Source organism: Demequina lutea (assembly GCF_013409005.1).
GTDB classification, from domain to species: Bacteria; Actinomycetota; Actinomycetes; order Actinomycetales; family Demequinaceae; genus Demequina; species Demequina lutea.
Genome location: NZ_JACBZO010000001.1, coordinates 2,406,255 through 2,461,114, shown reverse-complemented (window position 1 = coordinate 2,461,114; position 54,860 = coordinate 2,406,255). Strand labels below are relative to the sequence as shown.

At 66.6% G+C, this 54,860-nt stretch carries 58 protein-coding genes, 2 pseudogenes and 2 riboswitches (2 of these 62 cut by a window edge); of the genes and pseudogenes, 39 read left to right on the top strand and 21 right to left on the bottom strand.

From position 1 onward, the window contains the following. On the top strand, positions 1–411 hold the end of the coding sequence (locus tag BKA03_RS11870; protein ID WP_083971114.1) for an EamA family transporter. The gene continues 687 nt to the left of window position 1, outside the view; 411 of the gene's 1,098 nt are visible here — the last part of the coding sequence; its start codon lies off the left edge, out of view; the stop codon is at positions 409–411. Here the strand turns inward: BKA03_RS11870 and BKA03_RS11865 are convergent. Continuing rightward, positions 343–915, bottom strand: a complete 573-nt coding sequence (locus BKA03_RS11865) for a PH domain-containing protein (protein ID WP_062074128.1) — start codon at positions 913–915, stop codon at positions 343–345. The genes BKA03_RS11870 and BKA03_RS11865 overlap by 69 nt on opposite strands. A 71-nt stretch (positions 916–986) precedes the next feature. Between BKA03_RS11865 and BKA03_RS11860 the strand changes: the two genes are divergently transcribed. After that, a complete protein-coding gene (locus BKA03_RS11860; protein ID WP_062074127.1) occupies positions 987–1,727 on the top strand; it encodes a class I SAM-dependent methyltransferase in 741 nt (246 codons plus the stop codon). On the opposite strand, the gene BKA03_RS11855 is transcribed toward BKA03_RS11860, so the two are convergent. Next, the gene (locus tag BKA03_RS11855; RefSeq protein WP_062074126.1) at positions 1,724–2,071 is read right to left on the bottom strand and encodes a DUF952 domain-containing protein; all 348 of its coding nucleotides are present in this window, start codon (positions 2,069–2,071) and stop codon (positions 1,724–1,726) included. The two genes, BKA03_RS11860 and BKA03_RS11855, sit on opposite strands and share 4 nt — an antisense overlap. Before the next feature lie 132 nt (positions 2,072–2,203). Between BKA03_RS11855 and typA the strand changes: the two genes are divergently transcribed. The 6 genes from typA to BKA03_RS11825 all read left to right on the top strand — a co-directional run bounded on the left by typA (position 2,204) and on the right by BKA03_RS11825 (position 9,502). Next, positions 2,204–4,105 (top strand): translational GTPase TypA, encoded by a 1,902-nt coding sequence (gene typA, locus BKA03_RS11850; protein WP_083971112.1) that lies wholly within the window; start codon positions 2,204–2,206, stop codon positions 4,103–4,105. 72 nt (positions 4,106–4,177) lie between these two features. Then, entirely contained in the window at positions 4,178–4,531 is a 354-nt protein-coding gene (locus tag BKA03_RS11845) for a DUF6113 family protein (RefSeq protein WP_152649461.1), read from the top strand. Continuing rightward, on the top strand, positions 4,518–6,623 hold the full coding sequence (locus BKA03_RS11840) for a VanW family protein (RefSeq protein WP_179398089.1): 2,106 nt from the start codon (positions 4,518–4,520) through the stop codon (positions 6,621–6,623). The genes BKA03_RS11845 and BKA03_RS11840 overlap by 14 nt, the downstream gene beginning before the upstream one ends. A gap of 75 nt (positions 6,624–6,698) precedes the next feature. Further along, positions 6,699–7,022 (top strand): ferredoxin, encoded by a 324-nt coding sequence (gene fdxA, locus BKA03_RS11835; protein WP_062074122.1) that lies wholly within the window; start codon positions 6,699–6,701, stop codon positions 7,020–7,022. A 9-nt stretch (positions 7,023–7,031) separates the two neighbouring features. Further along, positions 7,032–8,153, top strand: coding sequence for a succinyldiaminopimelate transaminase (gene dapC, locus BKA03_RS11830; protein WP_062074121.1), 1,122 nt, complete (start codon positions 7,032–7,034; stop codon positions 8,151–8,153). Positions 8,154–8,212: 59 nt separating this feature from the next. Next, positions 8,213–9,502, top strand: a complete 1,290-nt coding sequence (locus tag BKA03_RS11825) for a citrate synthase (RefSeq protein WP_062074120.1) — start codon at positions 8,213–8,215, stop codon at positions 9,500–9,502. Here the strand turns inward: BKA03_RS11825 and BKA03_RS11820 are convergent. Both BKA03_RS11820 and dapD read right to left on the bottom strand, forming a co-directional pair. Beyond that, positions 9,499–10,362 (bottom strand): hypothetical protein, encoded by an 864-nt coding sequence (locus BKA03_RS11820; protein ID WP_062074119.1) that lies wholly within the window; start codon positions 10,360–10,362, stop codon positions 9,499–9,501. The two genes, BKA03_RS11825 and BKA03_RS11820, sit on opposite strands and share 4 nt — an antisense overlap. 3 nt (positions 10,363–10,365) lie before the next feature. Further along, positions 10,366–11,349: a 2,3,4,5-tetrahydropyridine-2,6-dicarboxylate N-succinyltransferase gene (dapD, locus tag BKA03_RS11815; RefSeq protein ID WP_083971109.1), complete on the bottom strand. Its 984-nt coding sequence runs from the start codon at positions 11,347–11,349 to the stop codon at positions 10,366–10,368. Between dapD and BKA03_RS11810 the strand changes: the two genes are divergently transcribed. The 4 genes from BKA03_RS11810 to BKA03_RS11795 all read left to right on the top strand — a co-directional run bounded on the left by BKA03_RS11810 (position 11,348) and on the right by BKA03_RS11795 (position 13,930). Further along, on the top strand, positions 11,348–11,725 hold the full coding sequence (locus tag BKA03_RS11810; protein ID WP_062074117.1) for a hypothetical protein: 378 nt from the start codon (positions 11,348–11,350) through the stop codon (positions 11,723–11,725). The two genes, dapD and BKA03_RS11810, sit on opposite strands and share 2 nt — an antisense overlap. Positions 11,726–11,734: 9 nt before the next feature. Further along, entirely contained in the window at positions 11,735–12,862 is a 1,128-nt protein-coding gene (gene dapE / locus BKA03_RS11805) for a succinyl-diaminopimelate desuccinylase (protein ID WP_062074116.1), read from the top strand. Between the two features lie 45 nt (positions 12,863–12,907). Next, the gene (locus tag BKA03_RS11800) at positions 12,908–13,645 is read left to right on the top strand and encodes an LOG family protein (protein WP_238579356.1); all 738 of its coding nucleotides are present in this window, start codon (positions 12,908–12,910) and stop codon (positions 13,643–13,645) included. 117 nt (positions 13,646–13,762) lie between these two features. Continuing rightward, positions 13,763–13,930, top strand: a complete 168-nt coding sequence (locus tag BKA03_RS11795; RefSeq protein ID WP_083971107.1) for a DUF3117 domain-containing protein — start codon at positions 13,763–13,765, stop codon at positions 13,928–13,930. A 27-nt stretch (positions 13,931–13,957) separates the two neighbouring features. Here BKA03_RS11795 and BKA03_RS11790 read toward each other — a convergent pair whose 3' ends face one another. Then, positions 13,958–14,590: an O-methyltransferase gene (locus tag BKA03_RS11790; RefSeq protein ID WP_062074114.1), complete on the bottom strand. Its 633-nt coding sequence runs from the start codon at positions 14,588–14,590 to the stop codon at positions 13,958–13,960. Between the two features lie 111 nt (positions 14,591–14,701). On the opposite strand from BKA03_RS11790, the gene sigE reads away from it, so the two are divergent. Genes sigE through BKA03_RS11760 form a run of 6 tightly spaced genes read left to right on the top strand, consistent with a single transcriptional unit; the run spans position 14,702 to position 20,068 of the window. Continuing rightward, positions 14,702–15,298, top strand: coding sequence for an RNA polymerase sigma factor SigE (gene sigE, locus BKA03_RS11785; protein ID WP_062074113.1), 597 nt, complete (start codon positions 14,702–14,704; stop codon positions 15,296–15,298). Next, positions 15,295–16,146: an anti-sigma factor family protein gene (locus BKA03_RS11780; RefSeq protein ID WP_062074112.1), complete on the top strand. Its 852-nt coding sequence runs from the start codon at positions 15,295–15,297 to the stop codon at positions 16,144–16,146. The genes sigE and BKA03_RS11780 overlap by 4 nt, the downstream gene beginning before the upstream one ends. Before the next feature lie 8 nt (positions 16,147–16,154). Further along, positions 16,155–17,564: a S1C family serine protease gene (locus BKA03_RS11775; RefSeq protein WP_062074111.1), complete on the top strand. Its 1,410-nt coding sequence runs from the start codon at positions 16,155–16,157 to the stop codon at positions 17,562–17,564. Positions 17,565–17,569: 5 nt separating this feature from the next. Further along, complete coding sequence (locus BKA03_RS11770; protein ID WP_152649459.1) at positions 17,570–17,995, top strand: twin-arginine translocase TatA/TatE family subunit; 426 nt, start codon at positions 17,570–17,572, stop codon at positions 17,993–17,995. A 45-nt stretch (positions 17,996–18,040) separates the two neighbouring features. After that, positions 18,041–19,051, top strand: coding sequence for a tryptophan--tRNA ligase (trpS, locus tag BKA03_RS11765; protein WP_062074110.1), 1,011 nt, complete (start codon positions 18,041–18,043; stop codon positions 19,049–19,051). Between the two features lie 18 nt (positions 19,052–19,069). Then, positions 19,070–20,068, top strand: coding sequence for a YihY/virulence factor BrkB family protein (locus BKA03_RS11760; RefSeq protein WP_062074109.1), 999 nt, complete (start codon positions 19,070–19,072; stop codon positions 20,066–20,068). A 163-nt stretch (positions 20,069–20,231) separates the two neighbouring features. Here the strand turns inward: BKA03_RS11760 and BKA03_RS11755 are convergent, their stop codons facing one another. Genes BKA03_RS11755 through sdhC form a run of 4 tightly spaced genes read right to left on the bottom strand, consistent with a single transcriptional unit; the run spans position 20,232 to position 23,641 of the window. Next, complete coding sequence (locus tag BKA03_RS11755; protein ID WP_062074108.1) at positions 20,232–20,999, bottom strand: succinate dehydrogenase iron-sulfur subunit; 768 nt, start codon at positions 20,997–20,999, stop codon at positions 20,232–20,234. Between the two features lies 1 nt (position 21,000). Continuing rightward, positions 21,001–22,773: a succinate dehydrogenase flavoprotein subunit gene (gene sdhA / locus BKA03_RS11750; RefSeq protein WP_062074107.1), complete on the bottom strand. Its 1,773-nt coding sequence runs from the start codon at positions 22,771–22,773 to the stop codon at positions 21,001–21,003. Next, positions 22,770–23,225, bottom strand: coding sequence for a succinate dehydrogenase hydrophobic membrane anchor subunit (locus tag BKA03_RS11745; protein WP_062074106.1), 456 nt, complete (start codon positions 23,223–23,225; stop codon positions 22,770–22,772). Before BKA03_RS11745 ends, sdhA begins: the two co-directional genes overlap by 4 nt. Continuing rightward, a complete protein-coding gene (sdhC, locus tag BKA03_RS11740; RefSeq protein WP_083971105.1) occupies positions 23,225–23,641 on the bottom strand; it encodes a succinate dehydrogenase, cytochrome b556 subunit in 417 nt (138 codons plus the stop codon). The genes BKA03_RS11745 and sdhC overlap by 1 nt, the downstream gene beginning before the upstream one ends. Before the next feature lie 14 nt (positions 23,642–23,655). On the opposite strand from sdhC, the gene BKA03_RS11735 reads away from it, so the two are divergent. The 8 genes and pseudogenes from BKA03_RS11735 (at position 23,656) to BKA03_RS11700 (ending at position 32,944) form a co-directional block, all read left to right on the top strand. Further along, the gene (locus BKA03_RS11735) at positions 23,656–24,804 is read left to right on the top strand and encodes a mannose-1-phosphate guanylyltransferase (protein WP_062074105.1); all 1,149 of its coding nucleotides are present in this window, start codon (positions 23,656–23,658) and stop codon (positions 24,802–24,804) included. A gap of 120 nt (positions 24,805–24,924) precedes the next feature. Next, positions 24,925–26,016 (top strand): BMP family lipoprotein, encoded by a 1,092-nt coding sequence (locus BKA03_RS11730; RefSeq protein ID WP_062074104.1) that lies wholly within the window; start codon positions 24,925–24,927, stop codon positions 26,014–26,016. A gap of 130 nt (positions 26,017–26,146) precedes the next feature. Next, positions 26,147–27,658 (top strand): annotated as a pseudogene (locus BKA03_RS11725) (ABC transporter ATP-binding protein). Continuing rightward, the gene (locus tag BKA03_RS11720; RefSeq protein WP_062074103.1) at positions 27,655–28,872 is read left to right on the top strand and encodes an ABC transporter permease; all 1,218 of its coding nucleotides are present in this window, start codon (positions 27,655–27,657) and stop codon (positions 28,870–28,872) included. Before BKA03_RS11725 ends, BKA03_RS11720 begins: the two are co-directional and overlap by 4 nt. Then, positions 28,869–30,185 carry an ABC transporter permease gene (locus BKA03_RS11715; protein WP_062074102.1) on the top strand — a complete coding sequence of 439 codons (1,317 nt, stop codon included), beginning with the start codon at positions 28,869–28,871 and terminating at the stop codon, positions 30,183–30,185. The genes BKA03_RS11720 and BKA03_RS11715 overlap by 4 nt, the downstream gene beginning before the upstream one ends. Positions 30,186–30,188: 3 nt before the next feature. Then, a complete protein-coding gene (locus BKA03_RS11710; RefSeq protein ID WP_062074101.1) occupies positions 30,189–30,608 on the top strand; it encodes a cytidine deaminase in 420 nt (139 codons plus the stop codon). After that, a complete protein-coding gene (locus BKA03_RS11705; RefSeq protein ID WP_062074100.1) occupies positions 30,605–31,915 on the top strand; it encodes a thymidine phosphorylase in 1,311 nt (436 codons plus the stop codon). The genes BKA03_RS11710 and BKA03_RS11705 overlap by 4 nt, the downstream gene beginning before the upstream one ends. Positions 31,916–31,930: 15 nt before the next feature. Beyond that, a complete protein-coding gene (locus tag BKA03_RS11700) occupies positions 31,931–32,944 on the top strand; it encodes a hypothetical protein (RefSeq protein ID WP_152649458.1) in 1,014 nt (337 codons plus the stop codon). Here the strand turns inward: BKA03_RS11700 and BKA03_RS11695 are convergent. Beyond that, a pseudogene (locus tag BKA03_RS11695) lies at positions 32,941–33,332 on the bottom strand (DUF2200 domain-containing protein). The gene BKA03_RS11700 and the pseudogene BKA03_RS11695 sit on opposite strands and share 4 nt — an antisense overlap. A gap of 115 nt (positions 33,333–33,447) precedes the next feature. Between BKA03_RS11695 and BKA03_RS11690 the strand changes: the two are divergent. The 7 genes from BKA03_RS11690 to BKA03_RS11660 all read left to right on the top strand — a co-directional run bounded on the left by BKA03_RS11690 (position 33,448) and on the right by BKA03_RS11660 (position 38,007). Then, complete coding sequence (locus tag BKA03_RS11690) at positions 33,448–33,837, top strand: ribonuclease E inhibitor RraB (protein WP_062074097.1); 390 nt, start codon at positions 33,448–33,450, stop codon at positions 33,835–33,837. A 61-nt stretch (positions 33,838–33,898) separates the two neighbouring features. Beyond that, complete coding sequence (locus BKA03_RS11685; RefSeq protein WP_062074096.1) at positions 33,899–34,381, top strand: NUDIX hydrolase; 483 nt, start codon at positions 33,899–33,901, stop codon at positions 34,379–34,381. 145 nt (positions 34,382–34,526) lie between these two features. Further along, complete coding sequence (locus tag BKA03_RS11680; RefSeq protein WP_062074095.1) at positions 34,527–34,997, top strand: hypothetical protein; 471 nt, start codon at positions 34,527–34,529, stop codon at positions 34,995–34,997. 22 nt (positions 34,998–35,019) lie between these two features. Beyond that, the gene (locus BKA03_RS11675; RefSeq protein ID WP_062074094.1) at positions 35,020–36,087 is read left to right on the top strand and encodes an adenosine deaminase; all 1,068 of its coding nucleotides are present in this window, start codon (positions 35,020–35,022) and stop codon (positions 36,085–36,087) included. Further along, the gene (deoC, locus tag BKA03_RS11670) at positions 36,084–36,788 is read left to right on the top strand and encodes a deoxyribose-phosphate aldolase (RefSeq protein ID WP_062074093.1); all 705 of its coding nucleotides are present in this window, start codon (positions 36,084–36,086) and stop codon (positions 36,786–36,788) included. The genes BKA03_RS11675 and deoC overlap by 4 nt, the downstream gene beginning before the upstream one ends. 71 nt (positions 36,789–36,859) lie before the next feature. After that, complete coding sequence (locus BKA03_RS11665) at positions 36,860–37,492, top strand: hypothetical protein (protein WP_062074092.1); 633 nt, start codon at positions 36,860–36,862, stop codon at positions 37,490–37,492. Next, complete coding sequence (locus tag BKA03_RS11660; protein ID WP_062074091.1) at positions 37,489–38,007, top strand: RNA polymerase sigma factor; 519 nt, start codon at positions 37,489–37,491, stop codon at positions 38,005–38,007. The genes BKA03_RS11665 and BKA03_RS11660 overlap by 4 nt, the downstream gene beginning before the upstream one ends. A gap of 221 nt (positions 38,008–38,228) precedes the next feature. Here BKA03_RS11660 and BKA03_RS11655 read toward each other — a convergent pair whose 3' ends face one another. Together BKA03_RS11655 and BKA03_RS11650 are read right to left on the bottom strand one after the other, a co-directional pair. After that, positions 38,229–40,172, bottom strand: coding sequence for a phospho-sugar mutase (locus BKA03_RS11655; protein WP_083971100.1), 1,944 nt, complete (start codon positions 40,170–40,172; stop codon positions 38,229–38,231). Continuing rightward, a complete protein-coding gene (locus BKA03_RS11650) occupies positions 40,172–40,966 on the bottom strand; it encodes a purine-nucleoside phosphorylase (protein WP_062074090.1) in 795 nt (264 codons plus the stop codon). Before BKA03_RS11650 ends, BKA03_RS11655 begins: the two co-directional genes overlap by 1 nt. 60 nt (positions 40,967–41,026) lie before the next feature. Continuing rightward, positions 41,027–41,131, top strand: a riboswitch (TPP riboswitch). Positions 41,132–41,208: 77 nt separating this feature from the next. Here BKA03_RS11650 and BKA03_RS11645 point away from each other — a divergent pair. After that, the gene (locus BKA03_RS11645; RefSeq protein WP_083971240.1) at positions 41,209–41,877 is read left to right on the top strand and encodes an ECF transporter S component; all 669 of its coding nucleotides are present in this window, start codon (positions 41,209–41,211) and stop codon (positions 41,875–41,877) included. Further along, entirely contained in the window at positions 41,855–44,278 is a 2,424-nt protein-coding gene (locus tag BKA03_RS11640) for an ATP-binding cassette domain-containing protein (RefSeq protein ID WP_062074089.1), read from the top strand. Before BKA03_RS11645 ends, BKA03_RS11640 begins: the two co-directional genes overlap by 23 nt. 16 nt (positions 44,279–44,294) lie before the next feature. Here the strand turns inward: BKA03_RS11640 and thiD are convergent, their stop codons facing one another. The 4 genes from thiD to rsgA form a co-directional block, all read right to left on the bottom strand. Further along, on the bottom strand, positions 44,295–45,104 hold the full coding sequence (gene thiD / locus BKA03_RS11635; protein ID WP_062074088.1) for a bifunctional hydroxymethylpyrimidine kinase/phosphomethylpyrimidine kinase: 810 nt from the start codon (positions 45,102–45,104) through the stop codon (positions 44,295–44,297). Then, entirely contained in the window at positions 45,101–45,748 is a 648-nt protein-coding gene (gene thiE / locus BKA03_RS11630; RefSeq protein ID WP_062074087.1) for a thiamine phosphate synthase, read from the bottom strand. Before thiE ends, thiD begins: the two co-directional genes overlap by 4 nt. A 2-nt stretch (positions 45,749–45,750) precedes the next feature. Then, positions 45,751–46,563 (bottom strand): hydroxyethylthiazole kinase, encoded by an 813-nt coding sequence (thiM, locus tag BKA03_RS11625; protein ID WP_238579355.1) that lies wholly within the window; start codon positions 46,561–46,563, stop codon positions 45,751–45,753. Then, positions 46,557–46,662, bottom strand: a riboswitch (TPP riboswitch). (Overlaps the previous gene by 7 nt.) A gap of 62 nt (positions 46,663–46,724) precedes the next feature. Next, complete coding sequence (rsgA, locus tag BKA03_RS11620; RefSeq protein ID WP_062074086.1) at positions 46,725–47,744, bottom strand: ribosome small subunit-dependent GTPase A; 1,020 nt, start codon at positions 47,742–47,744, stop codon at positions 46,725–46,727. A 93-nt stretch (positions 47,745–47,837) separates the two neighbouring features. Between rsgA and BKA03_RS11615 the strand changes: the two genes are divergently transcribed. After that, positions 47,838–48,821, top strand: a complete 984-nt coding sequence (locus BKA03_RS11615; RefSeq protein ID WP_062074407.1) for a Gfo/Idh/MocA family protein — start codon at positions 47,838–47,840, stop codon at positions 48,819–48,821. Between the two features lie 67 nt (positions 48,822–48,888). Here the strand turns inward: BKA03_RS11615 and aroA are convergent, their stop codons facing one another. Both aroA and BKA03_RS11605 read right to left on the bottom strand, forming a co-directional pair. Beyond that, the gene (gene aroA, locus BKA03_RS11610) at positions 48,889–50,256 is read right to left on the bottom strand and encodes a 3-phosphoshikimate 1-carboxyvinyltransferase (protein WP_308477977.1); all 1,368 of its coding nucleotides are present in this window, start codon (positions 50,254–50,256) and stop codon (positions 48,889–48,891) included. A 13-nt stretch (positions 50,257–50,269) separates the two neighbouring features. Next, positions 50,270–50,767: a hypothetical protein gene (locus BKA03_RS11605; RefSeq protein WP_062074085.1), complete on the bottom strand. Its 498-nt coding sequence runs from the start codon at positions 50,765–50,767 to the stop codon at positions 50,270–50,272. 221 nt (positions 50,768–50,988) lie between these two features. Between BKA03_RS11605 and BKA03_RS11600 the strand changes: the two genes are divergently transcribed. Both BKA03_RS11600 and rsrA read left to right on the top strand, forming a co-directional pair. Then, positions 50,989–51,576, top strand: coding sequence for a sigma-70 family RNA polymerase sigma factor (locus BKA03_RS11600; protein ID WP_062074405.1), 588 nt, complete (start codon positions 50,989–50,991; stop codon positions 51,574–51,576). Continuing rightward, on the top strand, positions 51,569–51,823 hold the full coding sequence (rsrA, locus tag BKA03_RS11595) for a mycothiol system anti-sigma-R factor (RefSeq protein ID WP_062074084.1): 255 nt from the start codon (positions 51,569–51,571) through the stop codon (positions 51,821–51,823). The genes BKA03_RS11600 and rsrA overlap by 8 nt, the downstream gene beginning before the upstream one ends. A 95-nt stretch (positions 51,824–51,918) precedes the next feature. On the opposite strand, the gene BKA03_RS15850 is transcribed toward rsrA, so the two are convergent. Then, complete coding sequence (locus BKA03_RS15850; RefSeq protein WP_373366744.1) at positions 51,919–51,993, bottom strand: 50S ribosomal protein bL37; 75 nt, start codon at positions 51,991–51,993, stop codon at positions 51,919–51,921. Positions 51,994–52,166: 173 nt separating this feature from the next. On the opposite strand from BKA03_RS15850, the gene BKA03_RS11590 reads away from it, so the two are divergent. Continuing rightward, positions 52,167–53,258 carry a type IV pilus twitching motility protein PilT gene (locus BKA03_RS11590; RefSeq protein WP_152649456.1) on the top strand — a complete coding sequence of 364 codons (1,092 nt, stop codon included), beginning with the start codon at positions 52,167–52,169 and terminating at the stop codon, positions 53,256–53,258. 65 nt (positions 53,259–53,323) lie between these two features. Here BKA03_RS11590 and BKA03_RS11585 read toward each other — a convergent pair whose 3' ends face one another. Both BKA03_RS11585 and BKA03_RS11580 read right to left on the bottom strand, forming a co-directional pair. Continuing rightward, the gene (locus tag BKA03_RS11585) at positions 53,324–53,926 is read right to left on the bottom strand and encodes a GDSL-type esterase/lipase family protein (RefSeq protein ID WP_062074083.1); all 603 of its coding nucleotides are present in this window, start codon (positions 53,924–53,926) and stop codon (positions 53,324–53,326) included. Continuing rightward, positions 53,923–54,860: the end of a multifunctional oxoglutarate decarboxylase/oxoglutarate dehydrogenase thiamine pyrophosphate-binding subunit/dihydrolipoyllysine-residue succinyltransferase subunit gene (locus tag BKA03_RS11580; protein ID WP_373366734.1), read on the bottom strand. The gene runs 2,713 nt beyond the window's last position; only the last 938 of its 3,651 coding nucleotides appear in the window; the start codon falls outside the window, past its right edge; it ends in the stop codon at positions 53,923–53,925. Before BKA03_RS11580 ends, BKA03_RS11585 begins: the two co-directional genes overlap by 4 nt.

The window sequence follows — 54,860 nt, the reverse complement described above, 5'->3', positions numbered from 1 at the left end:
ACCGGTTTCAGCCTCCCGTGGTGGGCCGTGGGTCTTGCCCTGGGGGCCATCACAGCAGCCCTCGCGTACGTGACGGGAATCGCGGCCGTCAGGACTCTCGGAGCGCGACTGGCGTCCTTTGTGGCGCTCACCGAGGTTCTCGCCGCCGCCACCTTCGCGGCGATCCTGCTCGGTCAGACGCCTGGCCCAGTTCAGCTCGCGGGAGCGGCCCTGGTCCTTGCGGGCGTGGTGGTCGTCAAGATGGGTGAACCCGCCGAGCCCGCGATCGACGTGGACGTGGTGCTCGCGGTGGTCACCACGGTCGCCGCGGTCGCAGCGTTTGACTCCGCCGCGACTCTTGACTCAGCCGAAGAGGCCGACCGCTCCCATGGCGACGCCCACCAGAACGAGCCCGAGCCCCATCGGGTCTAGACGCTTGGTCACCGAGGGGGACTGGCCTTTGTGCGGGGGCGCGTCTCCGTGAGCGGTCTTCCACTCCTGCCAGGCGTCGTAGATCATCGCGGCAGGCCGAGACGGTGAGTGTGCCTCTTGGTCCGCCAGGGTCTCTTGGACACGGTTGCGGGACCTTTCATCGGAGCGTGCGGCACGCGTCGTCGGCGCTGCGAAGGACCCCATCGCCATTCCGTCGTCACCGCGGACTTCGAGCGACCAGCGCGCGCTGATTTCAGCGATTCTCGACAGCGGCACGACGGCGGTGTGGAAGACATTCTTGAAAGTCACCGCATCGCCCGAGACGACCACGGCGGGTCGCAAATAGGCGGCGACGCCGATCAACGCCACACAGGCGCCGAGGCCGATGCCTTGGCGTGCGCTGCCCTGGGTGGCGGCCATCACGCCACCGGCTCCCAAGAGCAGCCCGACGCCGGCGGTCAGCCAGCCAGCGACCAACGAACCGCGCGTGCGACAGACCTGCATGAGGCAATCGTTCCATAACTCCTGGGTGCCCCGATCATGACCGAGATGACCGTCGCAGTAATCTCCTGATCATGAGCGCAATCGGCACGTCCTTTGGAACGGCGGCAGGTGACTACGAGAAGGGCCGGCCGGGCTACCCTCCGGAAGCGGTGGCGTGGATTCTGGGCCAGGCTCCGCTGCGTGTCCTTGACGCGGGTGCAGGCACTGGCAAGCTGACGGCCGAGGTGTTGCGGCGGGGCCATGAGGTCATCGCCCTTGACCCCGACGCGGCAATGCTCGAAGCGTTGTCTCGCTCCGTTCCTGGCGTCGAGACGCGAGTCGGGGCTGCGGAGGCGACGGGGCTACCCGCCTCGAGTGTCGACGCCGTCGTCTTCGGCCAGGCGTGGCACTGGGTGGACGTGGCTGAGGCATCGGCCGAAATGGCGAGGATCCTCCGCCCCGGCGGAGTGCTGGGCCTGATCTGGAATATCAGGGACGAGTCGGTGCCTTGGGTGGCGCGCCTCACCGAGGTGATGCACGGCTCGGCGGCGGAGCAACTGCTCGCTGGTTCCGGTCCCACCGTCGGCGTGCCGTTTGGGCCGCTGGAGCACCGTGCGTTCAACTGGGCACGAGAGATGACGGCAGACGAGCTCGTTGCGATGGCACGATCCCGGAGCTATTACATCACAGGTAACGACGCGAATCGCGCGAGGACTGATGCCGGGATTGTCGACCTCATGTCGACGCTGCCCGCCCTCGCGAAGTACGACCGCATTGACCTGCCGTATGTAACGCACGGGTTCCGGGTGCGTCGCCCCAACGTCGAGGGCTAACCGACGACGAGCAGGCCGTTCGCGATCCGGGCGGGGGTCGCCTCGCGCACCCACGCGGTGTCGATGGGGCCGTAGATGTGGGGGAACATCTCCCCGTTGCCTCCGTCCTCGAACACCACCTCGGTGCCCGATGCTCGCACCGCCTCGGCGTCTATCGCGAGGAGGCGCAGCGGTTCGGTGACATCGGCGTAGAACAGGGCGGCGACTCCCGCCACCTGCTCGCGAGTGGAGCCGTGGATGAAGCCGACCTCTTCGACGGTGAGACCTCGCGTTGACACTCGATAGCTGCCGGCGGCGACGGCCTTCGTCCAGTCGGACTCGAGCGCGAGGTGCCAAATGGTCATGCGGACACACTAGTGCGGCGCCTTCCGCAGAGGGCAGTAACACTAGGCAGACGCCCGAGGACGGCTTTGCGTCGTAGAATAAGAGACGGTCCCGCTTCGGGCCCGCGCCCCAATATGAAACGAGTACTTCGCATGCCCCTGCGCTCTGACCTGCGCAACGTCGCAATCGTCGCCCACGTCGACCACGGCAAGACCACTTTGGTCGACGCCATGCTGGTCCAGGGCGGCGCCTACGGCGACCACGCCCATGTGACCGATCGTGCCATGGATTCGGGTGACCTCGAACGCGAAAAGGGCATCACGATCCTCGCGAAGAACACCGCCATTCGCTACACCGGGGCAGCGTCCATCCCCGGCGGCGTCACCATCAACGTCATCGACACCCCTGGCCACGCCGACTTCGGCGGCGAGGTCGAGCGCGGACTGTCGATGGTCGACGGCGTCGTCCTGCTCGTCGATGCCTCCGAGGGCCCCCTGCCCCAGACGCGTTTCGTGCTGCGCAAGGCACTTGCCGCGCACCTGCCCGTCATCATCGTCGTCAACAAGGTCGACAGGCCCGACTCGCGCATCGCCGAGGTTGTCGAGGAGACCCACGACCTGCTGCTCTCGCTCGCGTCCGACCTTCACGACGAGGTCCCCGACCTTGACATCGATTCCCTGCTCGAAGTGCCCGTCATCTACGCCTCGGCCAAGGCGGGAATCGCGTCGCTCGTGCGGCCCGCCGACGGCACGATGCCTGAGGGCAAGAACCTCGAGCCCCTGTTCCAGGTCATCATGGAGCGCATCCCCGCCCCCGAGTACGAAGAGGGCGCACCGCTGCAGGCGCACGTGACCAACCTGGACGCCTCGCCGTTCCTTGGCCGCCTCGCCCTGCTGCGGGTGTTCAACGGCACCATCAAGAAGGGCCAGATGGTCGCGTGGGCCCGCCACGATGGCACGATGAAGACCGTCAAGATCACCGAACTTCTCGAGACCAAGGGCCTCGAGAGGGTTCCCGCTGAGAGCGCGGGGCCTGGCGACATCATCGCCGTGGCAGGTATCCCCGACATCACGATCGGCGAGACCCTCACCGACATTGACGACCCCCGACCGCTGCCGCTCATCACGGTCGACGACCCGGCGATCTCGGTCACCATCGGCATCAACACGTCTCCGCTCGCCGGCCGCGTCAAGGGCGCCAAGGTCACCGCACGTCAGGTGAAGGATCGGCTCGACAGGGAACTCGTCGGCAACGTGTCGCTCAAGGTGCTTGACACCGGCCGTCCCGATGCGTGGGAGGTCCAAGGTCGCGGAGAACTCGCGCTTGCGATCCTTGTCGAGCAGATGCGCCGCGAGGGCTTCGAGCTCACCGTCGGCAAGCCTCAGGTGGTCACCAAGCTCGTTGACGGCAAGCTGCACGAGCCCATGGAGCACATGACGATCGACGTCCCCGAGGAGCATCTCGGCGCGATCACTCAGCTGCTGGCGAGCCGCAAGGGTCGCATGGAGTCCATGGCGAACCACGGCACGGGTTGGGTGCGGATGGAATTCCTCGTTCCCGCCCGTGGACTCATCGGCTTCCGGTCGACGTTCCTCACCGACACCCGCGGCACGGGCATCGCGTCCTCGATCTCTCATGGCTACGAGCCGTGGACGGGCGCGATTGAGTACCGCACGAACGGCTCGCTCGTCGCGGACCGGTCCGGACCGGTGACCGGCAATGCGCTCATGGCGCTCCAGGACCGCGGCACCTTCTTCGTGAAGCCCACCGAGGATGTGTACGAGGGCATGGTCGTTGGCGAGAACGCCCGCAACGAGGACATGGACGTCAACATCACCAAGGAAAAGAAGCTCGACAACATTCGCTCGTCGACATCCGAGACGCTCGAGCGCCTTGCGCCCGCCAGGCGGCTCACGCTCGAGGAGTGCCTCGAGTTTGCGCGCGAAGACGAGTGTGTTGAGGTCACTCCCGAGAACGTGCGCATCCGTAAGGTCGTCCTCGATCAGACGGAGCGTGGTCGTGCGGCTTCGCGTGCGAAGAGGCAAAACGCCTAGCGTCGACTTGTGCGCGCCTCACGGCGCGTCATGGTCTCTGGGTGGCTCCTGTGGTCGCCTATCCTTGACACCATGCTGAAGAGGGCCGTCTCCGTACTGGCGCTCGGTCTGCTGGGGGCGCTCGTGGCCGCCATCGGTGCCGGGTCTCATCGGTCGACCGGTTATCTCGGTGTCGGTCTCGTACTGGCGTTGATCGCCTGCGCCGGGGTATTCGCCAAGGTGTGGCAGTCCTGGAACGGCTACGTCGCGTTCGCCTCCCTGTGGGTGGGGGTCACGGTGTTCTTCTACTCCACGGGTCCGGGGCAGTCCCAACTCATCTCAGGCGACCTCAAGGATCAGTTGTGGGTCTACGGGGGCGCGGTGGTGCTTTCCATTGTTGCGGCGGTTCCTCGATTTGTCTTTGTTGGTCGCGATGTCGCGCCGTAGGCGCCTCGATATCGCGTTGGCCTCCGCCCTCGTTCAACGGCGGTTGTCGCGCGCGAGCTACAAGTCAACGGTAAGGCGGTTCCCCGCGCCGCCGTTGCGTGGACCCCGCATCGCGCTTGAGCGCGCGGCCCTGCCGATGCCGCCCATTGCGCGTCGACGCGTCGACGCCCGCCAGCTGGACGCTATTGACCTTGCCGACATTGTGCGGCCGTTGGCCGATCCAGGCCCCGTGTTTGTTCCCTCGATCACGGTATCGGTGCCTCCTCCGCCCGAACTTGCATTGACGGCCGCAGCCGAGCACGCTGCTCCAGAGCCAGAGCCAGAGCCAGAGCCAGAGCCAGAGCCAGAGCCAGAGCCAGAGCCAGAGCCAGAGCCAGAGCCAGAGCCAGAGCCAGAGCCAGAGCCAGAGCCAGAGCCAACTCAGCGGCGCGCGCGGGGCCGCCACCGTGTGCTTGCCGGATTCGGCATTGTGCTTGCCGTGCTTCTCGCGAGTTATGTTGGCGCCGAGGCCTGGGCCACACGCACCGTCACGAGCGGTGTCACCGTGCTGGGCGAGGACCTCGGCGGATTGCCGCGCGCTGACGCCAAGGTCGCGCTCGTGCGCCTCGCCACTGCCGCCAATTCCACGCCGATCGAGGTCAAGATCGCGCGCTACTCCGCGACCATGGTGCCCTCGGCATCGGGGCTCACGGTCGACGCCAACGCCACTCTTGATCGATTGACGGGCTTCACTCTGGACCCGCGGCGGCTCATCGGCCATTTCCGCGGCGGTGGAGCGGTAGCACCCGTGGTGCATGTCGACACGAAGGCTTTGAGCGCTGCGGTTGGCCTGGTCGCGAGTCGACTTGACCGCTCTGCAGAGTCGGCGTCGATCACTCTCGACGGCGCCCAGGTGAAGGTGACCGGCGGGCAGCCCAGCATCGTCGTCAACGCCGAAGCGACGGTCGCAGCCTTGAGCACCGCCTGGCCGGTGGCGACCGCCGTGGCGCCCGTGGCGACGGTCACGCAACCGGCGGTTCCGCAAGACGTTGCCGAAGCCTTCCAAGCCGAGGTCAACTACAACGAGTTTGCCAAGGACATCACCCTCACCGGCCCAAACGGCAATGTTGATCTCACTCCTGAGGACTGGGCGAAGTTCGCGACGGTCGACACCTCAACCGGCACGCCACAACTCGTGGTTGACGGTCAAGGGCTCGCGACGTCACTCGTCAAGGCACATCCTGAACTCAACAACGAGGCGCGCGGATCAAGCGTGTCGTTTGACGGGAGCCACAACCTGGTGGTCGACCAGGGTCAGCCTGGCCGCGAACTCAATTCCAGTTCGCTCGGTGCGCACGTGTTGGGCGCGGCGGGCCGCGACAGCCGCACGGCGGTGCTGCCCTACACGATCACCGCGGTGGTGCCGCCCGCCGAAAACCTCAACATCGGCGACTTCACCACCAAGATATCGGCCTTCGACACCTTTCTCCCCTGGGAGCCGATCAGGACGAAGAACCTTCAGAATGCCGCGAACATCATCACGGGAACGATTGTTGCCCCCGGCGCCACTTTTGACCTCACCAAGGTGATTAGCCCGATCGACTCCGCGCACGGTTACGTCGAGGCAGGCGTGATTACCAATGGGATCCACACTCTCGGCATGGGCGGAGGCCTGAGTCAGATGGCGACGACGAGTTACAACGCCGCCTACTTCGCCGGGTACGACATCCTGGCCCACCGCCAGCACAGCGTGTGGTTCACTCGCTACCCTGCGGGCCGCGAGTCGACGATCTACTCGGGCCAGATCAACATGGTCTTCAAGAACGACACTCCGTACGCGGCAATCATCAACTCCTACATCGAAGGCAATAGGCTCCACGTCGACATTTGGTCAACGCCCTATTACCGCGTCGAGACGGAAGCAACCCCGCACCTCAATATCAAGGCTCCAGGCGTGACGGTGCTCACCCGCCCCGACTGCGTGCCTTCCGGAGCGGGCCAGGCTGGATTTACGATCACCAACTACCGGCGAGTATTCCTTGGCGACAAGCAGGTGAAGAACGAGGCCGACAAGTGGACCTACCAGCCCGACAACGCCATCCAGTGCCAATAACGGATGAGGGAAAACTGGCGTCCAGCCGCGTTAAGATGAAGTCCCTCTCCACGTCCTAGAAAAAGGGAGCCCCTCGTGACGTACGTCATCGCCTTGCCGTGTGTAGACCTCAAAGACAAGGCCTGCATCGACGAGTGTCCGGTGGACTGTATCTACGAGGGCGAGCGGATGCTCTACATCCACCCCGACGAGTGCGTCGATTGTGGTGCTTGCGAGCCCGTATGCCCGGTCGAGGCGATCTACTACGAGGACGATGTCCCCGACAAGTGGTCCGATTACTACGCGGCAAACGTGGAGTTCTTCTCCGAAATCGGCTCTCCCGGTGGAGCGGCCAAGATGGGACTGATCGCCCACGATCACGACCTCATCAAGTCGTTGCCCCTCCAGAACGTCGAATAGCGGTCGCGAATGGGCCTGAACGCGTCGGCCCTGCCCGACTTCCCCTGGGACAGTCTCACGCCCTTTGTCGAGCGCGCCTCCGCCCACCCGGACGGTGCCATCAACCTGTCTGTGGGTACTCCGGTTGACCCCACACCCGCGGTGGTTCGTGACGCGCTCGTCGCCGCTGCCGATGCCTCGGGATACCCGGCGACGCACGGGACCGCTGCGCTCCGGGCGGCGGTCGTCGAGTGGTTCGCCCGCAGGAGGGGCGTCGCCAACGTCGACCCTTCATCGGTGTTGCCGACGGTGGGTTCAAAGGAATTCGTGGGACTGCTTCCGTCGCTCTTGGAGCTGGGGCCGGGAGACGTGGTGGTCCACCCCGCGGTGGCATACCCGACATATGACGTGGGTGCGCGGCTCGCGGGCGCGATGCCGCTGGCTGCCGACGGTGTGGCCGACTGGAAAGGCAACGCCGCCGTCAAGCTTGTGTGGGTCAATTCCCCCTCGAACCCGACGGGGGCCGTGGCTGGAGTCGAGGAACTCCGCGCGATCGTCGAGGCGGCGCGCGCCATCGGCGCGGTTGTCGCCTCGGACGAGTGCTACGCGGAGTTGGCGTGGGAGGAGCCGTGGAGTTCACAAGGGGTTCCGTCTATCCTGGATCCGCGGGTGTGCGGAGGCAGTCACGATGGGCTCCTCGCCGTGTACTCGCTGTCCAAGCAATCCAACCTCGCGGGCTACCGTGCAGCGTTCGTTGCGGGCGACGGCGCGGTCGTCGCGAGACTCCTCGAGGTCCGCAAGCACATCGGAATGATCATGCCCGCTCCCGTGCAGGCCGCGATGGTGGCGGCGTTGGGCGACGACGCCCACGTCGCCGAGCAGCGTCTGGTCTACGGCGCGCGTCGTGAGACGTTGTCAGGGGCTCTTGTCGCAGCGGGATTCTCCATCGATGACTCGGTGGCGGGGCTCTACTTGTGGGCAACCCGTGGCGAGGATGCATGGGCGAGCGTCGCCTGGTTGGCCGAGCGCGGCATCGTTGTTGCGCCCGGCTCGTTCTACGGCCCGAGCGGTGCAAAGCATGTGCGCGTGGCACTAACCGCTTCCGATGAGCACATTGACGCTGCGGCTCTTAGGCTCGTCAACGAACAGTAAACTTGGAACCAAGCGACGGTCTATGGCAGAGTCGCCTGGGGTGCTGCAAAGGAGGACACATGTCTCACGTTAAGGACGCGCGGCTCACGGTCGACGGTTCAACCAAGGAACTTGAAATTGAGCGCGCGACGGTCGGTAACGACGGTCTGGGCGTGTCGAACCTCTTGAAGGACACGGGTCTGGTGACCGTTGACCCCGGTTTCATGAACACCGCATCGTGCTCGTCTGCCATCACGTATATCGACGGCGACCTCGGGATCCTGCGATACCGCGGCTACCCGATCGAGCAGCTTGCGGAGCACTCGACGTTCCTCGAAGTGGCGTACCTGCTCATTCACGGCGAGTTGCCTAGCGCCGACGAACTGATGGCATTCAACAACCGCGTCGCGCGCCACATGCACGTGCACGAGGGCATCAAGTCGTTCCTCAATTCCTTCCCGCGCGAGGCCCAACCGATGGCGGTGCTTTCTGGCGCGGTGAGCGCGCTGAGCACGTTCTACCCGGAGTCCGTGGGACGGGGCGAATACGAGATCGAGCTTGCCACGGTCCAGTTGCTTGCCAAGACCGCGGTCGTCGTCGCGTACCTGCAGCGTCGCGTCACCGGCGGCGAGCTCATTCAGCCGCGGCCGGGCGGACTGTACGTCGACGAGTTCCTCCGCATCGCCTTCTCGGGTCAGGACGGTGAGCTCGATATCGACCCCACCGTGCGTCGCGCTCTCGACCTCCTCCTCATCCTTCACGCCGACCACGAGCAGAACTGCTCCACGTCGACCGTGCGCATCGTCGGCTCGTCACAGGCGAACATCTACGCCGCGGTCTCGGCGGGCATCGGCGCCCTTTCCGGACCGCTTCACGGCGGTGCCAATGAGGCCGCGCTCAAGATGTTCGACCAGATCAAGGAATCGGGCGACACCGTCGAACAGTTTGTGGCGAAGGTCAAGGACAGGGCGGAGGGGGCGAGGCTCATGGGCTTTGGCCACCGCGTCTACAAGTCGTATGACCCGCGCGGCACGGTGGTGAAGAGAATTGCCGACCAAGTGCTGGACCAACTAGGCGGCAACAACGAGACGTTCGACATGGCCAAGCGCCTTGAGGAGATCGCGTTGAGCGACGACTACTTCGTCGAGCGCAAGCTATACCCGAACGTCGACTTCTACACCGGCCTCGTGTACTCGGCCATGAAGTTCCCCGTGCCGATGTTTACGCCGCTGTTCGCGCTGGGCCGCATGCCCGGTTGGATCGCCAACTTCCGCGAGATGATGGACGACCCGCGCACCAAGATCGGCCGCCCGCGCCAGATTTACACCGGCAGTGTCGAGAGGGACTACACCGCGATGGAAGAGCGCTAGCTCGTCCTCACCGCGACGCGGATGCCGGGGTAGTTGGCCCACTGCTGGGTCGGGTTTGACTGTTGCCAGGTGCCGTTGCGGGTCCAGCGTGAGCCGCGAAGGTCCGCCCATTCGGCCCCGGTCGTTGATGCGGTCGCGATTGCCCACGACTGCAGCCTTCGCAACGACTGATCGGTTGCATCGGTCGGCTTGATGCCAAGCACTGTCGTGTTGCCGTCGGATTCAAGCACCTCGACCGCAAATCCCGCACCCGGGAAATCGAGCGCCACCCGGTCGGAGAACGCACGCGCTGTGGTGACGTCAGGCGCTGTCAGTTCGCAAGACACGGTGCCCTCCACGCCGCCGAGCGCGTTGGCCCACGCGCGACCCTCCGCCTCGTGGCTCGCGTACGCTTCCGGGAAGCCGGACCGTTGCACGGCCTGAGCGGCCTCGGTCACGCGGAGATTTTCCCATCCGTTGACCTTGCCGAGAGCCGTGTAGAACATAGTGGCCGAATAGCGGGCGTCCATGATCTGCTCCACGGTGCCCCAGCCTTGAGATGCGCGCTGTTGGAAGAGGCCCACGGAATCACGATCGCCATAGTTGAGGTTGCGCAGGCCCGACTCCTGGATCGCGGTCGTCACAGCGATAGTGACGCCCTTTTCGTCGAAGCCGTTTACCCAGCCGACGGCGGCGATGATGGCCACGTTGTCGGTCCGCTCGGCACTCCGCGAGTAGTGGGCAATCGGCGTGGAGACGGTGCATTGGTTGGAAGGAGGGGATGCGGTGAAACTCGAATAGAGCGCGGGTCCCCACAACACGGCGACAGTTGCGACGCCCAAGAATGCGGCGGTCGCGATGACCCCGCCTGTACGTGCCATCGGCTAGTTCACGTGCAGCGCGGCGTTGAGTTCAATGCCGACGCCTTTCCGCTGCACGGCCTCGAGGGCGCCCGTCAGGGAGTTCCTGCGGAACAGCAGGCCGTTTTGTCCTGACAATTCGCGCGCCTTCACGACGGTGGGCTTGCCCTTGGGGTCTTTGCTCCCCACCAGGAGCACCTTGGAACCCGCGGTCAGGTACAGGCCAGATTCGACGATGCAGTCGTCTCCCAAGGCGATTCCAAGCCCCGCGTTGGCGCCCAGCAGGGATCGCTCGCCGATCGTGACAACTTCCTTGCCTCCTCCAGAGAGGGTTCCCATGATCGAGGCCCCCCCGCCGATGTCGGAGCCGTTGCCGACTGTCACTCCTTGAGAAATGCGCCCCTCGACCATCGACGTGCCGAGCGTGCCTGCGTTGTAGTTCACGAAGCCCTCGTGCATCACCGTGGTGCCCTCGGCAAGGTGCGCGCCGAGGCGGACGCGGTCGGCATCGGCGATGCGCACTCCGGACGGGACGACGTAATCGACCATGCGGGGGAATCGGTCGATGCCGAAGACGACAAGGTGCTTGCCGAACGCGCGGAAGCGCGTGCGGGTGGCCTCAAAGCCCTCGATCGCGCACGGGCCTGCGGATGTCCACACCACGTTCGGCAGGACGCCGAAAATGCCTTCCAGGTTCACCCCATGAGGCTTGACGAGTCGGTGTGAAAGCAAGTGCAGGCGCAAGTAGGCGTCCGGAACCGTCTCGGGGGCGTCGTCGGTGTCGATGTCGACAAGGAGCAACTCGATCGAGGTGTGACGCAACTCGTCCGAGCGAACCGCCGCCTCGAGGGCCCTCGGGGGTAGGGGGTTTTCGGGAGCCCCGCCGAGGGAGGGGGATGGATACCAGGTGTCGAGGGTATTGCCGCTGCCGTCGAGCGTTGCGAGTCCATAGCCATGCGCTTTCATGGCCGCAAGCCTACGGCGCCGGACGGCATACAGTGGTGCCATGGATGCCGAGCAGGAGGTAGACGCGGCGGGAGAGCGCGACGGCCGGCGGGTCGTCGGCGCTGGCTATCGCGAGCCGGGCGGCCCCGTGTGGCGCCGCGATCGCCCCATACCCGCCTCGTGGACCAGGGATGTTCCGCTGGGCACGTTGCCCGACGACTATGTGGCGAGGCCCGTAAGGGCGAGGCCCATCGCTTTCGGGCGGCTCGTCGTCGTGGCGCTTCTCGTCCTGTTTCTCGTGGCCATGGTCGTGGCGCTCGTGGCCACGGCGGTGGTTGGTGAGAGTGTCCCTGCGGACATGGCGCTTCGGTTCGTGTTCGGCGCGGTGATCCAGTTCCTGGGGTGGTGGACAGTGATCCACCTCATCCGCGATCGATAGGATCGGTGCATGTGGTTGTCAGTGGTGCCCGGAGCACCTGTCGAAGACCTCGCGAGTGCCCTCATTGACATTCCTTCCGTTTCTGGGGACGAACGCGCCATCACGGATCAGATTGAGGCGGTACTTCGCGGAGTGCCCCACCTCGAGGTGCTTCGGTTGGGAAACGCCCTGGTGGCGCGGACCGCGCTTGGTAGGGCGGAGCGCGTGATCGTCGCGGGCCACGTGGATACGGTCCCCATTAAGGACAACGTTCCGTCCGTGCGTTCGGACGACGGCGAGTGGATCATCGGCCGCGGATCTGTGGACATGAAGTGCGGGATCGCGGTTCAGCTCGCGCTCGCGGTCGAATTGGCAGCGCCGACGCGGGACGTCACGTGGGTTTTCTACGACCAGGAAGAGGTCGAGGAGCCCCGCAACGGACTGGGCAGGATCGCTCGCGAAAGGCCCGAACTTCTCGAGGGAGATTTCGCGATTCTTTGTGAGCCGACATCGGCCGTCATCGAGGGTGGGTGCAACGGGACGCTTCGCGTCCAGGTCACCGTTCACGGCAAGGCCGCCCACAGCGCACGGTCATGGAAGGGCATCAACTCGATCCACGGAATGGCTCCCTTCCTCGCGACTCTCGCGGTGTACGAACACGAAGATGTCGAGGTGGATGGCCTGATCTTCCGCGAGGGCGTCAACGCCGTCGGGATCACCGGGGGCATCGCAGGCAATGTCGTTCCCGACGTGTGCACGGTCACGATCAACTACCGCTTTAGCCCCGCATGGACCGTCGACGAGGCCAAGGCCCGTGTGGAGCGCCTCATCACGTCCTCCTTCGAGAGCTCGCCCGCACCCGCCGGTCAGTCCGTGACCTGGAAGTACACCGACGAGGCGGCGGCCGCCAGGCCCGGCCTCGATGCGCCCATGGCGATCGCGTTCGCCGATGCCGTCGCGGCGACGGGCGCCCCGGCGCCGCGCGCAAAGCTTGGCTGGACGGACGTGGCCCGCTTTGGCCAGTTGGGCATCCCGGCGGTGAACTTTGGTCCAGGTGACCCCGAGAGGGCGCACGCCGACGACGAGCGTTGCCCCGTCGCAGACGTTCGAAGGTGCCACGCGGCGCTTCGCGACTGGCTGACCGCCCCCGTTTCTTAAACAACCCCGATCGATCACCCGCTTGCGGGCGTGAAGGAGGAACGCGTGAAGGACTACCAGAGAGGCCCGGTGCTCCTGCGGGGCAAGAACGTCCCCACGACCACCACGTCAGGTCGCCTGCTTGCGCAGCAAGACACCCCCGACTGGGTGCACGGAGATCCCTGGAGGGTCATGCGCATCCAGAGCGAGTTTGTCGAGGGTTTTGGGGCGTTGGCGGAGGTGGGCTCCGCGATCTCGGTCTTTGGTTCGGCCCGATCGAAGCCAGGCGCGGCGGACTATGAGGCTGCCGTGGAGATTGGCACGAAGCTTGTCGAGCAGGGTTTCGCCGTCATCACGGGAGGTGGCCCGGGAGTCATGGAGGCTGCCAACAAGGGTGCATCCGAGGCAGGGGGGTCCTCCATCGGCCTGGGGATCGAACTCCCGCACGAACAGGGCGTCAATGAATACGTGAATCTCGGAATGAACTTCCGCTACTTCTTTGTGCGCAAGACGATGTTCGTCAAGTACGCGCAAGGCTTCATCGTGCTCCCAGGGGGGTTCGGCACCTTCGACGAACTGTTTGAATCGCTCACGCTTGTCCAGACCAAGACCATCACGCGTTTTCCGATCGTGCTGTTTGGCCACTCGTATTGGGACGGGCTGGTTGCGTGGCTGCGAGACGTTGTCGCGGCAGACGGAAAGATTAGCCCCGCCGACCTCGACCTCATCATGGTCACGGACGATGTGGATGAGGCTGTGGCGCACGTCGTGACCTCAGTGAAGCCCCCGGCCGAGCGGTCATAGGCCGCAGAGCCGTCACGCGAAGTCCCGAACCACGTTAGGGAACCGGCCGCAATCCCCGTAGAATGGGGACGGCGTTCAGCAAAAGCTGCCCCACATCAGCGCAAGGAGTACCCCAGCATGGCTGCAATGAAGCCCCGCACCGGTGACGGCCCCATGGAGGTCGTGAAGGAGGGACGCGGCTATGTTTTGAGACTTCCGCTCGAGGGCGGGGGCAGGCTCGTAGTCGAACTCAATGCCGACGAGGTCAGGTCTCTTGGCGACACCCTCTTGGGTGCCATCAAGTAGTTCATTAGCACCCGGTGCACGTGGGCGTTAGCCGCCCACGATGACGACGAGCAAACCGTCGCCAATCGGAATCAACGACGAATTCTCGGCCTCGGTGCGGCGTACCGAACGCAACGCTTCCCTCACTGCCGTGGTGTCGGGGTCTCTTTGCGCGGGATCGGCCACCCTGCCCCGTGCGAGGGCGTGGGCAACCACGATCATTCCACCGGGGCGCACCAGCCTGCGGGCCTCGTCGAGGTACGCGGGAAACTCGGTCCGTTTGCCGTCAATCAGTACCAGGTCGTACCCGCCATCCGTCAGGCGCGGCAGCACGTCGAGCGCCCTTCCCGTGATGAGGCGCACGCGTTCCGGTGCGAAACCGGCTGCCATGAACGAGGCTCGTGCGGCCTTGTGGTGCTCGGGTTCGACGTCGATCGTGGTGAGCACACCCGCGGGGTGCATGCCGCGCAACAGATAGATCCCAGACACTCCCACCCCGGTGCCGATCTCCACGATCGTCTTGGGATGAGCGGCCATGGTGAGCACGGTCAGCGCCGCACCCGCTCCAGGGGTCAAGGGCTCGACGCCCAGGTCGTCCGCGGTATCGCGGGCGGCCAGGAGCACCTCGTCCTCGCGCGCAAAGTCGTCGGCGAACGCCTCGATGGCGGGATCGATAGTCATGGTGCCTCCGTAAATGATCGTAACGGGGAGATAAGGAGGTTGCCCTCCGGCTCGCACGTGGGAACATAGAACTCAGGCAGAACGTTCTTGAGCCGTAAAGGAGGCTGACGTATGAGCATCACATCTGCGGTAACCGCTTCCTCAGTGGACGCCACTACGACGACGCCTGACGACCTCACGTGGCAGTCGATTGTCGAGCAGCACGCATCCAGGGTGTACCGCCTGGCGTATCACTTGACGGGCAACCAGCACGACGCGGAAGACCTCACTCAGGACGTTTTCGTCCGGGTCTTCAACTCTTTGTCGCAGTACACGCCCGGAACGTTCGAGGGTTGGCTGCACCGCATCACCACCAACCTGTTCCTCGACAAGATGCGCCGCAAGGCGCGTATTCGCTTCGACTTCATGGCCGATGACGACGGCGCCGTGGCTACGTCCGCGAGTTTTGATCGCGTGGAGCGGTCCGGCCAGCCGGAGGACGCCTTCGAGATGGGCCACATGGGTGCCGACATCATCGAGGCGCTTGCCGATCTTCCTCCCGAATACAGGGCAGCCGTCGTTTTGTCCGACATCGAGGGCCTCTCCTATGAGGAGATCGCCGTCACGCTCGGGATCAAGTTGGGGACGGTCCGCTCGCGGCTGTCACGCGCCAGGGCGCGGTTGCGCGAGTCCCTCGCTCACCACGCACCCACTCGGGGCGGGCTGTGAGCTCGAAGCATCTCGGTGAATCGGTCCACGATCTGCTCGACGGCAGACTTCGTGGGGACAAGGCCTACGCGGCCATGGCGCACCTGGGTGAGTGCGAGGAGTGTGCGAGCCGCTTTCACGAGTTGAAGGAAGGACGCGACGCGCTCACGAGCTCCGAGGCCGGAATCGACATGCGCTTTGCGCAGAAGCTGCTCGACAGGGAGCGCATCGCCGAGATCGCCGCAGGCGAAGCATCCCTGGGCCACAAGCCGCGTCGGCCCGTGCGTCGGGCGCCCGTGATCGCTGCCGCCACACTCGTCGTCATTGCCGTGGTCTTGGTGGGCGTCGCGTGGCAAGTGGGCGCTCCCGGCGAGGTCACGCTCGCGTTTGCCGCCCCCCGCGCGAGCGGGGCTGCCCCCGTGGCCTACGCGAACACCCAACAGATGCGCTCGGGCGACATGTTGCAGTCCTGGATCCACCCCGACTTCTCGACGTCGGGGGTCATTCCCGTCGAGGCGACTGTCGTTCAGCGCACCGATGGCGGCATGGTGCTTGTCGCAACGATCCTGGCTGGGCCGTACGGGAAGCAGGTGACCGTCGTTCAGCAACACGGCTACCTGTCGCAAAATGCCACCGCTCAGATGCCGCGTGCGGACGTCAAGAACGCAGAGGTCTATGTCGTGGAAAACGAGGGTTACTCGCCGATGGTGGTCTGGCAGACCGGCGATGTTGTAGTCGCGATGTCGTGCGAGTGCTCTCTCACCACACTGGAGTCGGTCGCGGAGGAGTTTCCCTCCGCCTCTGATCCCGGTTTCGCCGACCGCGTTGCGCATGGGTTCTCGACCCTCGCATCCGCGGTGCATCCCTAGGAGGAACCATGTCCCAACTTTTCGCATCCCCTGACGAATCCCAAGCGGAACCGTCGCCCAAAGGCGCGGTGAAGGTCGACGACGTGTCCACCGCGATGCCGACGCCCGAAGCCGCCGCGGCGGTTCCCCCAGGCCCGGCCCCAGCGCCGCCGCGTGAGGCCGCCGACGGCATCTTCGGTACGCCGCCCGTCCCGCAAGCCGGGTCGATCGACTACACCGTTCCTCCCGCCCCCCCCGGTCATTCCCGCCCGAGGCGCCCGCGCAGGGGAGCCTTCGCTGGCATCGCTGCGCTGGCCCTGCTTCTCGGCACCGCGGGAGGCGTCGGTGGCGCCGCGGCCTGGCAGCAGTGGGGCCCGTCCGACGCGGCGACGGCGCAGGTCGCGACCCTGCCGGTATCGCAATCAACGTCGACCGTCCAGCCCGCCAGCGGGTCGGTGGCCGCTGTCGCGAAGGCCGCCTTGCCTTCGGTCGTGCAGATCGAGGTCAAGACCGCGACGGGAGGCGACACGGGTTCGGGAATCATTATCCGAGCGGACGGCTACATCCTCACCAACAACCACGTCATCTCCGCTGCTTCGAACGGCACGATTCAGGTGCTCTTCAGTGATGGCCAGGTATCGTCCGCCAAGGTGGTGGGCTCCACGTCCGCCTATGACCTCGCGGTGATCAAAGTCGACCGCACTGGCCTGACGCCACTCGTGCTCGGCGACTCGAGCGCCATGGTGGTGGGAGACCCCGTCATCGCGGTCGGTTCCCCGCTCGGCCTCGACTCGACCGTGACCACTGGCATCGTGTCGGCACTCGACCGGCCCGTGACCACGGGTGATACGGCGAGTACATCCGCGTACATTGCCGCGATCCAGACTGACGCCGCGATCAACCCAGGCAACTCGGGCGGCCCGCTGCTCAACATGAGCGGCGAGGTCATCGGCATCAACTCGGCGATCGCCGCGCTTCCAGGTGCTACCCAGGCGACTGGTGCGGGCTCGGTCGGTCTCGGCTTCGCCATCCCCTCGAACCAGGCCCGTCGTGTGGCAGAACAGCTCATCGCTGACGGCAAGGCCACCGTGCCGGCCATCGGCGCTCAGTTGGACAGCACCTACACGGGTCGTGGCGTACGCGTCGCCGACTCGTCGCAGTTGCCGGCAGGCTCGCCCGGCGTGGTTCCCGGCTCGCCCGCAGCGAAGGCAGGCATCGTCGGTGGCGACATCATCGTGGCCATGGATGGTACGCCCGTTGCCGATGCAAGTTCGGCGATCGTGCGCATCAGGTCGCATGCTCCTGGCGACATTATGACGTTTACGCTCCTGCGTGGTGGCAAGGACGTCGATGTGAAGGTCACGCTCGGCACGCTCAGTTCTCTTGACTACGGGAACACCGGGACGACGGGCGGGACCACCAGCGGCGGGTCACAATAGGTTCTATGGATATCAACCCCTCGGAGTTCCTTGTCATCGCGCTACTTGCGTTGATCTTGGTGGGGCCGGAGCGGTTGCCGGAGTACGTGCGCGGCCTTCGCGGCGTGGTACTCCGGCTCCGCGCTCTCATCAAGGAGGGCCAGACGGCCCTCAAGGAAGAGTTGGGCGACGACGTCGACTGGAGCCAACTCGACCCCCGCACCTACGACCCGCGACGGATCGTGCGCGAGGCGCTCTTTGATGATGAGGATGCCACCCCTGCGGCGGGCACTGCCTCCGTTGCCGCGCTCGCGACTGGCGCGATTGGGACGGCGTCCACGGGCTCTCGTCGTGAGCGCCGGGGCGCCAAACCCGCCGATGTTTCTGTGAGCCAAGCGTCGGCGGAAGCGATCGTCGGCGGGGCCACGCCCTTCGATCCAGAGGCCACATAACCCGAGGCGCGCATTGCCGGCCCAAAGGTTTGGAACAATGGGCCCATGACTCAGCGCGTGTTCTCGGGGATGCAACCCACGTCCGACTCTTTGCAGCTCGGCAATTACCTAGGTGCGCTGAAGCAGTGGGTAGCGCTTCAAGACACTCATGACGCGATCTATTCGGTCGTTGACCTGCACGCCCTGACCGTCGCCCCTGACCGAGAGGTCCTCACGCGCCGCACCCGGGCGACGGCGGCTCAGTACCTCGCCGCGGGCGTCGACCCTTCGCGCGCGACGCTCTTTGTGCAGTCGCATGTCCCGCAACACGCCGAGCTCACGTGGGTCCTGTCCACCTTCACGGGGATGGGGGAGGCCGGGCGCATGACGCAGTTCAAGGACAAGTCCGCGAAGGTGGGGGAGTCGGGCACGAACGTCGGGCTCTTCACGTACCCCGTGCTGATGGCTGCGGACATCCTGCTGTACGACACGAATGTGGTGCCGGTGGGCGAGGACCAGCGTCAGCACCTCGAACTCTCGCGCGATCTTGCCCAGCGTCTCAATCAGCGCTTGGGGGAGGGTACGGCCGTCGTCCCAGAACCGCACATCGTGAAGGAGGTCGCCAAGATTTACGACCTCCAAGAGCCGACCGCCAAGATGTCCAAGTCGTCGTCGAGTCCCAACGGGCTCATCGAGATCCTGGACGACCCCAAGGCGATCGCCAAGCGCATCAAGTCCGCCGTGACGGACGCCGACACCGTCATCGCCTTCGATCCCAAGAACAAGGCGGGCATCTCCAACCTGCTGACGATCTACTCGGCGCTGACCGGACGCCCCGTCGCCGACATCGTCGCCGACTACGAGGGCAAGATGTACGGCCACCTGAAGGCCGACCTTGCCGAGGTGGTTGTGGGGGCACTGACGCCGGTGCGCGAGGCCGCCATGGAGTGGATCGAGAGCCCCGACAAGCTCGATGTGGTGCTGGCCGATGGTGCCGCGAAGGCGACAGCCATCGCCCAGGCGACGCTCGAGCGGATCTACGACCGTCTCGGGCTGTTGCGACCGCTCCACCGCTGACGCGTGAGGAGGCTGTACATGGCGTTCGCAGGCGTTCGGTCGCGAGCCCGGATCGTCGTGGGTCGCGGCAAGCACCTCAAGACCCTGTTCGACGGCACGAGGGTGGGCCGGATGCTGGGCCGCTACGGTGAACAGAACGGGAACGTCTTGGCGGGGGGCATCGCCTACTACTCGCTCGTGTCGATCGCTGCGGGCCTCATCATCGGCGCGACGATCGTCTCGTTCCTTGCCCAGTACGTCCCTTGGGTGCGGTCCACGTATTTCCAGGTGCTGCAGAACGCGGTGCCGGGAGTGGTGGGCTCTGGCGGTAGCGCTCTGGTGTCCCAGAACACGACTCTCGCGAATACCGCGACGGGACTCGTGGGACTGTTCGCGCTCTTGTTGGGTGCCAACCGTGCCGCCCGCTTCATTGGCGGCCTCCGCACCGGCGTGGTCACGATGCTCGGGCGCGATGCGGGCAACCCGCTCCAGGGCAAGCTGCGCGACTTCCTGGCGCTCGTCGCGATTGCACTGATCGTGACCACTGGTCTCGTCGTGCAGTTCGTTGCCTCACGGGCCGCACAGTGGCTTGTGGGCGTCATTTCCGACGGAGCGGTGAGTCCGTGGTTGTTGCGCGTCCCCGCGCTTGTGGTGGGCCTCGTGATCGACATGCTGTTCGTGGCGATGGCGATCGTGGTGCTCGGGCATGCCCGTGCCCCGTGGCGTCGCCTCTGGCCGGTGCTGTTGGTCACCGCGACCGTGATCGGCGTGTTGCGGCTCGGGAGTTCTGCTCTTGTGGGTTCTGCGGCATCGAACGCGGTACTGGCCTCGATCGCGGCGGTCGTGACGCTGCTGATCTTCGTCGACTTCACCACGAGGGCCATCCTCATGGCGGCCGCGTGGTTGGGCTCCTATCGCACGCCGCAGGTCGAGGGCGCGAAGGACGACGCCTCTCCTGGCGCGAGGACGGATACCGAACCCGCGCGCCGCAAGGTCAAGGTGACCACACGGCGCGCGACGGTGCGTCGAGAGCCCTAAGCGGAACTGAACCTCCGACGGGCGGCGGCCCCGTGTGCCGATGTGCCGGGTGCGCGGCATGGTTGCGGGTGATGCGCCGTGTGCGTAGAGGTTCACCTGGTGGTTGGCCCGGCACTTAGGTTCGGTGGCGGGCGGAACCCCGCCGACATGAACCGTGCCGAACTTAGATCTTGCCTGTGTTGAGCGCCCTCTTGACCTCGGAGATGGCCTTGGTGACCTCGATGCCGCGGGGGCAGGCCTCAGTGCAGTTGAACGTGGTGCGGCACTTCCACACGCCGGCCGTGTCGTTGAGGATCTCGAGGCGGTCCCACTGGCCCTCGTCGCGGCTGTCGAAGATGAAGCGGTGCGCGCCGATGATCGCCTGGGGGCCAAAGTATTGGCCGTCCGTCCAGAACACGGGGCATGCTGTGGTGCACGCCGCGCACATGATGCACTTGGTGGTGTCCTCGAAGCGCTCCCGCTGCGCGGGCGTCTGCAGTCGTTCGCGTTCCGGTGTGGGTCCGGACGTCATGAGGAACGGCATGATCTGGCGGTAGGAGGCGAAGAACGGCTCCATGTCGACGATCAGGTCCTTCTCGACGGGCAGTCCCGCGATCGGCTCCACCAGTATCGGCTTGGCCGGGTTGAGGTCCTTGAGCAGGGTCTTGCACGCGAGCCGGTTCCTGGCGTTGATGCGCATCGCATCGGATCCGCACACGCCGTGGGCGCAAGAGCGCCTGAACGCGAGCGTGCCATCTTGCTCCCACTTGACCTTGTGTAGGGCGTCGAGCAGGCGATCGGTCGCGTGGGCCTCGACCTGGAATTCCTCCCAGTAGTCCTCGCCGGGTGCGTGATCTGCATTGCCTTCCGGGTTCATCCGCCGGATGCGTAGCGTGACGGTCAAGGTGGGGACCTCGTCGACGGCGATGGGGGCGTCGTCTACAGCTGTCATATCAGTACTTCCGTTCCATCGGCGGATACCGCGTGACGACGACTGGCTTGTAGTCAAGCCGCACGCCGTCAGCCGTGGCATAGGCCATCGTGTGCTTCATGAAGCCGGCATCGTCGCGAGTGGGGAAGTCCTCGCGATAGTGGCCCCCACGGCTCTCCTCGCGCGCCAGGGCGCCCGCCACGACTAACTGAGCCAGGTCGATGAGGAACCCGAGCTCAATCGCCTCGAGAAGGTCGGTGTTGTACTTCTGGCCACGGTCGTGGATCGCGATACTTGCGTAGCGTTCCTTGACGGACGCGATGACGGCGGTCGCCTCGGCGAGCGTCTCGGCTGTTCGGAACACCTGGACGTTGCGGTCCATCGTCTCTTGGAGTTCGCGGCGCAGGACGGCCACGCTCTCGGCGCCGGTCACCGACGTGGTCTTCCGCAGGGTCTCGACGAGGCCCGCCACGGCTGCCGCTGCGTCGGCGGGTAACTCGGGCGCCGCCTCGGTGGCGAGCGCGTACTCGGCGGCCGCGATTCCAGCCCTACGGCCGAACACGTTGATGTCGAGCAGCGAGTTGGTGCCGAGGCGGTTGGCGCCGTGGACGGAGACACACGCGCACTCACCGGCCGCGTAGAGACCGTTGATGGTGTCCGTGTTGTTGCGCAGCACCTGGCCGGTGACGTTGGTGGGGATGCCGCCCATCGCGTAGTGGGCCGTGGGGAATACCGGAATGGGATCGGTGTACGGCTCGATGCCCAGATAGGTACGCGCGAACTCCGTGATGTCGGGCAGTTTGGCGTCGATGTGCGCCGGCTCGAGGTGGGTGAGGTCGAGCAGCACGTAGTCCTTGTGAGGGCCGCAACCGCGCCCCTCACGCACCTCGGTCCACATCGCCCTCGACACCATGTCGCGCGGCGCGAGGTCCTTGATGGTGGGGGCGTAGCGCTCCATGAAGCGCTCGCCGGTGGAGTTGCGCAGGATTGCGCCCTCGCCGCGCGCGGCCTCAGAAAGCAGGATGCCGAGGCCAGCGAGGCCTGTCGGGTGGAACTGGAAGAACTCCATGTCCTCGAGCGGAAGGCCTGCACGCAACGCGATGCCCATGCCGTCGCCCGTCAGCGTGTGGGCGTTCGACGTCGTCTTGAAAATCTTGCCCGCGCCACCCGTGGCGAAGATGACCGACTTGGCGCGGAACGTGTGAATCTCACCCGTGGCGAGCTCGTAGGCGACCACTCCCGCGACCGCTACCTCTCCGCCAGCGGCGGCGGCCTGAGGGTCTTCGGTGAGCAGCAGGTCGAGCACGTAGTACTCGTTGTAGAACTCCACCTCTTGTTTGACGCACTGTTGGTACAGCGTCTGCAAAATCATGTGACCGGTGCGGTCGGCCGCATAGCAGGCGCGCCTCACAGGGGCCTCGCCGTGGTTGCGCGTGTGCCCACCAAAGCGGCGCTGGTCGATGTGGCCGTCCTCCGTGCGGTTGAACGGCAGGCCCATCTTCTCCAGGTCGAGCACGGCATCGACCGCCTCGTTGCACAGGATTTCGGCGGCGTCCTGGTCAACCAGGTAGTCGCCGCCCTTGATCGTGTCGAACATGTGCCATTCGGCGTTGTCATCCTCGACATTGCTCAGCGCCGCGGCCATGCCGCCTTGAGCGGCGCCGGTGTGGGAGCGCGTGGGATAGAGCTTGGTGAGGACGGCCGTGCGGGCGCGCTGCGAACTTTCGAGGGCCGCGCGCATGCCAGCGCCGCCGGCGCCCACAATCACGACGTCGTATTCATGCGTGGTGGTCATAGCTTTCCAAGCTCCTGACAGAGGGGGACATTGAGATTCTGAGGATTGGCGCCAGCCGGGCAGGGGTCAAAAGTGAAGATCACGAGCGTGCCGAGCACGATGATCACGGCCGTCGCGGCGCCCAGGAGGATGTGCAGTATTCCGCGACTGCGCTTGGAGCGGGCGTAGTCGTTGATGAGGTACCCCATGCCGTTCATGCCGTGGAGCATCGCGAGCACGAGCATCGTGAAGTCCCACCATTGCCACAGCGGGGCGGCCCACTTGCCGGCCACGAATCCAAAGTCGATCTGGCTGACGCCGCCGCCGAGGATCAGGTTGTAGAACAGGTGCGTGAAGATGAGGGCTACCAGCACGACGCCGGAGATGCGCTGGAACATCCACCACCACCGGAGGGCGGGGGTGAGGCGCCTGCGTGTGCGCGGCAGTGGGTGAGTGAGTTCGGGAGCTGTCATCACGCACCGCCAAACACGTGGCTGAGGTGGCGCGGCAGGAACCCGGCCATGAGGACGACGAAGATGCCCCACACGATCCACACGAGCAGCTTCTGGTGGCGCAACGCCCACGTCCACTGGTCTACGGCGATGATGCGCAGGCCGTTGAACGCGTGGAGGACGATCGCCGCGACCAGTGCCGCCTCGAGCAGTCCGTAGAGGGGGGTCTTGTAGTTGCCAATGACTTGGTTGTACGCCTGGGGGGAGATGCGTACGAGGGCGGTATCGAGCACATGGACGAGTAGGAAGAAGAAGACCGCTACTCCTGTGGCGCGGTGGACCATCCACATCCACATGCCTTCATGGCCGCGATACAGCGTCGGCTTTGACGACACGGCTTGCTCCTTCGGTGGGACGTCGAGGTGAGTGCTTCCCATCCTAGACTTGCCAGATGAGTACAACTCCGCCACCCACTGGGCCCATTCCTGGATTCGCCGCCGTCGTCCCCGCAGGCGGGGTGGGATCGCGGCTGTGGCCCCTGTCGCGCGCGGACCGCCCAAAGTTCCTGCTCGACCTCCTCGGCGAGGGGCGCACTCTGCTGCAGGCCACCCTCGACAGGCTTGAGCCTTTGGCCGAGAACACCCTGGTGGTGACGGGGGAAAGGCACGCCGCCGCGGTCGCGGCTCAACTGCCCTCCCTGGGCGAGTCGGGCATCGTCGCGGAGCCGAGCCCCCGTGATTCGATGGCGGCAATCGCGCTGGCTGCAGCAATCTTGGAACGCCGCCACGGCCCGATCGTCATGGGCTCCTTCGCTGCCGACCATGTGATCCGCAAGCAGGGGGCCTTCGATGCGGCGGTGCGCGAAGCCGCCGAGGTGGCCCGCACCGGAAAGGTGGTCACCATCGGGATCTCGCCGACGGGGCCGTCGGAGGCGTTCGGGTACATCGAATCGGGCGACGCGCTCGCGGGCGCCGATGCGGATGCCAACGCAGGAACCGCGCGGGAAGTCACGGCGTTTGAAGTCGTAGCGTTTACCGAGAAGCCCGACGCTGCCACCGCCGCCGCATTCCTCGAGACCGGGCGTTACTTTTGGAACGCGGGCATGTTTGTGGTGCGCACGGATGTCCTCCTCGGCCATCTTGATCGCCTACAGCCCACGATGGCCAGCGGAGTCAGGGCGATTGCCGCGGCGTGGGATGGACCTGGTCGCGCGGGTGCTCTCGCGACCATTTGGCCGACGCTCACGCGCATCGCGATCGACCATGCGATTGCGGAACCCGTCGCGGCCCAGGGTGGCGTCGCCGTGGTGCCCGCGGATCTTGACTGGTACGACATCGGCGACTTCGACTCCCTCGCTGGGCTGTTGCCGCCGAGGGCAGACGGGGTGACGGTTCTCGACAGGGACCAGCCGACGGCCGTCCATGGCGCGCCGGGTGCGGTGGTCATCGGCGGGAACAAGGCCGTGGTGATCATCGGGATTCCCGACGCCGTGGTGGTCGACTCCGGCGATGCCTTGCTGATCACCACACGGGCTGCCGCCCAGGACGTTAGGCACGCTTCGGCCGCGGTCGAAGCGGCGAGTGGATTCTCCGCGCCGTGACCGTGACCGTTTCGTTGCCGAATGGATACCTCGCCAGGTAAGCGCTGGACATTTCGCCGATAGCATTGATAGACGCACAGGTCTGGCGTGGAACAGGCCGAAGGAATGAGGAAACAACTCATGAAGAACACCCTGCGCATTGGCGCAATCGCCGCGGCATCGGCGCTTGCTCTTGCCGCATGTTCCAGCGCGCCAGCAACCGTGTCTACAGGCACGTCGGCCGCGCCCACCACCTCCGCCGCAGCAAACATTGACTACAAGGCGTGCATGGTCTCCGACGCCGGTGGCTTTGACGACGGGTCGTTCAACCAGTCCGGCTTTGAGGGCCTGCAGCGGGCCAAGGCCGATCTGCACATCAACACGGCGACCGCCGAGTCGAACAGCGCGGACCAGTACGCACCGAACATCGCCGCGATGGTTGCCGCCAATTGCAACCTCATCATCACGGTCGGATTCGCGCTGTCACAGGCCACTGTGGACGCCGCCCTGGCCAACCCCACCATCTCGTTCGCGATCGTGGACGACCTTGCCGACAACAACTTCGATGGCACGACGGACGCGCCGAACATCAAGCCGCTGACCTTCCAGACCGACCAGGCGGCCTACTTGGCCGGCTACGCGTCCGCCTCGGCGACCAAGACCGGCACCATCGCCACCTTCGGTGGCATCGCCTACCCGTCGGTCACCATCTTCATGGACGGCTTCCTTGCTGGTGCCGATGCCTACAACAAGGACGCCGGTAAGTCCGTGTCCGTTCTGGGCTGGGACGGCGCCAACGGTCAGTTCACCGGTGACTTCGACGACCTCTCGAAGGGCCAGACGGCCGCTCAGGCCTTCATCGACCAGGGTGCGGACATCATCCTCCCCGTTGCCGGCCCCGTCGGTGGCGGCGCCGCTGCTGCCGCTCAGGCTGCGGGCAACACCTGGATCGTTGGCGTCGACGCCGACTGGACCGTCACGTACCCCGCGTACAAGGACATCATCCTGACGTCGATCCTGAAGAACATCGGCAACTCGGTGTACGACACGATCAAGGAGGCCGTCTCTCCCGCAGGCATGACATACACGCCTTACGTGGGAACGCTCGCAAACGGTGGAGTCGGCATCGCGCCCTTCGCCGATGGCACGGTCTCGGCCGACGTGCAGGCAAAGCTCGCCGACCTCACCAAGGGCATCATCGCGGGCACCATCAAGACCACCCCTGGTGCCTAACACACCCATGGCACAGCGATAAGTCACACGAGGGGCGTGCTGCGGTCTCGCCGCAGCACGCCCCTCGTGCTTCACTGTGCTTGTCGGTGGCAATGACGCCACCGATCGGCGACCACAGAAGGGTCTCGACGTGAAACTCGAGTTGCGAGGGATTACCAAAAGGTTTGGTGACTTCGTGGCGAACGACCGCATCGACCTCACGGTCGAGCCTGGCACCGTGCATGCCCTGTTGGGCGAAAACGGGGCGGGCAAGTCGACGCTGATGAATGTACTTTTCGGCCTGTACGACGCCGACGGCGGCGAGATTCTGGTAGACGACAAGGTTGTCAACTTTGCGGGACCTGGGGACGCCATGCGCGCAGGCATCGGCATGGTGCACCAGCACTTCATGCTGATTCACCCGTTCACCGTGGCGGAAAACGTGATGCTTGGGCACGAGAGTCTCAAGTCAAACGGGCTTCTCGACCTTGCCGCCGCGCGAGTCAGGGTTCGTGAACTTTCCGACCGCTTCGGGTTCAATGTGGACCCCGACGCGCTGGTCGAGGACCTCGCGGTGGGAGCCCAGCAGCGCGTGGAGATCATCAAGGCGTTGTCACGCGATGCCAACATCCTGATTTTGGACGAGCCCACCGCCGTGCTCACCCCTCAGGAGACCGACGAGTTGCTCGAGATCGTGCGCCAACTGCGCGATGCGGGCACCTCCGTGGTGCTGATTACCCACAAGCTGCGCGAGGTGCAGGCAGTCGCGGACACCATCACCGTGATTCGGCTCGGCAAGGTCGTTGGCACGGCCGAACCGACCGCCAGCCAGGTCGAACTTGCCACCATGATGGTGGGTCGCGACGTCTCGATGACCGTGGATAAGACGGGAGCCACCCCCGGCGACGTGATGCTGGCTGTCCAGGGGTTGTCCGCGGTCGATGAGGTGGGCGTCACCACTCTTGACGACGTCTCCTTTGACGTGCGCGCAGGCGAGATCCTCGCGATCGCGGGAGTGCAGGGAAACGGCTAAACCGAACTGGCCGAGGTCATCCTGGGGGCCATCGACGCCTCGGCGGGATCCGTCACCCTCGATGGCGAGGAAATGCTCGGAAAGTCGATCAAGGAGGCGCTCGCCACCGGGATGGGTTTTGTCCCGGAGGATCGGACCGCGGACGGCCTGGTCGCGTCCTTCAGCATCGAGAACAATTTGGTGCTCGATCTCATCCGCGAGGCGAAGTTCTCGGTCCGTGGTGGACTCAACATCGCGCAGATCGAGGAGAACGCCGCCCAGAAGATCGTGGAGTTCGATGTGCGCACCACCTCGGCCAAGGCCACTGCGGGTTCGCTATCGGGGGGCAACCAGCAAAAGGTCGTGCTCGCGCGCGAGTTGTCCCGTCCGCTCAAGCTCCTTATCGCGGCGCAGCCCACTCGCGGGCTCGACGTGGGATCCATCGAGTTTGTTCATAAGAGAATCATCGCCGAACGCGATCGCGGCGCCGCCGTCCTGATCGTGTCGTCCGAGCTCGACGAGGTGGTTGCACTCGCCGACCGCATCGCCGTGATGTATCACGGAAGGGTTGTCGGCATCGTGCCGCCCGACACCGATCGAAATACGCTCGGTCTGATGATGGCTGGCGCACACCAGGAGGAAGTCGCGTGACCGCAACCGCTACCGAGCCCAGCACCTCGCGGGGCCCTGACGATAAGCGTGAGGAGAACGTCCTCCGCTCGATTGTCGAGTCCAATGGATTGGTCGTGTTCCTTGCGATCGTGTCGGCGCTCGTCGTCGGCGCACTGCTTGTGGTGCTCTCCGACCAGTCGGTACAGACGGCCTCGGGCTACTTCTTCTCGCGCCCTAGCGACACGCTGTCGGCCTCTTGGAAGGCGATCTCGGACGCCTACATCGCGATGTTCCAGGGGTCGATCTACAACGTCACCGCCCACACGTTCTCGGCGGGCATCAGGCCGCTCACCAACACACTGACCTTCTCGGCGCCCCTGATCTTCGCGGGCCTCGGCCTTGGCGTCGGCTTCCGCGCCGGTCTGTTCAACATCGGTGCTCAAGGGCAGGTCATCCTCGGCGCCACAATGGCCGGATTCATTGGTTTCCAGTTCCACCTGCCGTGGGGCATTCACCTGGCTGTCGCCGTCATCGGCGCGATCCTCGGCGGCGCCCTGTGGGGTTTCATCCCCGGACTGCTGAAGGCCACCACGGGGGCGCATGAGGTGATCGTCACGATCATGCTCAACTACGTGGCCGTCTACGGCCTCGCGTGGCTGCTCAGCCTCAAGTCCTGGCAGGTACCAGGTTCAGGCAACCCCAAGTCTCCCCAAATCGACGCCACGGCGCAGTGGCCCCCCATGTTCGGTAGCTCCTACAACCTGCACTGGGGATTCGTGGCGGCGCTGGCCGCCGCGGTCGGCGTGTGGTGGCTCATGGAACGCTCCATCCTCGGGTTCACGTTCCGTGCGGTGGGCGCGAACGCGGCGGCCGCGACCAAGGCAGGCATGAACGTCAAGCTCACCTACGTGCTCGTCATGGTGGTGGCGGGCGCTCTCGCGGGCCTCGCCGGTGCCAGCCAGGTCCTCGGAACCGAGAAGGCCCTGACGGGTGGCATCGCCGGCTCGATCGGCTTTGACGCCATCACGGTGGCACTGCTGGGCAGGTCTCGCCCCGCAGGCATCGTGGCCGCAGGCATCCTGTTCGGTGGCCTGCGAGCCTCCGGGCCGACGCTCCAGGCCCAGGCCGGATTGCCCATCGACATCGTGCTCGTGATCCAATCGGTGATCGTGCTGTTCATCGCGGCGCCGCCGCTCGTGAGATTCCTGTTCCGGTTACCCGATCCTCGCCACCCGAAGGAGGTGACGGCATGACCACCGTCGAAGCGTCAGTGAGCGTCACGACGGACAGGTCTGCACCGTCGTTCGTCAAGCAGTGGAAGGCAGTGATCGGCTACGGCGCGATCGGGCTGTTGAGCCTCTTCGCCTTCGGATTCGGCACGGCCAGCGGCGTCTCCACGAGCTTTGCAGTGTCGCGACCGAATGACACCATCAAGTTGCCCCACTTCTCCGTGCCATCCCAAACCACGACCATCACGCTTTCCATCCTTCTGCTCGCACTCGCCTGCTTCCAGGTCTGGGCACAGCGGCGCAAGATGCGCGTGGGCGTGTGGCTCCCGATCGTTTTCGCCGTGGTCTTCATGGCCGCGCTACTGACGTGGGCGGGTGCGGGTCGCGCGAACACCGACATGGCCATCACCGGGCTGCTGGTCTCGGGCGTCTTCCTCGCTGTGCCGCTGGTATTCGGCGCCATGGCCGGCACGCTGTGCGAGAGATCTGGCATCGTCAACATCGCCATCGAGGGTCAGTTGCTCGGCGGCGCCTTCCTGGCCGCCGTGGTCGCTTCCGTGACGCACAACGCCTACCTCGGCATGGTCGCTGCACCCCTCGCTGGCGCGCTCGTGGGTGCACTACTTGCCCTGTTTGCAGTTCGGTATTGGGTGGACCAAATCGTGGTGGGCGTGGTCCTCAACGTTCTCGTCATCGGCATCACGAACTTCCTGTACTCCACGGTGCTCACCGGAAACAGGGACCTCAATCAGGCGGGCGCGCTGATCGGGGCGCACGGCGGCGTGATCATGCATTCCCTGCCCATTCCGCTGCTCGCCGACATTCCCATCATCGGCCCCGTGTTCTTCGACCAGAACGCGCTCGTGTATCTCATGTACGCGATCGTGATCGTGTTCCAGATCATGCTGTTCAAGTCCCGCTGGGGCCTGCGGGTGCGCGCCGTCGGCGAGCACCCCATGGCCGCGGACACCGTCGGTATCAAGGTCAACCGCACCCGGGTGCGCAACACGATCCTTGGCGGTGCCATCGCCGGGCTTGGCGGCGCGTTCTTCACCGTCGCATCGGGGTTGGCGTTCTCCAAGGAGATGACCGCGGGCAAGGGCTATATTGCCCTGGCCGCCATGATTCTGGGTCGCTGGAATCCGAAGGGCGCCCTGGCGGCCGCCCTGCTGTTCGGTTTCGCCGACGCCCTGCGCATCCAGTTGGGAGTCGTCGGTTCGGCAATTCCGAGCCAGTTCCTGGCGATGCTGCCTTACCTCGCCACCATCTTTGCCGTGGCCGGGCTGGTGGGCAGGTCCCGCCCGCCGGCCGCCGAAAACATCCCCTACAAGAAGTAGTCCATGACTGACATCGATTGGGGCGCCCTGCGCTCGGCGGCCAGCGCCGCTTCCGCACGGGCATACGTGCCCTACTCCCACTACCCGGTGGGAGCCGCGGCGCTGACCGACACGGGCAACATCGTCACGGGTGCCAACGTCGAGAACGCGTCGTATGGCCTCACGCTGTGCGCCGAGTGCGCCTTGGTCTCCAAACTGCACACCGATGCACTGGGCACCCGCCTGGTCGCGTTCGCTTGCGTCGACGCGGCGGGCGCCCCGCTGCAGCCATGCGGCCGATGCAGGCAACTGCTCTACGAATTCGGCGGCGACGAGTTGCTGATCGACGGCCCAGAGGGCACCCTGACCATGAAGGACATCTTGCCGTGGGCGTTTGGCCCTGCCCATTTGGAAAACCACACGCACCTGGAGGACACCAAGTGACCGAGGCCTTTGACGCCGTCGACGTGATTGTCACCAAGCGCGACGGCGGGCGCCTGAGCGCGGAACAGATCGACTGGGTGGTGGACGCCTACACGCGCGGGGTGGTGGCCGACGAGCAGATGAGTTCGCTCGCCATGGCGATCCTGCAGCGCGGAATGGATCGCGCGGAGATCGCGCGGTGGACCAAGGCCATGATCGCCACGGGAGAGAGGCTCGACTACTCGGGCCTCGACCGCCCCACCGCCGACAAGCACTCGACCGGCGGCGTCGGCGACAAGATCACGTTGCCGTTGGCCCCCCTCGTGGCGGCGTGCGGTGTGGCCGTTCCCCAGTTGTCCGGCCGCGGACTCGGCCACACGGGCGGCACGCTCGACAAGCTCGAGTCGATCCCCGGCTGGCGCGCGTCCCTCACCAACGACCAGATGTACGCGCAACTGCGCTCGGTGGGTGCTGTCATTTGCGCGGCAGGCACAGGCTTGGCCCCCGCCGACAAGAAGCTCTACGCCTTGAGAGACGTCACCGGCACGGTTGAGGCCATCCCGCTGATCGCCAGTTCGATCATGTCCAAGAAGATCGCCGAGGGCACCGGCGTACTGGTGCTTGACGTCAAGGTGGGTTCGGGTGCGTTCATGAAGGACATCGACATGGCGCGCGAGCTTGCGCGCACGATGGTCGAGTTGGGTGCCGACGCGGGCGTGGTCACGTCGGCGCTGCTGACCGACATGTCCACGCCGCTCGGCCGCGCCGTGGGCAACGGCCTTGAGGTGACGGAGTCCGTCGAGGTTCTCGCAGGAGGCGGCCCCGCCGACGTCGTCGAGCTCACCATCATGCTTGCCCGCGAGATGCTTGCCGGCGCAGGCGTGACCGACGTTGACCCCGCCGAGGCTCTTGCCGATGGCCGCGCAATGGATGCCTGGCGTCGCATGATTTCCGCCCAGGGCGGCGACCCCGACGCGGTCATGCCTGTCGCGCCCCACATCGAGGAGGTGCGGGCCGAGGCGGATGGCGTCATTACCCGCATGGACGCGATGGGTGTGGGCGTCGCCGCGTGGCGACTGGGCGCGGGGCGAGCCCGTAAGGAGGACCCCGTCCAGGCATCGGCCGGAGTGTTCCTGCACAAGACGCTTGGCGAGACCGTGCGCAAGGGCGACGTCATCATGACCCTCAACACCGAGACCCCCGAACGCTTCGCGCGCGCCAAGCAGGCGCTGGTCGACGCTTGCGGCGGGACTGGAGCCGTCGAGATCGCGTCCAGCGGTGCCGCGCGTGGGCCGATCGTGCTCGACCGCATCGGGACGGCCACGTAGGTGGGTTGGACGCTGGTGTCACTCGCGGCGCGCGCTGGACGCGCGCTTGGTGGACGCCGCGGGTTCGTGTCCGAGGCGGCGACGGGCAGGGCGATCACTCTCGCCACCGGCGCATCGGACCGCCCGGACGTGTTCGCCCGGCGGTGCTCCCGCGCGCTTTCGAGGGTGTCGTTCGCCGACAAGAAGGCGCTCGAGACCGCTCTGCACGAGATGGGTCAGGACGCGCCCGTGATCGAGCGTGCGGTGGCGAGCGGCGCGCCCATCGAGGCGGTGGCCGCTCTCGCGGCGTCGTGGACGGAGCTCGACCCGGAGGACAGGGCGCTCATCCGTTACCCCGCGCGCAGGCGCGATCCCGGCGCGGTCAACTGGGGCGCGGTGCGCGCCACCCAGGTGGACCAGACCACGTGCGGGGCCGCGTCGATGGCGATGATGCTCATGATTGGAGACCCCTTCGTGGCGGCCTGGGTCGCCGTCGGCTACCGCGGCGGCTGGTACATGCCGCCCGAGGCGCTCGCCGCGAGCGTTGAGGCCGACGTTTCGGGCCACGGACTCCACACCGTCGCCGACCGTTGGGAGGCCCTGCAGCGAGTCATGCATTCGCTCGTGACACGGCACGGGCTCGGCCTGCTCCCGTGGCCGCTTGCGTTGGGCAGCCCGCCGTGGCGGCTCGACAACGCGACGCGTTTTGGCGGACTGCGCTTTCGCGGGGCTCTCGTGGACGATGCGCGGGATGACGAGGTGGCGGCGCTCGGGGCCCACATTCGCGCCGCCGTGGCCGACGGTATCCCGGTGCCGCTGTACGCATCGGGGGACTCCGCGGGCGGGCTGGAGAGCGTGATTCCCCGCCATGTGGTGCTGGTGGTGGGGCTCGATGGAGAGGGGTTCCTGGTCTACGAGCCGTCGACTGGCGCGCTGCACAAGCTGGATCTCGGAGCGCTTGGGGGCGAGCCGTTGGCCGCTTTGGGCAACTGGAACCGGGTGGGCTGGGCGGTGCTGCCCCGGGTTCGGGCCGCGTCGGCCTCGGCTTAGTCCCGCAACGCGGGCCTCTGCGCTTTGTGGGTCATCAGGCACCCATGCGGCTCCTCGCTGCGCGGCAGTGGGTCATCAGGTACCCGCGTTGATCCCGGAACCTCACCGGCATGCCGGATCTTCTGCATGAGTGGGTTTCGATGTCCTCAACCCGCACTCCGCAGATCACGCCCTTGATGAGCGAGACGTTGGGGTTCAGCGTCGCGTCGGCGAAGAAGTCCGCGAACGTCGTCCCGGCCTCGAGATGCCGTGCCAAGAAGGGCCCGTCAAGGCCCGTCAGCCACTCGATGACCTGGTCGAGCTCCGCCTGCGTGCGCCCCTTGCGCTCGACCTTCGCCACGTAGAGCGGGTAGACCGATGCGACCGGCATGCCGAACATCTTGCTCATGGGTTGGAGAGTGGCGCGCACCGGTCATGGAGTCGCGAGAGACCCGAGCGCCGTTGTGTCCGGGCCGCGCCATTGGTCCGTGTGGAGGCGCGGCCACCACGGCTACCGTGGGTGGATGGGATTCCTCGACAAGGTTCGTGGCGGACGCAAGCGCGTCGCGCCGCACGGTCTCTGGGCCGATGACGCCGAGCGGCTCGCGGCGTTCGAGGCGCGCGGGGCCGACGTGACCGCGCCTCGCGAGTCGGAGTTCTTCCTTTCCTTTGCCTCGAGCCCCAGGGCCTCCGCCGCCGCCGACGACCTGCGAGGACGGGGGATTCGCCACGAGATCGTTCCGCCAAGCCACGACATTCCCGAGTGGATGCTGTTCATTCGCGGCTACAGGGTGGCCCTGCTTCCTGAATTTCTGCGCGAGACCGTTGACATGTGTGAGGAGCTCGCCTCGAAACATGGCGGACAGTTCGAGGGATGGGCTGGGCTCTTTACCGAGGCGGAAAAGGACGCCTAGCGGCGGGAGGGTTGGACTGCCGTTTGCCGACGCCTCGCCGTTGTCGCCCTAGGCTTTACCCATGCCCACCCCCGACTTTGTCCTTGACCTGCGCGCCAAGATCGGCCACGACCTGCTGTGGCTCTCTGGCGTAACAGCGGTCGTGTTGCGCGTCACGGCACCGGCCGGGCTCGAGGTGCTGCTCGTGAGGCGCGCCGACACCGGCGCCTGGACCCCCGTCACCGGCATCATTGACCCGGGCGAGCAGCCCGCCGTCGCCGGCGCACGCGAGGTGCTCGAGGAGGCCGACATCGTCGCCGTGCCCGAGGCCCTCACGTCCGTCCGCTCGCTTCCGCCCATGAAGTACGCGAACGGCGACCTGTCGCAATATCTGGACCTCACATTCCGCTTCAGATATGTGTCAGGCGAGCCCCACCCCGCCGACGGCGAGAACACCGACGCCGCGTGGTTCCCCGTCGACGCCATGCCGCCGATGTCGGCCGACATGGCATCCCGCGTCGCATCGGCACTCGAGCCTGGTCAGGTGGCGCGCTTCGAGTGCTGACACGCCCCTGGCCTCGAGGGAAAATGCTAGGGAGGACCGACGTATCGCGGTATGTTCGACGGGTGATCCTCCTAGCGCCCCTCATCGTGGGGGCACCGGCCCTCTGGTGCGCCGTCATCGATGCCCCGGCTACGGCGGTGCTCGCGTGACCGAGGTGTTGGCCCAACGGCTCAAGAGCGCTCGCGGCTGGCTTGTCGGCGTCGTGGTGGGGGCCGGCGCGATCGCGTGGCTTTCCATCGCTTGGGCGTCGGGGAGAAGCCTCGAGTATTCGGGCCACCTCGGTGTGGTTGGCGTCGCCCTCACACTCGGATCGGCAGAGGCCGCCTACCTGGTGTGGCGCAACTGGGCGCTTGAGCAGCGCGGTCCCGCCTACGGCGCGGCAGGCGGCGCTGGCATCGGTTCGCTCCTCATCCTCGGGTCCACCCTTGGAGCAGTGGAGGGCGAGCGCATCGTCGCCATGGCGATGGGAGTGGGCCTGCTCGGCGTGGCGACGGCCGTTGGGCTCCTCGGTGTCTATCGCGCGACCGGCAAATCGACCCCCGCCACGGCTACCGCAATGGTCACCGTGCTTGCCCTCGCGTACTTCGCGTCGGTACTCTGGGCGGCGGTCCCGTAGGAGTCGCCGTAGGCTGGTGGGCATGACCCTCACCGCTGAAGAGATCCGAATCCTGCCCAAGATTGTTCTGCACGACCACCTCGACGGGGGCCTTCGACCGGCAACGCTGATAGAGCTGTCCGCAGAGATCGGACACGAGCTTCCCACGACCGATCCCGACGCGTTGGCGCGCGACTTTGCCCAGAATGCGAACTCCGGGTCCCTCGTTCGCTACCTCGAGGCGTTCTCCCATACTGCTGCCGTTATGCAGACGGCCGCCAACCTCACGCGCGTGGCCCGCGAGGCCGTCGTCGACCTCGCCGCGGACGGCGTGATCTACGCCGAGCTGCGCTACGCCCCCGAGCAGCACCTCGAAGGCGGGCTCACACTGCAAGAGGTCGTCGAGGCCGTCCAGGACGGAATCAAGGAGGGCATCGCAGAGGCCGCCGAGGCAGGCTATGGCATCCGCGCCGCCGCTCTCCTGGATGCGATGCGCCACTTGGACCGCTCCTTCGAGATCGCCGAACTCGCGATCGCTAACCGCGGCCGCTGCTGCGTCGGCTTCGACATCGCAGGCCCCGAGCTCGGCTTTCCTCCCTCGAACCACCGGGCGGCATTCCAGTTGCTGCGCGAGAACCTCATGCCCGTCACCATTCACGCGGGAGAGGCCGACGGTGCCGCTTCCGTTGGCGAGGCCCTCGGGCTGGGCAGCGCGCGCAGGCTCGGTCACGGCGTGCGCATCCACGAAGACATCGAGGGCTTTGGCACCGACGAGGAGCCTGTGTTCGGCATCATCGCGCAGCACGCGCTCGACGAGCAGATTCCGCTCGAGTGCTGCCCCACGTCGAATGTCCAGACGGGCGCTGCCACGTCCATCGAGGATCACCCCATCCACGAGCTGCGCGACCTGGGTTTCGCAGTGACCATCAACACCGACAATCGCCTGGTATCAGGGGTGTCGATGTCCGGCGAGTTCGCGAAGTTGGTCGAGGCTGGCTGGACGCTCGAGGACCTCTTCGAGGCGACGCTCGTGGCCGCTTGGGGTGCGTTCCTTCCCTACGACGAGCGCGCCGAACTCGCGGAGCGCGTCGTGGAAGGCTACGAGTCATGAGCGCGCTGACGCGGGCCGAGCTCGCCCACATGGTTGACCACACCCTGCTCGCGCCGACGGCAACGCCGGCCGATGTCGCGGCCCTGGTCGCGGAGGGTGCGGCTTTGGGTGTGTACTCCGTGTGCGTGTCGCCCTCGATGATTCCTTTGTCGGTGCCGGAGGGCCTGTTGGTCGCGGTCGTGTGTGGCTTCCCCTCGGGAAAGCACACCTCGGCCGTCAAGGCGATCGAGGCCGCTGAATCCGTGGCGCTTGGCGCCGATGAGGTCGACATGGTGATCGACGTTGGCGCCGCCTTGGCTGGCGACTTCGCGGCCGTCGAGGCCGACATCGCCTCCGTGCGTGCGTCTACCGCGGGTGTGGTGCTCAAGGTCATCATCGAGTCCGCCGCGCTGACCGATGAGGCGATCGTGGGCGCTTCCAAGGCTGCCATGGCTGCCGGTGCCAATTTCGTCAAGACGTCCACGGGCTTCCACCCCTCTGGTGGGGCGTCGGCGCATGCCGTTGCCCTCATGCGCGCGACGGTGGGCCCCGACATGGGTGTGAAGGCGTCGGGCGGGATTCGCACGGCCGAGGCCGCGCTCGAGATGATCGCGGCCGGCGCCACGCGCTTGGGGCTGAGTGGGACCCGCGCCGTGCTCGACGGACTCGACGCCGATGGTGTCGACGAAGCCGCCGCGACTGAGGATGCCGCGGGGTACTGATTTGTAGGGGCGGTCGTCAGGCGCGCCTCATCCGGACATGTACCGGTTGAGAGCAACCCTGAGGAGGGGACATGACCGATCACAAAACGCGCGACCTCGACACACTGCTGAGCGAGTGCGCACCCGCGATCAGCGAGCACGGGCCTTTGCGCGGTGCTGCGCTTGAGGCCATGGCGCGGGACGCGCGCCCGACTCCGCGACGTGTGCGTCGTCCGCTCGCGATCGGCGCGGGAGCCTTCGCGCTTCTGCTCGCTGGCGGTGCCGCGGCGGGCGCGGCGTACGACTGGCACGTGCCGTGGCAAGACGATGCCGCGCCGTTCGCCTTCGCGTTGCCGAGCGGAGCCGAGTGCAACGGAATTCTGGGCAATGTGCAGGGTCCGGCCGATGAGGTGGCGGCGACCAACGCCTTCTTGGGCCGCTCAAATCTGCTCGACGTCGTCGACATCGATGCCGGGATCGCCTGGCTCCGCGCGCACCCGATGCCGTTCCAGCTTGCGGACGGTAGCGAGGAAATCATGGTTCCAGGCAGTCCCCACTGGACGGCCGACTTTGAGTACGAGTTGGGCTTCCAAATGGCGTACCAGGACGCAATTCGGTCCAACCTCGCCGCCCAGGGCTACGACATGAACTCGCTGGAAGGGTGGGAAGCAGTCCTTACGTGCCCCAATGCCGAACTTCCGGACATGACGGACGTCGTCGGGTGAATGACGTCGTCCCCGCGCTCGACGAGAACGCCGGCGCGCTGCTCAACTACCTTGAGCGGCGCATCGGCATCGACGACGCACCCGACGCGCTCGCCGAGGTGATGACAGTGGTGTGGCGCCGGGAGGGTGACCTGCCAGCGGATGCCACCGAGGCACGCATGTGGATGTTCGGGATCGCCAAGGGGGTGTTGGCGAACGCGGCGCGGGGCAAGGTGCGCCGCGCCAAGTTGGCCGGCCGGTTGCGAGCGGTGACGGCGGCATCGGATGGTGCGGCATCTGCGACAACGCCGCCTGCGGATCAGGGTCACGACGTGCGCGACGCGATCGCCCGCCTCGACCCCGAGCTCGCCGAGGTGGTGCGCCTGGTCCACTGGGACGGCTTCAGTCTGGGGGAGGTCGCCGCGCTCGAAGCGATCCCTGCCTCCACGGTGCGCAGCCGCTACGCGCGCGCGAAGCGGGAACTCGCGGTGGCGCTGGGCATCGCTGCAAGAGAGCCCGTGGTGGAGCGAGCCTAGAACGCGCTTGGGGGAGCTGGCGCGAGCACGCTCCAGATTGGTGGACGCCGCGTCGATTCGGCGCTCATGACCACTCATGAGGGTCCCATGCACCTCAGTCGGCGCTGGTGACCACTCGCGTCGAGCCACCACGGCACGCGCTCACAACGGGCGAGTGGGCGTGAGCGCCGACTGGGACGCAGCAGCCACCGCTGAGTGGTCACCAGCGCCGACTAGGGCGTTTAGACGCCCAGCAGGGCCTCCACATCGGCACGCAGGGCTGCCATGGCCTCGGTGGCACGAGCGCGCGCACCGCGCACGTCACCACCGCGCACGTCACCACCGCGCACGTCACCACCAACGCCATCGACACCAACGCCGTCGACACCAGCGCCATCGACACCAGCGCCGTCACCAACGGCCAAGGGCTCGATGACCTCGAGGTACGCCTTGACCTTCGGCTCGGTCCCGGATGGCCGAATGATGACCCGCGCGCCCGACTCCGCGGCAAGGTGCAGCCCGTTCGTGGGCAGCAGTCCCGCGAAGCCTTCGTTCATGTCGTCGGTGGCGATTACGGGCGACCCGGCGAGCGTTGCAGGGGGAGAGGCGAGCAAGCGAGACATCAACTCAGGGATCTGCGCCACGTCGTCAAAACGGGCAGATACCTGGGACGACAGGTACACGCCGTACTCGCGCGCGAGGTCGTCGATCGCGTCGGCCAACGTGCGGCCGGCCGCCTTCAACTCGGACACCATCTCCGCGATCATCACTGCGGTTGAGATCCCGTCCTTGTCCAGCACTAACTCGGGTGCAACGCAATAGCCGAGCGCCTCCTCGTAGCCGTAGACCAGGCCGGGAGCCCGCGCGATCCACTTGAAGCCGGTGAGCGTCGAGGCGTGGCGCAGTCCGTGGCGCGCGGCAATGGCCGCGAGTTGCTGAGACGAGACGATCGAGTTCGCCAGCGTGGGGGTGGCCGACGCGGGGGCGACGGGGGTGGTTGACGCGGGGGCGACGGGTGCGGTTGACGCGGGGGCGACGGGTGCGGTTGACGCGGGGGCGGAGGGGACGGCAGACGGCGGTGCCGAGGCGTCACGGGTCATCGCGGCGAGCCGTTGAGCGATGCGCTCGCCCAGCAGCGAGCCCACCACGTCGCCGTGCAGCATCTGCCAGCCGCCGTCGATCACGGTCGCGACCGCGCAGCGGTCCGTGTCGGGGTCGTTGGCAATCACCACATCGGCCTCGATGGTCGTGGCCAGCTTGAGTGCGAGGTCGATCGCGCCGGGCTCCTCGGGGTTGGGGAAGGCGACGGTGGGGAAGTCAGGGTCCGGCGTGGCCTGCTCGGGCACGGAGGTGAGGTCGGTGAAGCCCGCGCGGCTCAGCGCGTTGCGCACGGTCGCATCGCCGACGCCGTGGATGGGGGTCAGGACGACGCGCAGCGCCGCGCGCCTTGCGGCCACGGATGCGGGTGACGAGGCGTCGCCGGAAGCGGCCACGGTGGCGGGCACCAGCGCGGCCACCTTCGCCGCGTACTCGTCGACGATGCTCGGGTCGAGGACCTCCCAGCCGGACTCGGCGTGGGGCACCGACGCGACGGATGGCACCGCGGCGATGAGCGCGGCGATCCCGGCATCGTGCGGCGGAACGATCTGTGCGCCCGCGGCCTCGGGCGTGATCGAGGCGCCCAGGTAGACCTTGTAGCCGTTGTCCCATGCGGGGTTGTGCGAGGCGGTGACCATCACGCCAGCGTCGGCGCCGAGCGCCCGCACCGCGTAGGCGAGCAAAGGGGTGGGGAGCGCGGAGGGCAACAGCAGGGCCCGGTGTCCCGCCGCGACGGCCACGGCAACGGTGTCCACGGCGAAGTCATGCGAGCGGTGGCGGGCGTCGTAGCCGACCACGATTGTGCCCGGATGGCCAAGTTGCGCGGTCATGTATGACGACAGACCCGACGCCGCGCGAATGACGACGGCGCGGTTCATGCGGTTCGGTCCGGCGCCGATGCGGCCGCGGAGGCCGGCGGTGCCGAACTGCAAAAGCCCCGAGAATCGGTCCTCGAGATCGACCAACGCACCTGGCTGCTTGGCGACCGCGGCGTCGAGTACGGACTCGAGCTCGGCCTTGGTGGCGTCGTCGGGATCGTCCGTCAGCCAGATGATCGCCTTGCGGAACAGGTCGTCGGTTTCGGACATCACATCTTCCCGACGACATCCGCGAGCAGGCGAGAGATGCGCGGCCCCGCCTCCCGACCGGCGTCGAGCACCTCTTGGTGATTGAGGTGTTCGCCGCCGATGCCCGCTCCAAGGTTCGTCACGAGCGACAGGCCGAGAATCTCCATCCCCTCCGCGCGGGCGGCAATCGCTTCAAGCGCTGTCGACATGCCCACGAGGTGCGCGCCCCAGCCCGCCGCCATCTGCACCTCGGCGGGGGTTTCGTACTGGGGGCCGGTGAACTGGATGTAGACGCCCTCCGGAAGCGTGGGGTCCACCTCGCGCGCGAGCGAGCGCAAGCGCGAGGAGTAGAGGTCAACGAGGTCCACGAAGGTGGCGCCCTCAAGCGGGGTAACCCCGGTGAAGTTGATGTGGTCACTGATCAGAACCACCGAGCCGGCCCCCACCTCGGGGCGCGTTGATCCGCAACCGTTCGTCAGCACCAGCTGCGTGCAGCCCGCCGCGGCGGCCATGCGCACCGCGTGGGCCACCTTGGCAGCGTCGCGCACTTGGTAGTAGTGCTGCCGCGCGCCCAAGACAAGCACGTGGCGTCCGTCGGCCAGGCGAAGCGAGCGCAGCAAGGGGCTGTGACCGGGGACGACGTGCGCGTCAAAGCCGGGAATCTCGGCCGCGGAAACGGAGGCGACCTCCTCGCCGATGAGTTCTGCAGCGCCGCCCCATCCGGACCCCAGGACAAGGGCGATGTCGTGGTGCGCGATCCCCGTGCGATCGGCGAGGACGGCTGCGGCCTCTGCGGCCAACGCGTGAGCTGTCATAGATCGAGCCTAATCGCCCAGAACGGCACCGGCCACGGACCTGGCGCGGGGGTGTAGCATCGTCAGCGACAGGGGAGCGCCATCCGGCGCTGAGAGTGCGGCTTGCCGCAGACCCTCGAACCTGCTCCGGTTAGCACCGGCGAAGGGAGTCGGGAAGTCTCAAGTGCTCGGCGTGCGGCATGGTGTCGAACGGCGAGTTGCTTCCCCGAGGTGTCCAACGGATTCCACGGGAGCACAAAATCATGACCACGCACCACATCAAGAAGTCCGGCATCGACCGGACGAACAGTTCCGCGCGTTTTGTACTCGCCTCCGGGAGGCCGATGGCCTGGCGGGGCATCGACCTCATCACGGCGGCCATGCTCGCCGTCGCGTTTGGCGTCGTCTTCTGGGCGTTTGACACCTTCGTCTACCCGGGCGTTGGCGTCGTGACGGCCGCCTTCCCCCCGGCCGCCGAACTGGCTCTCGGCGTGTGGCTCATCCCCGCGGTAGTGGGTGGCCTGGTAGTGCGCCGACCGGGTGCGGCCGTGCTCACCGAAGTGATCGCGGCCAGCGTCGAACTCTTCCTCGGCAATCAGTGGGGTGTTGCCGTGTTGCTGTCGGGCACGCTACAGGCGCTTGGAGTCGAGTTGGTTCTCGCGATGCTGCTCTGGCGGCGGTTCGGCGTGGTGATCGCCGCGCTCGGCGGGCTTCTCTCGGCAGCGATGGAAATCACCGGCTACGAGTGGTGGTCGTATGTGGCCGGCTACTCGTGGACCTGGAAACTCGTGTATCTCGCTTGCGGGATGGTATCCGGCGGCTTGATCGCCGGCGTCGGAGGTTGGGCGCTCGTGCGGGCCCTTGCCCGCTCGGGCGCCCTGAATGCGTTCCCCGCCGGGCAGGAAGTCCATGAGGCCGACGCACTCCGCTGATGTGACGGTCCCACCCCCGCGGACGCGCGTGGGCGGTGCTCTTGTCGACATCCAAGACCTGATCTGGCGGCCATTCGGCCGGCGGACGCCCATTCTCGACGGGCTAACCTTGCGCATCGAACCGGGAACGCGAGTGCTGCTCGCCGGGCCGAGCGGCTGCGGGAAGTCGACGTTGCTGCGCGCGATAGCGGGTGTGCTGACCACGACGGAGTCGGGTGAGCTCGCGGGCTCCGTGACTGTCGACGGCGCGGGTTTCGGCGGAGTCGTCTCCCAGAGCAGCGACCTGAACGGCCCCCATTCCCGCGGCGAGGGCGCGAACGTGGGCCTGCTGGTGCAGGACCCCGCAGACGCCGCGGTGGCCGGTCGAGTGGGCCGCGACGTCGCCTTCGGCCTCGAGAACATTGGGGTCGGCCGGGCCGACATCTGGCAGCGCGTGAGACGAACGCTGGACGCGGTGGGCTTTCCGTATGGTCCTCACCACCCGGTGGAGGCGCTTTCCGGCGGGCAGGCCCAGTGCCTCGCCTTGGCAGGCGTGCTGGTCTTGGAACCGGGGCTGGTCCTGCTCGACGAGCCGAGCGCGATGCTCGACCCCGTCGCGGCTGCGGCGGTCCGCGAGGCCATCTGGGGCGCCGTCGGCGCGTCGGGGGCCACGGTCATTTTGGTCGAGCACGAGCTCGACGCCTGGCTACCTCAGATCGACCGCGTCATCGTTCTGCGGCCCGATGGCGCCATCGGCAGGGACGGAACGGTGGCCGAGACGCTGCTGGCCGACGCGGAAGCCCTCGCAGATCAAGGCGTGTGGGTGCCCGCGGCGCGCGCTCCCCGCCCGCTTGCCGTGCCCGCGGAACTCTGCGCCCCGGTGGGTGCGCCCACGCCCACTGGAGGCGCGGTCATGTCGGCGCGCGGCGTCGGCGTGCTGCGCACCACAAGGGAGGGCCTTGGGGGCCGCGAACCCACGTCCGCAATCCGGACGTTGTGGGGGGTGGACGCCGAGGCGCGGGCGGGGGAGATCCTTGCCGTGGTCGGCCCCAGCGGCGCAGGAAAGTCCACTCTCACCGCGCTGCTGGCAGGCTTGGAGGCGCCCTTCTCCGGGGCCGTCGTCGCCGGTGAATGCGTACGGGCCGGTCTCGGGGAGGATCCCTCCACATGGGGGTCGACGCAGCTCGCTCGGCGCGTGGGATGGGTGCCGCAACAGGCCGAACTGGCCGTGGTCGGGCGCACCGTGAGGGACGACGTGCTCAGCACGTCCCGCAGGCTTGGCATCGAGCAGCCCGAACCACGAGTTGACGCCCTGCTGGAGGTCCTTGGCCTGACCGCATCGGCAGGCGTCGACCCGCACCACCTCTCGGGTGGGCAGATGCGCCGACTGGCGCTCGCGGGTGCGGTCGCCCACGGGCCGTCGCTGCTCGTGCTTGACGAGCCGACCGTGGGTCAGGACCGTCAGACGTGGGCCGCAGTGGCGGGAGTCATCGTGGCGGCTCGCGATGCAGGCACGGCGGTGGTGGTCGCGACCCACGACCCGCTGCTCATCGCGCTGGCCGACCGTTGTATCCGGCTTGAGCAGGGGCGAATCGTGGGCGGCACCCGCGCGGACGGGCGCGACCTCTCCAACGAGCCGATGCCGTGGGAGGACCGGTCCTCATCGGCAGGCCCGCTCCGCTCGACCACGGCGACACCTCGCGCTGCCTTCCGGCCGCTCGCCGCACGCGCTGGACCGTTGGCGCTGCTCGGCGCATCGGCGCTGCTGCTAGCCGGTGGGCTGACGGTCTCTACCCTGCCTCAGGGCCTCATCGGGGTGGCCGCCGAGCTGCTGCTCGCCCCTCTTGTGATTGGCTGGAGGGGCCACGGAATCCGCAGAGTGCTGCCCGGCCTGCTCGCGGTGGCCTCCGTGGGGTTCTCCACGTGGCTGCTGAGCGAAGGACAGAGTCCCGTCATCGCTGCGATCGCCGCGCTGCGTATCGCATTCTTCGTGCTACCAGGCGTGTTGTTGGTGCGATTCATCGACCCATTCGCCTTGGGCGATCATCTGGCGCAGCGCCTGCGGTTGCCGGGACGACCCGTGGTGGCGGCCGTCGCAGCCCTGCAGCGCTTCGAGTCCCTCGCGGAACAGTGGGAACAACTGCGCCGCACACGTAGGGTCAGGGGCCTCGCTGCCGGTCGGTCGCCGGTGGCCAAGGCGCGCGGACTCGTCACACTGACCTTCGCACTCCTGGTGCAGTCCCTACGGCAGGCGGGTCGCATGGCGGTGGGGATGGAGGCCAGGGGGTTCTCCTCGGCCTTGGCCCTCGGAGTGCGGCGCACGTGGGCCGAGGGCGCGCCCTGGTTGCTTGCGGACACGGTGCTCCTGGCACTGGCGGCGGGTGTCGCCGCGATCCCCTTGGTGCTTGCCATCACGCGCTAGGCGCGGACGTGCAGCCTTAAGGGCGCGGCCAGAGTTCGTAGAAATGATGCACCGGGCCGTGCCCGTGGCCGACGTCAAGGGCATCGGCGTGTGCCAGGGCTCCCGTGAGCCAGGCCTTCGCGTCGCGCGCCGCGGTGAGCCAGTCCTCGCGTTGCGGGCGCAAAGCGGCCAGAGCGGAGGACAGGGTGCAGCCGGTGCCGTGGGTGTTCGCGGTGTCGATGCGCGGCCCCACCAATTCGTGTTCGCCCTCGGGCCCGACAAAGACGTCGACCATGTCATGGGAACCGTCCAAGTGGCCGCCCTTGAGCAACACCCGTTGGGCTCCGAGCGACGCGAGAGAGCGTGCCTGCTCGTGCATCTGATCCCTGCTCGTGGCGACGGCGCGCTCGAGGAGCGCCGCGGCCTCGGCCAGATTGGGCGTAATGATCGACGCTCTTGGCACCAGGGCGCGCATCGCATCTACCGCGGTGTCGGCTAGCAGTAGGTCGCCGCTCGTGGCGACCATGACAGGGTCCAGGACGACGACCGGGTTCGGGTGCGATGTCAAGAAGAGGGCCACGGCGTTGACGACGTCGGCGTTGGTGAGCATCCCAATCTTGATCGCATCGAGCCTCGCATCGGCCACAAGGGTTTCTAGCTGTTGTGTCACGAACTCCGCGGGCACGGCATGCACGCCGGTGACCCCGCGAGTGTTCTGGGCGGTGAGTGCCGTGATGACTGCCATGCCGTACGCGCCAAGTGCGCTAAAGGTCTTGAGGTCCGCCTGGATGCCGGCACCGCCGGAGGGGTCGCTACCGGCGATGGTGAGGGCGACGGGGATGGTCATACGCGAACGCCGTCCCACGCCGCCCTGATGGATCCGGTGGCGGCGGCCACGTCGGGCTGACCGCAAATCGCGCTCACGACGGCGACGCCCGCCGCGCCCGTTGCCCGGACCGTGGCGGTGCGACGGGCATCGATGCCGCCTATCGCGACGCACGGCCAGGGGCTCACCGAGAGCACCCGTTCCAGCGTGTCGATGCCGCTTGGCGCGGCCGCGTCTGGCTTGGTGCCCTGGGACCAGATGGGTCCAATTCCTAGATAATCGATGGACTCGCCGTGGTGCCTCGCCGCGTGGACATGGTCGACAGTCTGAACGGACAAACCCAGGTAGGAGTCCTCGCCGAGGATCGCCCGCGCCTCGTCGACGCCCAGATCGGACTGGCCGATATGCGCCCCCTGGGCGCCGATCGCGTGCACGAGATGCACCCGGTCGTTGACCAGAACGGGAACGCCAGAACCCTCGAGCGCCGCGATCACGGCACGTCCGAGCGCCACCATCTCGTCGTCGCTCGCGTGTGGGTCTCGCAGTTGCACCGCGGTGGCACCGGCAGCGGCGGCGGCCCGAGCGGTCGCTGCAGCGCCGAACTCGCCACACAGGACGGTATCCGTGACGAGGTATACCGAGAGATCGATCGGCGCCCTGGCCATGGTCAACTCAGCCGCACGGCGCTCGCGAGCGCCTGTGGAGACAGTGCGGCAAGCTCATCGAGCAACGCCACCGCAAAACTGCCGGGCCCGCGGCTGACGCGTGCCGCCTCGTCCGCCGCCACGGTGAGTGCAGCTGTCGCGGCAGAGGCGGCGAGCAGGCCATCGTCCACCACGGCAGCAAAGGCCGCCATGAGGGCACCGAGGGCGCAGCCGACGCCGGTGACCTGAGTCATGAGGGAGTTTCCGTTCGCGATGCGCACCACCCGCACGCCGTCGGTCAGGTGATCTACTGGGCCGCTGACGGCGACGGTGGTGCCGTAGTGGAGCGCGAGGGCCTTCGCCGCCTCGAGCGCCGCCTCGGGGGTGTCGACAGAGTCGACGCCCTTGCCCCCGGCTCCACCGGCCAGGGCGAGAATCTCCGAGGCATTCCCGCGGATGATACGCGGAGTGGCCGCCTCAATAAGGGCGAGGGCGAGGCCCGTTCGCCAGGCCAAGGCGCCGGCCGCGACGGGGTCGAGCACCCAGGGCGTTCCGGATGCGGATGCGGAGGCCACCGCGGCGGACATCGCGGCGGCGGTCTCTTCGTAAGGGGTGCCGACGTTGACGAGCACGGCTCCGGCGATCACGGCGAATTCTGCGGCTTCGCGAGGGTTGTCCACCATCGCAGGCGCGGCACCGATGGCCAACAACGTGTTGGCGGTCCATTGCGCGACGACGATGTTCGTCAGGCACTGCACGAGCGGCGGCCGCTCCCGCAATAGGCCGAGGGAATCGCCGATGGTATGGGCGGTGGGCTGGGAGAGTTCTGGAGCCACGAGAGTGACGTCCCTTCGCTAGTACGAGCTAGATCAGGTTCGACGGGTGTGTTCTCAGCCGCTTCCCGCATGTGGAAACTGGCACCCCGCGTCGGGACCCACTGTAGACCTCCTGACGGGTCTGCCCATCGGCAGCGCGGCGGAGGCGGGGGATGCGAGCGCTAGTAGCCCTCGCCCGCGGCCTTCGATGCGAGCAGGCGCCTGATCGAGTCGATCTTGACGGCTCGATCGGGGTTGTCGCCCACCCAACCGTCGAGCTCGCAGCCATCGGCGGCGCTGAGGTGCTGACACCCACGGGGGCAGTTCTCGACCTCGTAGGCGGCCACGTCGGGGAACGCCGACATCATGTGCTCGGCATCGACATGCGCCAGGCCAAATGACCGAATACCAGGGGTGTCGATGATCCAACCGCCGCTGGGCACCTCGAGCATGAGCGACGACGTCGACGTGTGACGGCCCCGCCCCGTCACGTCGTTGACGCGGCCAACGGCCCGCAAGGTTCCAGGCGCAAGCGCATTGACCAGCGTCGACTTGCCCACGCCGGACGGGCCAACAAACACGGTCCGCGCGCCCACCAGGGCAGAGCGCAGCAGTTGGAACCCGGGGTCCGCCTCGGGCCCGCCCTCTCGCATCACGGAGGTCTCGATCACTGTCACGCCCAACGGCTGGTACAGCGCGCGCATGTGGTCGGCCAACATGAGGTCGGCCTTGGTGAGCACCAGAATCGCGCCCATGCCCGCGTCGAATCCGGCTACCAGGCAGCGGTCGATGATGCGCGGATTGGGTTCCGGGTCTGCCAGGGAGGCGATGATCGCCAACTGGTCCGCGTTGGCGACGACCACCCGCTCGGCCGGGTCGCTGTCATCCGCCGTGCGCCGGAGCGCAGACGCACGCTCATCGCGCCGCACGATGCGCGCCAAGGTGTCAGGCGTACCGGAGGCGTCGCCCACGAGGCCGATGCGGTCGCCGACGACGAGTCCGCGTCGGCCCAATTCACGCGCCTTGACCGCCATGACGGTGGGTCCGGCCGCGGTAAGAACCGTGTAGCGCCCACGGTCGACGATCGTCACGACGCCGTCGACTGCATCCGCGTGTGCAGGCCTGATCTTGGATCGGGGCCGCGAACTGCGCCCGGGGCGCACCTTGGCGTCGGACTCGTCGTAACCGCTCCAGTCCGTCACGTGACCGCCGGTGAATTCGTCATGCCCCGAGACTACCGATCCTCGGCGACTACTGTGGTGACGGTTCCTGCGAATGCATTGGAGGGTTCGACGATGAACGAAGCACTGAAGGTCGCTGTGGTCGGTACAGGGGGCTGGGGTGCCCAGCACGCGCGGATCCTGTCGCGACGCCACGACGTCGAGTTGGTCGGCATCGTGGGGCGCGACCCTGGCCGCACGGCCGCACGTGCCGCCGAGTTCGCCACGACGCCGTTTACCGACATCGACACGATGCTCGACCAGGCACGGCCCGACCTGGTCACCGTCTGCCTGCCGAACGAAGTCCATTTCGGGCCGACGCTCCACCTCCTGCAGCGCGGCGTGCCGCTCCTGGTCGAGAAACCCCTGGTATTCGACCTTGAAGAGGCCGATGCCCTGCTCGCCGAGGCCGAACGCCGAGGCGTGTTCTTCGCCATCAACCTCAACCACCGCTACGCCGAACCCGTGCAGCGCGCCAAGGCCGCGATCGACGCGGGCGAGCTCGGGGACATCGTGTTCGCCACCTGGCGATTCGGCGGCGAGCCGAACTTCGGCACCAGCCCCCACGCGAACCTGATCGAGACGCAGGTGCACGGCCTCGACATGCTCGAGCACCTGTGCGGCCCCATCAGCTCGGTCGCCGCCCAGATGACCGACATGACGCGTCCGGGGACCTACACGACGCTCGCGGTGGCACTGCGGTTCGCTTCGGGGGCGGTGGGCTCGCTCGTCGGGTCCTACGACTCCTCATATGCCTATCCCGACACCCAGGTGATCGAGGTAAACGGCACGGAGGGACGGCTCATCATCGAGGACACCGTCAAGCGGCTGACGCTGTCGGTGGCCGGGGACGAGATGCGGCGAGTGTGGGAGGCCGGCTACTTCAACGACGAGGCCCGCACGTTCGAATACACCTTCGACCGGCACATGGACGCGGTCTTGGCGGCCCTCCGCGCGGGTCAGCAGCCGCCCGTCCACGCCAGGGAGGGCCGACGCGCGCTTGAGTTGGCGATGGGCATCATCCGGTCGTTCGAGGAGGGTGTGCGGATCGCGGTCTAGGCGAGACGCCGAGAAGTCCAGACGCCGCGAAGCGGCGGCCGCGCGACGCGACGCGACGCGAAAGCGGCTACGCGACGGCCAGCATCGCGCGCCACATCGAGGGAAACTCGGGCATCGTCTTGGAAGTGGTGCCGACGTTGAGCACCTCGACGCCTGCAACGCGCAGGCCGATCACTGCCGCAAAAGTGGCCATTCGGTGGTCGTGATACGTCTCCATGACGGCTCCGACCAGGCCCGCATCGGCGTCGTCCGGGCGCGGCGCGCCGCCGAACTTCAGCGAATCGTCGCCCGCCAGGCACACGCCTCCGAGGCGGTCCACTTCTGTCGCAATGGCGGCCAGTCGATCCGTCTCGTGCCCGCGCAGGTGCCCGATGCCCGTGAGTTCCGACGCCCCAGCAGCGAGGGCGCACAGCGCCGCGATGGTGGGAGTGATCTCGCCGGCGGGCGAGAGGTCTGCGGTGATTCCGCGCACCGTGCCGTCACCGGTGACGGTCATGACGTCTCCCACGAGCTCGCAGCGACCGCCCATGCGCTCGAGAAGCGCGGGAAAGAGGGCGCCAGGCTGGGTCGTCTGTCGCGGCCAACCGGGAATTCGCACCGTTCCTCCCGCCACCAGCGCCGCGGCCATGAAGGGCCCCGCGTTGCTGAGATCGGGTTCGACGCGAATCGAGTCAAAGTGAAGGGTGCCAGGGTGCACGATCCACGTGCGCTCGTCGGGCTGGTCCACGCGGATACCCGCCTCGCGAAGCGTCTCGCAAGTCATGTCGATATGCGGCAGGCTCGGGAGGCTCTCTCCGATGTGGCGCACGGTGAGCCCGCCGGGCAGGCGCGGTGCCACGAGCAGGAGCCCCGTCACGAATTGGGACGATGCCGATGAATCGACGTCGACCGAGGTGGGCACCGATGCGGGAGGGACGACGGTGAAGGGGAGCGTGCCGCGTCCGTCATCATCCACTGTGGCGCCCAAGGCGCGCAGCGCGTCCAACAGCGGTCCCATGGGACGCAAGCGGGCTCCGGCGTCGCCGTCAAAGGTCACTGGCCCCATATCGCCGGCAATTCCTGCCAAGAGGGTGAGCGGGGGGACAAAGCGCATGACCGTTCCTGCGAGCCCGCAGTCGACGTGGACGCCGCCCCGCAACGGGCCGGGAGCGACCGTCCAGACGCCGCCACCGGACGCATCGGCGCCCGTTTCGATCGCCACACCTAGGGAACGCAGGGCCGCAATCATGAGGTCGGAATCCCGGGAAACGAGCCCGCCGCGCACGACGACGGGGGCGTCGGCAAGGGCCGCGAGGACCAGGTAGCGGTTGGTCAACGACTTGGAACCGGGGACGTCAACCGTCGCGTCGAGTTGCCGGGTGCCGTTGAGGGGCGAAGAGACTGGGGCGGGCCACAACTGACCTGGGCCGAGGCCCACGCTGTACGTGGGTGTCACGCGGCCCTGCGGTTCACTTGGTGCCGCGGCCGGACTTCGCGACCGCCTTCTTTTCCTTGGCCTTTTCCTTGGCCTTTTCCTTGGCCTTCACCTGGCGAGCCTTCTTGCGCTTGATGTGGCCCGCGCTGTGGCCGGCCGTCGCGGCGAGCATCGCGCCGCCGAGTAGCGACAGGTTCTTCATGAATTGTTCGAGGGCGGCTTCTCGCTCGGGCCCCTCCTCCATGCGCCAGAACGGTGTTGCGGTGGCCACGGTGACGGCCGCGAGGCCCGTGAGGGCGACTCCCGCAGCGCGGGGACTCTTCGAGAAGGCAAGCACCGTGGCCGCGGCGGCGGTGGCAATGCCATGGGCCCGCACAAGCGCCTCGACGGGCACGTCAACGCCGACCTCGGTCAGGAGGGGCTTGACTACCGGTTCCGCGGCCTCTGCGCCCTTCCGTGGCTCTAGCGCGGCACGCACGCCCCCATAGACGAACCACGAGGCGAGCAACGGACGAGCAAGGGCGCGAGTCATGACTCAAGCCTACTCGCGCGGCGCGAGCCGTACACGGTGGTGGGCAGTGGGCGGCGAAATTCAAGGGTCCTGGTAGCGAGGAAACGACGACGGGGCCGGGCGGCACAGGGAATGTGCATCCGTCGCCAACTGTTGATTCGAACATGACCGTTTTGGAGCTCGAAGCGCCACTCCGCAGTGCAGGAGCGAGCCCGCTGGGCGTGCGGGTAGGCTCTTTCGCGATGAGTGAAGAAACCGGTCTCGACTTCGAGACAGAAGCCCTGTCCTACATGGACCAGTTGTACGCTGCCGCTTTGCGCCTCACGCGCAATAGCGCCGATGCTGAAGACCTTGTCCAGGAGACCTACGCGAAGGCGTTCAAGGCCCAAGACAAGTTCACGATGGGCACCAACCTCAAGGCGTGGCTCTACCGAATCCAAACCAACGCCTTCATCAACACATACCGAAAGAAGCAGCGCGAACCCAAGCGCACCGATGCGGACACGGTCGAGGACTGGCAGCTTGCGGCGGCAGCCGAACACCAGTCGTCGGGCCTCGCGTCGGCCGAGCAAGAGGCGCTCGACTCCCTTGGGGACACGGAGGTGCGCCGCGCCTTGTCCGAGTTGTCGGAGGACTTCAGGATGGCCGTCTACCTCAGCGACGTTGAGGGCTTCGCGTACAAGGAGATCGCCACCATCATGGACACGCCGGTTGGCACCGTGATGTCGCGCCTACACAGGGGAAGGCGCATGCTGCGGGAAAAGTTGCGCGAATATGCGGCAGAACGAGGGATCTACGAGCGCAGTGCGGGAGATGCAGACCATGGCTAAGCGACAGTGCGAAGAAGCACTCGCCAAGTTGTTCGAATACATCGACGGCGAACTCACCGATACCGAATTGCTTCGGATCGGCGAGCACCTGAAGGACTGTCCTCCGTGCGAAGCGGAACATCAGATCAACGAGAAGATTCGGATGCTCGTGTCGCAGGCGCACTCGGATAAGGCGCCTCACCAGTTGCGAGAGCGCGTGCTAAGCACCATTCAGGCGGCGAGAGCCGAACTGCAGGCCGAGGGCTGACACGCCCCAACCGCGAACGAAACACCTGTTAAAACGACGAAACCCGCGTCCCTACGGACGCGGGTTTCGGACGTTGAGGGCTGGCCCCATGCGGATCAAGCGTTGGGACGCTTGCCGTGGTTGGCAGCAGAGTTCGCGCGCGACTTGCGCTTACGGCCCTTCTTGCTCATGGTGTCTCCCTAGTCATTCGGTCAAGCGACCCCCCATCATTCCACACCTGAGACCCTGCGTTGTGGCCTCGGGCCTCGCGGGACCCAATGAGGGATTAATCTCATGCTCCCCGCAGGGGCTCTCGAGGCCCTACGCTCTCAAGTAAACGCGCGCCGATGCCGAAGGAGGGACCGTGAGTGAACAACCCCCCGTGTCCGTGATCCCGTTGTTGCACGCCCTCGCGTCGACGGGTGGATCCGACCTGCACTGCAAGGTGGGCTCGCCCCCGCGTATCAGGGTCGATGGAAGGCTACGCAAGCTTCAGGTCGCGCCCTTGCGTGCGGATGACACGCGAAACATGGTCGCGCAGGTGCTTCCCGAAGACCTCGTGGCGCAGTTCCGCGACACGCACGAAGCAGACTTCGCGTTCTCCTTGTCCGGCGTCGGCCGATTCCGCGTCAACGCGTACGTGGCGCGCGGCGCGGACTGCCTCGTATTCCGCCGTGTAGCCGTGGGTGCGCAGCCGATGGAGGAACTCGGAATTCCGACGGTTGTCTCCGACCTCGCGCTTGAGCCCCGCGGACTCGTGTTGGTGACGGGCCCGACGGGTTCGGGCAAGACCACCACGCTTGCGTCCATGGTCGACCTGATCAACACGTACCGCGAGGTCAACATCATCACGATCGAGGACCCGATCGAGGTTCTCCACGCTGACAAGAAGTCGATCATCAGCCAGCGCGAGGTGCGTTCGGACACGCTGGACTTCCAAAATGCGTTGCGTGGCGCCATGCGCCAGGACCCCGACGTCATCATGGTGGGCGAAATGCGCGACATCGAGACGGTGCGCGCGGCGCTGTCCGCGGCTGAGACCGGCCATCTCGTGCTCGCTACGCTCCACACGGTGGACGCGCAGGACACCATCAATCGCGTCGTCGACTTCTTCACGCCCCACGAGCAGCAGCAGGTGCGCTCGACGCTTGCCCAGACGCTCAGGGGCATCGTCTCCCAGCGCCTCGTGCGCAGGAGCACCGGCACGGGGAGGGCGCTCGTCTGCGAGGTCATGATCAACCACGGCCGTACCGCCGAGGCGATCGTCGATCCGTCGTCCCAGCCTCCGATCGTTGACCTCATCGCGGACGGCGCGTACTACAAGATGCAGACCTTCGACCAGCATTTGTTCTTGCTCGTGAGCGACGGCGTCGTGACCTACGAGGACGCGATGGCGATCGCCTCGCGGCCCCAGGACCTCACCGTCAATCTTCGAGAAGCCGGAGTCCTGGCCTAGCCAGTGTCGAGACTGTCGTCCGCGGGATTGCGCGGCTCTCGCGTCGGCAGGAGGCTACTGCTCGACTACTGCTCGACGTTGTCGATGCCGAGCCACTCGTGCCAAGCGGAGTGGAGCACGAGCCACGCCATCAGGCCGTATCCAGCCTGGCGCGGCAAGTCGTCGTCGCCCATGTTGATGTCGGCCAACCACTGCTCGTGCCGAGCGAGGGGGCCGTACAAGTCCACGTAGGGCACGGCGCGGCGAGAAGCGGACTCCTCGCACAGGGCCGAGAGTTCGGCGATCGAGTCGTTGTCCTTAGGCAAGCCGGGAGGGGGGCCGGCGAGCATCGTCTGGAATCCAAGTGCCTTGGCGCGATCGAGCGCATTGGCAATATTGAGGCGCGTCATCGTCGGAGAGACGCCGCGCACTACGTCGTGGCGCCCCACGGCGAAGAGCACGGCGTTCGAGGTGGTCCCCACCCCGCCTTCGCCGATGCGTCGAAGCGCCTCGTCGTCCCATCGTGCGGTGAGTTCGCCCGTCGTCTCGCCTGGTACGGCCAGCGTGTGGAAGCGGAGTTCTGGTTTGTACGGCATCGTCCTCGCGGCGACACGGCCCGTCCATCCAAGTGCTTTGGGGTCCCCGTGGCCCGCTGCGAGTTCATCGCCCACGAAGAAGACGTTGGTCATGTGTCAAATGCCCTTGCGACGAGGTTGGCCTGTTCTTCCAGGTGCTTTGAGGCTAGTCCCGAAGCGGGCGAAGCGGATGCAGGGCGCGCCACGACGTCGATGGTCCTGCCCAACAATTGAGGCAGTGACAGAGAGATCGTGGCCCACGCGCCTTGGTTCTGTGGCTCCTCTTGGACCCACATGAAATCCGCTCCGTCGAACTGGTCAACGGCGCCGCGAATGCTCTCTCCGTCGAGTGGGTAGAGCTGCTCGAAGCGCACAATCGCCCTGGAATAGTCGCCCCTCTTCTCGCGCTCGGCAAGGAGGTCGTAATAGACCTTGCCCGAGCACATGAGCACGCGAGTCACGTGCGAGCCGAAGACGGCCCGGTCGGCGATGATCTCCTCAAATGTGCCTGTCGTGAAGTCTTCGACCGCGCTTGACGCGGCCTTGAGGCGAAGCATCGACTTCGGTGTGAACACGACGAGCGGCTTTCGTGGGCGGTTGTAGGCCTGGCGTCGCAGCAAGTGGAAGTACGACGCGGGGGTCGAGGGCATCGCCACGACGATGTTGTCTTCGGCGGCCATCTGCAGGAAGCGTTCGACTCGGGCGGACGAGTGGTCGGGGCCCTGTCCTTCAAAGCCGTGCGGCAAGAGGAGCACAACGGACGATGACTGGCCCCACTTCTGCTCGGCCGACGAGATGAACTCGTCCATGATGGTCTGGGCGCCGTTCACGAAGTCGCCGAACTGCGCCTCCCACACCACGAGGGCGTCGGGACGTTCGACGGAATACCCGTATTCGAAGCCGAGACAGCTGTACTCGCTCAGCGGTGAGTCGTAGATGTGCATGCGGCCCTGGTCGGAGGACAGGTAGAGCAGCGGAGTCCACTCGGCGCCGTTCGAGCGGTCATGGAACACTGCGTGCCTTTGCACAAACGTGCCGCGCCGCGCAT

Bases quoted from the DNA above. Each gene is read 5' to 3' on its own strand.
- BKA03_RS11865 (WP_062074128.1), bottom strand. From the start codon at position 915: ATGCAGGTCTGTCGCACGCGCGGTTCGTTGGTCGCTGGCTGGCTGACC.
- BKA03_RS11860 (WP_062074127.1), top strand. From the start codon at position 987: ATGAGCGCAATCGGCACGTCCTTTGGAACGGCGGCAGGTGACTACGAG.
- BKA03_RS11855 (WP_062074126.1), bottom strand. From the start codon at position 2,071: ATGACCATTTGGCACCTCGCGCTCGAGTCCGACTGGACGAAGGCCGTC.
- typA (WP_083971112.1), top strand. From the start codon at position 2,204: ATGCCCCTGCGCTCTGACCTGCGCAACGTCGCAATCGTCGCCCACGTC.
- BKA03_RS11845 (WP_152649461.1), top strand. From the start codon at position 4,178: ATGCTGAAGAGGGCCGTCTCCGTACTGGCGCTCGGTCTGCTGGGGGCG.
- BKA03_RS11840 (WP_179398089.1), top strand. From the start codon at position 4,518: ATGTCGCGCCGTAGGCGCCTCGATATCGCGTTGGCCTCCGCCCTCGTT.
- dapC (WP_062074121.1), top strand. From the start codon at position 7,032: ATGGGCCTGAACGCGTCGGCCCTGCCCGACTTCCCCTGGGACAGTCTC.
- BKA03_RS11825 (WP_062074120.1), top strand. From the start codon at position 8,213: ATGTCTCACGTTAAGGACGCGCGGCTCACGGTCGACGGTTCAACCAAG.
- BKA03_RS11820 (WP_062074119.1), bottom strand. From the start codon at position 10,362: ATGGCACGTACAGGCGGGGTCATCGCGACCGCCGCATTCTTGGGCGTC.
- BKA03_RS11810 (WP_062074117.1), top strand. From the start codon at position 11,348: ATGGATGCCGAGCAGGAGGTAGACGCGGCGGGAGAGCGCGACGGCCGG.
- dapD (WP_083971109.1), bottom strand. From the start codon at position 11,349: ATGGCACCACTGTATGCCGTCCGGCGCCGTAGGCTTGCGGCCATGAAA.
- dapE (WP_062074116.1), top strand. From the start codon at position 11,735: ATGTGGTTGTCAGTGGTGCCCGGAGCACCTGTCGAAGACCTCGCGAGT.
- BKA03_RS11795 (WP_083971107.1), top strand. From the start codon at position 13,763: ATGGCTGCAATGAAGCCCCGCACCGGTGACGGCCCCATGGAGGTCGTG.
- BKA03_RS11790 (WP_062074114.1), bottom strand. From the start codon at position 14,590: ATGACTATCGATCCCGCCATCGAGGCGTTCGCCGACGACTTTGCGCGC.
- sigE (WP_062074113.1), top strand. From the start codon at position 14,702: ATGAGCATCACATCTGCGGTAACCGCTTCCTCAGTGGACGCCACTACG.
- BKA03_RS11775 (WP_062074111.1), top strand. From the start codon at position 16,155: ATGTCCCAACTTTTCGCATCCCCTGACGAATCCCAAGCGGAACCGTCG.
- BKA03_RS11770 (WP_152649459.1), top strand. From the start codon at position 17,570: ATGGATATCAACCCCTCGGAGTTCCTTGTCATCGCGCTACTTGCGTTG.
- trpS (WP_062074110.1), top strand. From the start codon at position 18,041: ATGACTCAGCGCGTGTTCTCGGGGATGCAACCCACGTCCGACTCTTTG.
- BKA03_RS11760 (WP_062074109.1), top strand. From the start codon at position 19,070: ATGGCGTTCGCAGGCGTTCGGTCGCGAGCCCGGATCGTCGTGGGTCGC.
- BKA03_RS11755 (WP_062074108.1), bottom strand. From the start codon at position 20,999: ATGACAGCTGTAGACGACGCCCCCATCGCCGTCGACGAGGTCCCCACC.
- sdhA (WP_062074107.1), bottom strand. From the start codon at position 22,773: ATGACCACCACGCATGAATACGACGTCGTGATTGTGGGCGCCGGCGGC.
- BKA03_RS11745 (WP_062074106.1), bottom strand. From the start codon at position 23,225: ATGACAGCTCCCGAACTCACTCACCCACTGCCGCGCACACGCAGGCGC.
- sdhC (WP_083971105.1), bottom strand. From the start codon at position 23,641: ATGGGAAGCACTCACCTCGACGTCCCACCGAAGGAGCAAGCCGTGTCG.
- BKA03_RS11735 (WP_062074105.1), top strand. From the start codon at position 23,656: ATGAGTACAACTCCGCCACCCACTGGGCCCATTCCTGGATTCGCCGCC.
- BKA03_RS11730 (WP_062074104.1), top strand. From the start codon at position 24,925: ATGAAGAACACCCTGCGCATTGGCGCAATCGCCGCGGCATCGGCGCTT.
- BKA03_RS11715 (WP_062074102.1), top strand. From the start codon at position 28,869: ATGACCACCGTCGAAGCGTCAGTGAGCGTCACGACGGACAGGTCTGCA.
- BKA03_RS11710 (WP_062074101.1), top strand. From the start codon at position 30,189: ATGACTGACATCGATTGGGGCGCCCTGCGCTCGGCGGCCAGCGCCGCT.
- BKA03_RS11690 (WP_062074097.1), top strand. From the start codon at position 33,448: ATGGGATTCCTCGACAAGGTTCGTGGCGGACGCAAGCGCGTCGCGCCG.
- BKA03_RS11685 (WP_062074096.1), top strand. From the start codon at position 33,899: ATGCCCACCCCCGACTTTGTCCTTGACCTGCGCGCCAAGATCGGCCAC.
- BKA03_RS11675 (WP_062074094.1), top strand. From the start codon at position 35,020: ATGACCCTCACCGCTGAAGAGATCCGAATCCTGCCCAAGATTGTTCTG.
- deoC (WP_062074093.1), top strand. From the start codon at position 36,084: ATGAGCGCGCTGACGCGGGCCGAGCTCGCCCACATGGTTGACCACACC.
- BKA03_RS11665 (WP_062074092.1), top strand. From the start codon at position 36,860: ATGACCGATCACAAAACGCGCGACCTCGACACACTGCTGAGCGAGTGC.
- BKA03_RS11655 (WP_083971100.1), bottom strand. From the start codon at position 40,172: ATGTCCGAAACCGACGACCTGTTCCGCAAGGCGATCATCTGGCTGACG.
- BKA03_RS11650 (WP_062074090.1), bottom strand. From the start codon at position 40,966: ATGACAGCTCACGCGTTGGCCGCAGAGGCCGCAGCCGTCCTCGCCGAT.
- BKA03_RS11645 (WP_083971240.1), top strand. From the start codon at position 41,209: ATGACCACGCACCACATCAAGAAGTCCGGCATCGACCGGACGAACAGT.
- BKA03_RS11640 (WP_062074089.1), top strand. From the start codon at position 41,855: ATGAGGCCGACGCACTCCGCTGATGTGACGGTCCCACCCCCGCGGACG.
- thiD (WP_062074088.1), bottom strand. From the start codon at position 45,104: ATGACCATCCCCGTCGCCCTCACCATCGCCGGTAGCGACCCCTCCGGC.
- thiE (WP_062074087.1), bottom strand. From the start codon at position 45,748: ATGGCCAGGGCGCCGATCGATCTCTCGGTATACCTCGTCACGGATACC.
- BKA03_RS11615 (WP_062074407.1), top strand. From the start codon at position 47,838: ATGAACGAAGCACTGAAGGTCGCTGTGGTCGGTACAGGGGGCTGGGGT.
- BKA03_RS11605 (WP_062074085.1), bottom strand. From the start codon at position 50,767: ATGACTCGCGCCCTTGCTCGTCCGTTGCTCGCCTCGTGGTTCGTCTAT.
- BKA03_RS11600 (WP_062074405.1), top strand. From the start codon at position 50,989: ATGAGTGAAGAAACCGGTCTCGACTTCGAGACAGAAGCCCTGTCCTAC.
- rsrA (WP_062074084.1), top strand. From the start codon at position 51,569: ATGGCTAAGCGACAGTGCGAAGAAGCACTCGCCAAGTTGTTCGAATAC.
- BKA03_RS11585 (WP_062074083.1), bottom strand. From the start codon at position 53,926: ATGACCAACGTCTTCTTCGTGGGCGATGAACTCGCAGCGGGCCACGGG.